59 protein-coding genes and 1 tRNA gene (1 of these 60 only partly in view) are annotated in these 55,548 nt (G+C 70.5%); 20 read left to right on the top strand and 40 right to left on the bottom strand.

What is annotated here, in order from left to right; all coding sequences use genetic code 11:
• A protein-coding gene (gene lhgO / locus FNH05_RS00295; RefSeq protein WP_425458404.1) for an L-2-hydroxyglutarate oxidase crosses the window boundary here: on the top strand, positions 1-249 show its final stretch. It extends 948 nt beyond the left edge of the window; 249 of the gene's 1,197 nt are visible here — the last part of the coding sequence; its start codon lies off the left edge, out of view; its stop codon occupies positions 247-249.
• 155 nt (positions 250-404) lie between these two features.
• Here lhgO and FNH05_RS00290 read toward each other — a convergent pair whose 3' ends face one another.
• The 3 genes from FNH05_RS00290 to FNH05_RS00280 all read right to left on the bottom strand — a co-directional run bounded on the left by FNH05_RS00290 (position 405) and on the right by FNH05_RS00280 (position 2,258).
• Complete coding sequence (locus FNH05_RS00290; RefSeq protein WP_222426462.1) at positions 405-614, bottom strand: hypothetical protein; 210 nt, start codon at positions 612-614, stop codon at positions 405-407.
• Positions 615-684: 70 nt separating this feature from the next.
• Positions 685-1,668: an aldo/keto reductase gene (locus FNH05_RS00285; RefSeq protein ID WP_246127363.1), complete on the bottom strand. Its 984-nt coding sequence runs from the start codon at positions 1,666-1,668 to the stop codon at positions 685-687.
• Positions 1,665-2,258: an NADPH-dependent FMN reductase gene (locus FNH05_RS00280; RefSeq protein ID WP_144584685.1), complete on the bottom strand. Its 594-nt coding sequence runs from the start codon at positions 2,256-2,258 to the stop codon at positions 1,665-1,667. The genes FNH05_RS00285 and FNH05_RS00280 overlap by 4 nt, the downstream gene beginning before the upstream one ends.
• Before the next feature lie 112 nt (positions 2,259-2,370).
• Between FNH05_RS00280 and FNH05_RS00275 the strand changes: the two genes are divergently transcribed.
• Entirely contained in the window at positions 2,371-3,204 is an 834-nt protein-coding gene (locus FNH05_RS00275; RefSeq protein WP_144584684.1) for a helix-turn-helix domain-containing protein, read from the top strand.
• A gap of 6 nt (positions 3,205-3,210) precedes the next feature.
• On the opposite strand, the gene FNH05_RS00270 is transcribed toward FNH05_RS00275, so the two are convergent.
• Positions 3,211-3,732: a DUF3558 family protein gene (locus FNH05_RS00270; RefSeq protein ID WP_144584683.1), complete on the bottom strand. Its 522-nt coding sequence runs from the start codon at positions 3,730-3,732 to the stop codon at positions 3,211-3,213.
• A 195-nt stretch (positions 3,733-3,927) separates the two neighbouring features.
• Between FNH05_RS00270 and serS the strand changes: the two genes are divergently transcribed.
• On the top strand, positions 3,928-5,223 hold the full coding sequence (serS, locus tag FNH05_RS00265) for a serine--tRNA ligase (protein ID WP_144584682.1): 1,296 nt from the start codon (positions 3,928-3,930) through the stop codon (positions 5,221-5,223).
• On the opposite strand, the gene FNH05_RS00260 is transcribed toward serS, so the two are convergent.
• From FNH05_RS00260 to FNH05_RS00245, 4 genes are all read right to left on the bottom strand, one after another.
• Complete coding sequence (locus FNH05_RS00260) at positions 5,210-6,118, bottom strand: haloalkane dehalogenase (protein ID WP_144584681.1); 909 nt, start codon at positions 6,116-6,118, stop codon at positions 5,210-5,212. The two genes, serS and FNH05_RS00260, sit on opposite strands and share 14 nt — an antisense overlap.
• A 10-nt stretch (positions 6,119-6,128) precedes the next feature.
• Entirely contained in the window at positions 6,129-6,581 is a 453-nt protein-coding gene (locus tag FNH05_RS00255) for a DUF350 domain-containing protein (protein ID WP_144584680.1), read from the bottom strand.
• Positions 6,582-6,620: 39 nt separating this feature from the next.
• Positions 6,621-7,787, bottom strand: coding sequence for a glutathionylspermidine synthase family protein (locus FNH05_RS00250; protein WP_144584679.1), 1,167 nt, complete (start codon positions 7,785-7,787; stop codon positions 6,621-6,623).
• A gap of 115 nt (positions 7,788-7,902) precedes the next feature.
• Complete coding sequence (locus tag FNH05_RS00245) at positions 7,903-8,490, bottom strand: hypothetical protein (RefSeq protein ID WP_144584678.1); 588 nt, start codon at positions 8,488-8,490, stop codon at positions 7,903-7,905.
• Positions 8,491-8,552: 62 nt separating this feature from the next.
• On the opposite strand from FNH05_RS00245, the gene FNH05_RS00240 reads away from it, so the two are divergent.
• The 3 genes from FNH05_RS00240 (at position 8,553) to FNH05_RS00230 (ending at position 10,403) form a co-directional block, all read left to right on the top strand.
• Positions 8,553-9,533: a septum formation family protein gene (locus FNH05_RS00240; RefSeq protein WP_246127356.1), complete on the top strand. Its 981-nt coding sequence runs from the start codon at positions 8,553-8,555 to the stop codon at positions 9,531-9,533.
• Between the two features lie 4 nt (positions 9,534-9,537).
• Positions 9,538-9,888: a metallopeptidase family protein gene (locus tag FNH05_RS00235; protein WP_144584677.1), complete on the top strand. Its 351-nt coding sequence runs from the start codon at positions 9,538-9,540 to the stop codon at positions 9,886-9,888.
• 89 nt (positions 9,889-9,977) lie between these two features.
• Positions 9,978-10,403: a hypothetical protein gene (locus FNH05_RS00230; protein WP_144584676.1), complete on the top strand. Its 426-nt coding sequence runs from the start codon at positions 9,978-9,980 to the stop codon at positions 10,401-10,403.
• Between the two features lie 24 nt (positions 10,404-10,427).
• Here FNH05_RS00230 and FNH05_RS00225 read toward each other — a convergent pair whose 3' ends face one another.
• The 3 genes from FNH05_RS00225 to pheA all read right to left on the bottom strand — a co-directional run bounded on the left by FNH05_RS00225 (position 10,428) and on the right by pheA (position 12,733).
• Positions 10,428-11,087 carry a DUF4232 domain-containing protein gene (locus FNH05_RS00225; protein WP_144584675.1) on the bottom strand — a complete coding sequence of 220 codons (660 nt, stop codon included), beginning with the start codon at positions 11,085-11,087 and terminating at the stop codon, positions 10,428-10,430.
• A 120-nt stretch (positions 11,088-11,207) separates the two neighbouring features.
• Positions 11,208-11,822 (bottom strand): histidine phosphatase family protein, encoded by a 615-nt coding sequence (locus tag FNH05_RS00220; protein WP_144584674.1) that lies wholly within the window; start codon positions 11,820-11,822, stop codon positions 11,208-11,210.
• The gene (gene pheA, locus FNH05_RS00215) at positions 11,819-12,733 is read right to left on the bottom strand and encodes a prephenate dehydratase (RefSeq protein WP_144584673.1); all 915 of its coding nucleotides are present in this window, start codon (positions 12,731-12,733) and stop codon (positions 11,819-11,821) included. The genes FNH05_RS00220 and pheA overlap by 4 nt, the downstream gene beginning before the upstream one ends.
• A gap of 96 nt (positions 12,734-12,829) precedes the next feature.
• On the opposite strand from pheA, the gene FNH05_RS00210 reads away from it, so the two are divergent.
• The 3 genes from FNH05_RS00210 (at position 12,830) to FNH05_RS37690 (ending at position 14,842) form a co-directional block, all read left to right on the top strand.
• Positions 12,830-13,444, top strand: coding sequence for a macro domain-containing protein (locus FNH05_RS00210; RefSeq protein WP_144584672.1), 615 nt, complete (start codon positions 12,830-12,832; stop codon positions 13,442-13,444).
• Between the two features lie 142 nt (positions 13,445-13,586).
• Positions 13,587-14,519 carry a type I pantothenate kinase gene (coaA, locus tag FNH05_RS00205; protein ID WP_144584671.1) on the top strand — a complete coding sequence of 311 codons (933 nt, stop codon included), beginning with the start codon at positions 13,587-13,589 and terminating at the stop codon, positions 14,517-14,519.
• Between the two features lie 176 nt (positions 14,520-14,695).
• A complete protein-coding gene (locus FNH05_RS37690) occupies positions 14,696-14,842 on the top strand; it encodes a hypothetical protein (protein WP_186382286.1) in 147 nt (48 codons plus the stop codon).
• 6 nt (positions 14,843-14,848) lie between these two features.
• On the opposite strand, the gene FNH05_RS00200 is transcribed toward FNH05_RS37690, so the two are convergent.
• The 3 genes from FNH05_RS00200 to FNH05_RS40140 are packed head-to-tail and all read right to left on the bottom strand — an operon-like array spanning position 14,849 to position 18,047.
• The gene (locus FNH05_RS00200; RefSeq protein ID WP_144584670.1) at positions 14,849-16,375 is read right to left on the bottom strand and encodes a hypothetical protein; all 1,527 of its coding nucleotides are present in this window, start codon (positions 16,373-16,375) and stop codon (positions 14,849-14,851) included.
• 43 nt (positions 16,376-16,418) lie between these two features.
• Positions 16,419-17,675, bottom strand: a complete 1,257-nt coding sequence (locus FNH05_RS00195; protein WP_342781511.1) for a hypothetical protein — start codon at positions 17,673-17,675, stop codon at positions 16,419-16,421.
• A 30-nt stretch (positions 17,676-17,705) separates the two neighbouring features.
• A complete protein-coding gene (locus FNH05_RS40140; protein WP_144584668.1) occupies positions 17,706-18,047 on the bottom strand; it encodes a DUF3024 domain-containing protein in 342 nt (113 codons plus the stop codon).
• A 92-nt stretch (positions 18,048-18,139) separates the two neighbouring features.
• Between FNH05_RS40140 and FNH05_RS00185 the strand changes: the two genes are divergently transcribed.
• Together FNH05_RS00185 and FNH05_RS00180 are read left to right on the top strand one after the other, a co-directional pair.
• On the top strand, positions 18,140-19,528 hold the full coding sequence (locus FNH05_RS00185) for a carboxylesterase/lipase family protein (RefSeq protein WP_144584667.1): 1,389 nt from the start codon (positions 18,140-18,142) through the stop codon (positions 19,526-19,528).
• 9 nt (positions 19,529-19,537) lie between these two features.
• A complete protein-coding gene (locus FNH05_RS00180; protein ID WP_144584666.1) occupies positions 19,538-20,167 on the top strand; it encodes a response regulator in 630 nt (209 codons plus the stop codon).
• Between the two features lie 3 nt (positions 20,168-20,170).
• Here FNH05_RS00180 and FNH05_RS00175 read toward each other — a convergent pair whose 3' ends face one another.
• On the bottom strand, positions 20,171-21,235 hold the full coding sequence (locus tag FNH05_RS00175) for an FUSC family protein (RefSeq protein ID WP_144584665.1): 1,065 nt from the start codon (positions 21,233-21,235) through the stop codon (positions 20,171-20,173).
• A 43-nt stretch (positions 21,236-21,278) separates the two neighbouring features.
• On the opposite strand from FNH05_RS00175, the gene FNH05_RS00170 reads away from it, so the two are divergent.
• Positions 21,279-21,764 carry a MarR family winged helix-turn-helix transcriptional regulator gene (locus tag FNH05_RS00170; protein ID WP_246127352.1) on the top strand — a complete coding sequence of 162 codons (486 nt, stop codon included), beginning with the start codon at positions 21,279-21,281 and terminating at the stop codon, positions 21,762-21,764.
• A gap of 66 nt (positions 21,765-21,830) precedes the next feature.
• On the opposite strand, the gene FNH05_RS00165 is transcribed toward FNH05_RS00170, so the two are convergent.
• From FNH05_RS00165 to FNH05_RS00145, 5 genes are all read right to left on the bottom strand, one after another.
• Complete coding sequence (locus tag FNH05_RS00165) at positions 21,831-21,998, bottom strand: Imm1 family immunity protein (protein ID WP_144584664.1); 168 nt, start codon at positions 21,996-21,998, stop codon at positions 21,831-21,833.
• Entirely contained in the window at positions 21,995-23,140 is a 1,146-nt protein-coding gene (locus tag FNH05_RS00160; protein WP_144584663.1) for a GAF domain-containing sensor histidine kinase, read from the bottom strand. Before FNH05_RS00160 ends, FNH05_RS00165 begins: the two co-directional genes overlap by 4 nt.
• An 8-nt stretch (positions 23,141-23,148) precedes the next feature.
• On the bottom strand, positions 23,149-26,418 hold the full coding sequence (gene cydD / locus FNH05_RS00155) for a thiol reductant ABC exporter subunit CydD (RefSeq protein ID WP_144584662.1): 3,270 nt from the start codon (positions 26,416-26,418) through the stop codon (positions 23,149-23,151).
• Positions 26,415-27,422, bottom strand: coding sequence for a cytochrome d ubiquinol oxidase subunit II (gene cydB, locus FNH05_RS00150; protein WP_144584661.1), 1,008 nt, complete (start codon positions 27,420-27,422; stop codon positions 26,415-26,417). Before cydB ends, cydD begins: the two co-directional genes overlap by 4 nt.
• Positions 27,423-27,498: 76 nt before the next feature.
• Entirely contained in the window at positions 27,499-28,992 is a 1,494-nt protein-coding gene (locus FNH05_RS00145; RefSeq protein WP_144584660.1) for a cytochrome ubiquinol oxidase subunit I, read from the bottom strand.
• Between the two features lie 146 nt (positions 28,993-29,138).
• On the opposite strand from FNH05_RS00145, the gene FNH05_RS00140 reads away from it, so the two are divergent.
• The 3 genes from FNH05_RS00140 to FNH05_RS00130 all read left to right on the top strand — a co-directional run bounded on the left by FNH05_RS00140 (position 29,139) and on the right by FNH05_RS00130 (position 31,362).
• Complete coding sequence (locus FNH05_RS00140; protein WP_144584659.1) at positions 29,139-30,005, top strand: NmrA/HSCARG family protein; 867 nt, start codon at positions 29,139-29,141, stop codon at positions 30,003-30,005.
• A 134-nt stretch (positions 30,006-30,139) separates the two neighbouring features.
• Entirely contained in the window at positions 30,140-30,748 is a 609-nt protein-coding gene (locus tag FNH05_RS00135; protein ID WP_246127350.1) for a TMEM165/GDT1 family protein, read from the top strand.
• A gap of 77 nt (positions 30,749-30,825) precedes the next feature.
• Positions 30,826-31,362: a TetR/AcrR family transcriptional regulator gene (locus FNH05_RS00130; protein WP_144584658.1), complete on the top strand. Its 537-nt coding sequence runs from the start codon at positions 30,826-30,828 to the stop codon at positions 31,360-31,362.
• A 33-nt stretch (positions 31,363-31,395) separates the two neighbouring features.
• Here the strand turns inward: FNH05_RS00130 and FNH05_RS00125 are convergent, their stop codons facing one another.
• Complete coding sequence (locus tag FNH05_RS00125; RefSeq protein WP_144584657.1) at positions 31,396-32,025, bottom strand: IclR family transcriptional regulator; 630 nt, start codon at positions 32,023-32,025, stop codon at positions 31,396-31,398.
• Positions 32,022-32,876: a hypothetical protein gene (locus FNH05_RS00120; protein WP_281287584.1), complete on the bottom strand. Its 855-nt coding sequence runs from the start codon at positions 32,874-32,876 to the stop codon at positions 32,022-32,024. The genes FNH05_RS00125 and FNH05_RS00120 overlap by 4 nt, the downstream gene beginning before the upstream one ends.
• A gap of 187 nt (positions 32,877-33,063) precedes the next feature.
• On the opposite strand from FNH05_RS00120, the gene FNH05_RS00115 reads away from it, so the two are divergent.
• Positions 33,064-33,816, top strand: a complete 753-nt coding sequence (locus FNH05_RS00115) for a DUF2470 domain-containing protein (protein WP_144584656.1) — start codon at positions 33,064-33,066, stop codon at positions 33,814-33,816.
• Positions 33,817-33,819: 3 nt separating this feature from the next.
• On the opposite strand, the gene FNH05_RS00110 is transcribed toward FNH05_RS00115, so the two are convergent.
• On the bottom strand, positions 33,820-34,281 hold the full coding sequence (locus FNH05_RS00110; RefSeq protein WP_144584655.1) for a PPOX class F420-dependent oxidoreductase: 462 nt from the start codon (positions 34,279-34,281) through the stop codon (positions 33,820-33,822).
• Between the two features lie 24 nt (positions 34,282-34,305).
• On the opposite strand from FNH05_RS00110, the gene FNH05_RS00105 reads away from it, so the two are divergent.
• Positions 34,306-35,112: a CPBP family intramembrane glutamic endopeptidase gene (locus FNH05_RS00105; protein WP_186382285.1), complete on the top strand. Its 807-nt coding sequence runs from the start codon at positions 34,306-34,308 to the stop codon at positions 35,110-35,112.
• A 27-nt stretch (positions 35,113-35,139) separates the two neighbouring features.
• Positions 35,140-36,333, top strand: a complete 1,194-nt coding sequence (locus FNH05_RS00100; RefSeq protein WP_186382288.1) for an arginine deiminase — start codon at positions 35,140-35,142, stop codon at positions 36,331-36,333.
• A gap of 100 nt (positions 36,334-36,433) precedes the next feature.
• Here FNH05_RS00100 and FNH05_RS00095 read toward each other — a convergent pair whose 3' ends face one another.
• From FNH05_RS00095 to FNH05_RS00080, 4 genes are all read right to left on the bottom strand, one after another.
• Entirely contained in the window at positions 36,434-37,267 is an 834-nt protein-coding gene (locus FNH05_RS00095; protein ID WP_144584653.1) for a hypothetical protein, read from the bottom strand.
• On the bottom strand, positions 37,264-37,758 hold the full coding sequence (locus tag FNH05_RS00090) for a SigE family RNA polymerase sigma factor (protein WP_144584652.1): 495 nt from the start codon (positions 37,756-37,758) through the stop codon (positions 37,264-37,266). Before FNH05_RS00090 ends, FNH05_RS00095 begins: the two co-directional genes overlap by 4 nt.
• Before the next feature lie 186 nt (positions 37,759-37,944).
• Positions 37,945-38,286 (bottom strand): DUF952 domain-containing protein, encoded by a 342-nt coding sequence (locus FNH05_RS00085; protein ID WP_144584651.1) that lies wholly within the window; start codon positions 38,284-38,286, stop codon positions 37,945-37,947.
• Positions 38,283-39,146, bottom strand: coding sequence for a DUF5926 family protein (locus FNH05_RS00080; RefSeq protein WP_144584650.1), 864 nt, complete (start codon positions 39,144-39,146; stop codon positions 38,283-38,285). The genes FNH05_RS00085 and FNH05_RS00080 overlap by 4 nt, the downstream gene beginning before the upstream one ends.
• A gap of 107 nt (positions 39,147-39,253) precedes the next feature.
• On the opposite strand from FNH05_RS00080, the gene FNH05_RS00075 reads away from it, so the two are divergent.
• Positions 39,254-40,420 (top strand): cytochrome P450, encoded by a 1,167-nt coding sequence (locus FNH05_RS00075; protein ID WP_144584649.1) that lies wholly within the window; start codon positions 39,254-39,256, stop codon positions 40,418-40,420.
• Here FNH05_RS00075 and FNH05_RS00070 read toward each other — a convergent pair.
• The 12 genes from FNH05_RS00070 to FNH05_RS00015 all read right to left on the bottom strand — a co-directional run bounded on the left by FNH05_RS00070 (position 40,412) and on the right by FNH05_RS00015 (position 52,692).
• Positions 40,412-41,326, bottom strand: coding sequence for a DUF4328 domain-containing protein (locus FNH05_RS00070; RefSeq protein WP_246127347.1), 915 nt, complete (start codon positions 41,324-41,326; stop codon positions 40,412-40,414). The two genes, FNH05_RS00075 and FNH05_RS00070, sit on opposite strands and share 9 nt — an antisense overlap.
• Before the next feature lie 196 nt (positions 41,327-41,522).
• Positions 41,523-41,870, bottom strand: a complete 348-nt coding sequence (locus tag FNH05_RS00065) for a rhodanese-like domain-containing protein (RefSeq protein ID WP_144584648.1) — start codon at positions 41,868-41,870, stop codon at positions 41,523-41,525.
• Positions 41,871-41,967: 97 nt separating this feature from the next.
• Positions 41,968-43,578: a solute symporter family protein gene (locus tag FNH05_RS00060; RefSeq protein ID WP_144584647.1), complete on the bottom strand. Its 1,611-nt coding sequence runs from the start codon at positions 43,576-43,578 to the stop codon at positions 41,968-41,970.
• Complete coding sequence (locus FNH05_RS00055; RefSeq protein ID WP_144584646.1) at positions 43,575-43,934, bottom strand: DUF485 domain-containing protein; 360 nt, start codon at positions 43,932-43,934, stop codon at positions 43,575-43,577. Before FNH05_RS00055 ends, FNH05_RS00060 begins: the two co-directional genes overlap by 4 nt.
• Positions 43,935-44,141: 207 nt before the next feature.
• Entirely contained in the window at positions 44,142-45,926 is a 1,785-nt protein-coding gene (locus FNH05_RS00050; protein WP_144584645.1) for a sodium/solute symporter, read from the bottom strand.
• Between the two features lie 43 nt (positions 45,927-45,969).
• On the bottom strand, positions 45,970-46,515 hold the full coding sequence (locus tag FNH05_RS00045) for a DUF485 domain-containing protein (RefSeq protein WP_144584644.1): 546 nt from the start codon (positions 46,513-46,515) through the stop codon (positions 45,970-45,972).
• Complete coding sequence (locus FNH05_RS00040; protein ID WP_144584643.1) at positions 46,512-47,336, bottom strand: LytR/AlgR family response regulator transcription factor; 825 nt, start codon at positions 47,334-47,336, stop codon at positions 46,512-46,514. The genes FNH05_RS00045 and FNH05_RS00040 overlap by 4 nt, the downstream gene beginning before the upstream one ends.
• Positions 47,337-47,420: 84 nt before the next feature.
• The gene (locus FNH05_RS00035; RefSeq protein ID WP_144584642.1) at positions 47,421-48,272 is read right to left on the bottom strand and encodes a S49 family peptidase; all 852 of its coding nucleotides are present in this window, start codon (positions 48,270-48,272) and stop codon (positions 47,421-47,423) included.
• A gap of 10 nt (positions 48,273-48,282) precedes the next feature.
• A complete protein-coding gene (locus tag FNH05_RS00030; protein ID WP_144584641.1) occupies positions 48,283-49,557 on the bottom strand; it encodes a sensor histidine kinase in 1,275 nt (424 codons plus the stop codon).
• A 195-nt stretch (positions 49,558-49,752) separates the two neighbouring features.
• Positions 49,753-50,607 (bottom strand): Fpg/Nei family DNA glycosylase, encoded by an 855-nt coding sequence (locus FNH05_RS00025; protein ID WP_144584640.1) that lies wholly within the window; start codon positions 50,605-50,607, stop codon positions 49,753-49,755.
• 3 nt (positions 50,608-50,610) lie between these two features.
• Positions 50,611-51,051 carry a DUF983 domain-containing protein gene (locus FNH05_RS00020; protein ID WP_144584639.1) on the bottom strand — a complete coding sequence of 147 codons (441 nt, stop codon included), beginning with the start codon at positions 51,049-51,051 and terminating at the stop codon, positions 50,611-50,613.
• A gap of 138 nt (positions 51,052-51,189) precedes the next feature.
• A complete protein-coding gene (locus FNH05_RS00015; RefSeq protein WP_144584638.1) occupies positions 51,190-52,692 on the bottom strand; it encodes a sigma-70 family RNA polymerase sigma factor in 1,503 nt (500 codons plus the stop codon).
• A gap of 193 nt (positions 52,693-52,885) precedes the next feature.
• Here FNH05_RS00015 and FNH05_RS00010 point away from each other — a divergent pair.
• A tRNA-Gly gene (locus FNH05_RS00010) sits at positions 52,886-52,958 on the top strand.
• 63 nt (positions 52,959-53,021) lie between these two features.
• Here the strand turns inward: FNH05_RS00010 and FNH05_RS00005 are convergent.
• Entirely contained in the window at positions 53,022-55,358 is a 2,337-nt protein-coding gene (locus tag FNH05_RS00005) for an oxidoreductase (RefSeq protein WP_246127345.1), read from the bottom strand.
• Positions 55,359-55,548: the final 190 nt, after the last annotated feature.

Genomic DNA, 55,548 nt, shown 5'->3' with positions numbered 1-55,548 from the left:
CTGTCGCGGCGCCGGTTCGCGGCGAGCCTCGCCCGGCTCGTCCCCGCCATCGGGCCCGACGACATCGTGCGCCACGGCTCGGGCGTGCGGGCCCAGGCGCTGCTGCCCGACGGCTCGCTGGTCGACGACTTCCTCATCGAAACCGCGCCGCACCAGGTCCACGTGCTCAACGCGCCCTCCCCGGCCGCGACGAGCGCACTGGAGATCGCCAAGGTCGTCGCGGACCGGATCCCGGCCCGGGTCGACTAGGCTGTGTTTCCCGTTTCCCGAGCGGCGGAGCATGCGGGGTTCGGCGGCCGACCGCAGCGCGTCACGCCAGGACTCGGGATCCGGGCCGAAGAACCGGGCGTCGATGTCGCGGGCGGCCGCGGTGGCGAGGCGGCCCAGGTCGCGGCCCTCGGGGGTCAACGACAGCCGGAACGCGCGGGCGTCGGCCTCATCCGGCACGCGGACCAGCAGACCCCGTTCCACCAACACGCGCACCACTCCCGTCCCCCGGGCAACGGCTCGAACTCGGTGGCGCCGCTGAGCTTCCCACCGGGCAGGGCGCACTCGCCGGCCCAGCGCCGCAACTCGACGACGTCGGTGATCGTCCAGTCGGTTGCCACGTCCACGACCACGGACCGAACGGCCGTGATGTCGCCTTGGATGACGGCTTCCTCGGTCTTGGTCCGAACCAGCCTCTCAGAACCCGGTCGGCTCACGGGGGGTGTACGCACGCTCCAGCTCGTCGATCTCGTCGTCGTCGAGTTCGACGGCCAGTGCGGCCACGGCGTCGTCCAGGTGAGCGGGCTTCGTCGCCCCGATGACGGGCGCGGCGACGGCGGGATTGCCGAGTACCCAGGCGAGCGCGACGCGGGCCATGGGGATGCCACGGCGGGCCGCGATCCGCTGCACGGTATCGACGATCGGGCGATCGACGTCGCCGAAGGACCGCTGTCCCACGGGATCGCTCGCCGAGCGGCTGGTGACCTGACCGTAGGGCCGGGCCAGCCGTCCCTTGGCGAGCGGGCACCACGGCAGGCTGGCTACTCCCTGGTCGGCGAGCAGGGGGAACATCTCCCGCTCATCCTCGCGCTGCACGAGGCTGTACTGGTTCTGCATCGACACGAACCGCGTGTGGCCGTTCAGCGTGGCGGTGTACTGCATCTTGGCGAACTGCCACGCCCACATCGACGAGGCGCCGAGATGGCGGACCTTCCCGGCCACCACCACCTCATGGAGGGCTTCCATCGTTTCCTCGACCGGGGTTTTCGGATCGAACCGGTGGATCTGGTAGAGGTCGATGTAGTCCGTGCCGAGTCGCGTGAGCGAGCCGTCGACCTGATCGAGGATCGCCTTGCGCGACAGCCCGGAACCCCCGGGCCCGTCGTGCATCGGGAGTCCCACCTTGGTGGCGATGACGAGGTCCTCCCGCCGCGAGTACTTCCTGACGGCACGACCGACGATTTCCTCCGAGGTGCCGCCGCCGTAGACGTTCGCGGTGTCCCACAGGGTGATGCCCGACTCGACGGCTCTCCGGAAGATCGGAGCCGCGGCCTCCTCGTCCAGGGCCCACGGGTTGACCCCGAGCGACGGATCGGCGAACCCCATGCAGCCCAGCGCCACCCGGCTGACCATCAGCTCGGTGTTCCCGAGCGGAACGTAGTCCATCGTCTCCGTCCTCATGCGGGGTAGGGAGCGGCCTCGCGCGCCGAGCGGAGCGCGCCCGCCCACCAGCCCAACTGGTCGAGCAGGGTCTTGGCGTATCCGGGGGCGCCGGGATCGAGCGGGCGGCCGTCCTCCCACGCGGTGAAGTAGTTCGGGAAGGCCAGACCGTCGCGGATGGTCACCGCGTGCAACTCCGTCAGCACGTTTTCCAGGTGCAGCACCGCGTGTCGGCCGCCCGCCGCGCCCCCGTAGCTGACGAAGGCGACGGGCTTGGCCGTCCACTGGGTGAAATGCCAGTCGATGGCGGCCTTCAGGGACGCGGGATAGCTGTGGTTGTACTCCGGGGTGACCACGATGAACGCGTCGGCCTCCTCCAGCGCCGACGTCAGTGCCGCCATCCCGGCCGGCCGGGGGTAGCTGTCGCCGGCGTACTTCGGTGACGCCGCGGGCAGCGCCAGCGGGATGTCGATGTCGGCGAGATCGATGACGTCCACGTCGAAACCACCGTGCTCGCGGGCCTGCTCGGCGACCCAGGAACCCACGACCGGACCGAACCGTCCTTCCCGGACGCTTCCCACGATGATCAACAGCTTGTGCGTGTCTTCCATGTCCACCACGATCGGCGGCGACCGCGGCCGCAACCAGACCGTGCGCAGGCTGGCCCTCGCAGGGCCACGCTGAGCACTCCGCGACCGGCGGGAACTGTCTTATGCTCGCCGTATGGGGACGCCGTTGGGGGACTTCCTCCGGACCAAGCGCGACAGCATCCAGCCGGAATCGCTGGGACTGCCGGAACGCGGCCGCCGCCGGTCACCGGGGCTGCGCCGCGTGGACCTGGCTTCGCGGGCGGGCATCAGCGTCGAATACCTGACCCGCATCGAGCAGGGCCGCGACCGCAATCCTTCGGTGGCGGTGCTGCACGCACTCGCCGACGCGCTCAGCCTCGACCCGGTGGAGCGCAACCACCTGCGCTACCTCGCGAAGATCACCGGCGGTGAGTGTTCCGCGCACGCCCGGCCCGCACCGCCGCTCCGGCAGGTGCGGCCGTCCGTCCTCCGGACGCTCCGCCTCCTCGAACCGGGCATCGCCGTGGTGACGAACCGGCTGGGCGACGTCCTCGCCCGCACCAGCGGCTTCGAGCTGGTGACCGGCGGGACCGGACTGCTCGACGCCGAAAACCCGAACCTCACCCGCTACGTCTTCACCGACCCCCGCGCCCGGACGTTCTTCGCCGACTGGGACGAGGTCGCGGACGAGCAGGCCTTCGACCTGTGGCTCGGACCATCCGTCGAGAACTCCGAGTGGTTCACCGCCGAACTCGCCCCCGTCGCTGGCCCCGACTTCACCCGCCGCCTGAGCCGCCACGTGGTTCCACAGCGGGGAGTTCTCCGGCTCAACCACCCGGCGGGGCACGAACTCCACCTGCTCCGCGAGACGCTCGAACTCTCCGCGGACGCCCAGCAACTGGTCGTCTTCCTCCCCGCGGACGACCGGACGGAACACGCCATCGACGAACTCCGCCGCCCCCACGCCCGGCTCCGGTCCATCTCGTGACGGACCCTAGCGGGCGAGGTGCCCGGCCACGATCGGCGCGATCTTGCGGACCACGTCGCAGGCCTTCGCCGGGTCTGCGTAGTTCTGCCCGGACAGGGCCAGGAAGGACTTCGACGACAGGGTGACGGCCAAGTCGCACTCGACGTCCCCGAGCGGGCCCCGGTAGTGGTCCCAGGTGATCCCGCCGAACTGCTCGTGCCCGTCGGGCCGACTCGGGTAGTAGTCGCCGACCGGCAGGTCGGTGCTGTAGAAGACGGTGATCTCGTCGTCCGTCGAGCCGTCCGGCTTGCCGGAGTGCCAGACGCAGCCCGGCGGCACCCTGCTCTCCGGACGGCCCGGCTTCGGCTCGCCGGGCGCGCTCAGCCCGGCGGCGGCGGCCTCGTCGTTCGTGATCACCGAACACGGGTCGGTCGAGGCGGCAGGCACCTTGGTGACCCGGCCGGTCTGCGGGTGCGGGGTTCCCGGCACCGCGGTGGTACAGGCGGTGGCCAGCAGCAGGCTTCCCGCCACGGCGATCCGTCCTCGCACGGCGCTCCCGGATTCCTCGACAAGATTCCCCGAACCGATGTTCCGCGGCTCGAACCTAGCGTGTCCGCGAACGGGGACGGGCCGAAACGGTGACGCGGGTTCGCACGAAAGTGGTCACCCCCGGGTGCTGCGGAAACGGGCTGGTCGCGGTGGATACGCTGGAGGTGACCAATCCGGCTCGTACCTGGAGTACCGATGCACGACGCCCGCCTGCTGCTCGATCCCGGGACGGACGCGGCCGCCAAGCTGCGCCGTCGCGGGTATGTGCTCGACACCGACCGCCTCGGCAAGCTGGTGAGCAGGCGATCCGAGGTCATCAGCGAGGGCGACCAGGCGCGGGCCCAGTCCAAGAAGGCCGCCGCCGACGTGCAGGCCGCGGCGCGGCGTGGCGAGGACATCGCCGAGTTGCGCGAGCAGGCCCGCCAGCTCAAGGTGCGCATCGGCGAACTCGAGGACGAACACCGCCGGATCGAGGCCGAGCTGACGGAGTTCCTGCTCGCCGTTCCGAACCTCCCGCTGGACGAGCTGCCCGACGGCGCCACCGAGGAGTTCGCCGAGCAGATCCGCGCCTGGGGCACGCCGCCCGAGTTCGACTTCACCCCGCTCGACCACGTGGATCTCGGCGAGCGGTCCGGCATTCTCGACCTCAACCGCGCCACGAAGCTCTCGGGCCCGCGCTTCGCGGTGTTCAAGGGCGCGGGCGCGCGACTGGAGCGGGCGCTGGCCGCCTTCTTCCTCGACATCCACACCCGCGAGCACGGCTACACCGAGTTCTCGCTGCCCGCGCTCGTCACCCGGCAGACCATGACCGGCACCGGCCAGCTGCCGAAGTTCGAGGAGGACCTGTTCCGCACCGGCGTGGCCGACCGGGAGCTCTTCCTCATCCCGACCGCCGAGGTGCCGCTGGTCAACCTGCACGCGGACGAGATCCTTCCGCTGGAAGAGCTGCCGTTGCGCTACACCGCGCACACCCCGTGCTTCCGCTCGGAAGCCGGCTCCTACGGCCGGGACACCCGCGGCCTGATCCGCCAGCACGAGTTCTCGAAGGTCGAACTGGTGCAGCTGGTGGCCGCCGAGAAGTCCCGCGAGGCGCTGGAAGAGATCCTGAGCCACGCGGAGGCGCCACTGCGGCGGCTCGGCCTCGCCTACCGGGTGATCAAGCTGCCCGCCGGGGACATCGGGTTCTCCGCGCAGATCACCTACGACATCGAGGTCTGGATCCCGAGCCAGCAGACCTACCGCGAGATCTCCAGCGCCTCGGACACCGGCACCTTCCAGACGCGGCGCGCAAACATCCGCGGCAAGGGCAAGGACGGCAAGCGGGGGGCGGTGGCCGCGCTGAACGCCTCGGGCCTGCCGATCGGCCGCACGCTGGTCGCGCTCGTCGAGCAGAACCAGCGCGCGGACGGGTCCATCGGCGTCCCGGAGGCCCTGGTGCCCTACACCGGGTTCACCGAGATCAAGCCGGACGGCAGCGTCACCCTCGCCTGACGAACCGGGCGACGATCTCGCCGAGCCGTTCGCCGGCGTCTTCCTGCAGGAAGTGGCCGGCGTCCGGCACCGTCGGATGGTCGAGACCCGCGGCGCCCCTGACGGCGCGCCGCAGGACCGGGGCCATCGGCGAGGTGATCGGATCGCCGTCGGAGAAGGCGCACAGCAGCGGTATGTCCATAGTGGACAGTGTGGTCCAGGCGCGCCGGTTGGCCTCGGACGCCGGATCGTCCGGCCTCGTCGGCACCAGGCCGGGCATCGCCCGGGGGCCCGCCTTGTAGAGCTCGTTGGGAAAGGGCGCGTCGTAGGCGGCGCGCACCTCGTCGGGCAGCCGGGTACGGCAACCGGACTGGACGAACCGGCCGATGTCGAGCACCGGCGCCTTCGCCACCGCGTTCCGGAACGCCCACCATGCCTCGGGCATGTCCTGGTCGCCGGTGGGCAGTCCGGTGTTCGCGGCGACCACACCGGCGAACCGGCCGGGATGCTCGGCCACCAGACGCAGTCCGATCAGCCCGCCCCAGTCCTGGCCGACCAGGGTGACCTCGCGAAGATCGAGCGCGTCGAAGGCCAGCGCCCGCATCCACTCCACGTGCCGGGCGTAGGTGTGCGCGGCGGCCTCGACGGGCTTGTCCGAGCGGCCGAACCCGACCAGGTCCGGCGCGATCGCCCGCAGCCCCGCGTCGGCGAGCACCGGCACCACCTTGCGGTACAGGAACGACCAGCTCGGCTCGCCGTGCAGGAGCAGCACGACCGGCCCGTCCGCGGGCCCCGCCTCGACGTAGCCGATCCGGATGATGCCTTCTCTGGGGTCGTCGATGTCGGCGTAGAGCGCCGGGAAGTCGAAGTCGGGCAGGTCCGCGAACCGGTCTTCCGGTGTCCTCAGCAGCCGCACACAGCTCAGCCTAGGAGATGGCGACGGCCACGACGAGCCCCAGAGCGAGATGTGCCGCCGCGACCACGAAGCTGGCGGGGGCCAGCTTTTCGTGCTCGATCGCCGAACGCATGTCGATCCGGGTGGCCCATTCGAGCAGGCGGACCGCGAACACCTGCACCACGATCCCGAGCAGGCCGTACACCAGCGAGGTGATCAGGCCCTCGGTGAGATCGCTGGCCGAGTTGAAGATGGCCACCACGATGATGAACGCCATCGACAGGATGCCCGAGGCGGTCACGATGACGGCGTTGGGCAGCCCCTGGCGCACCAGCGCGGACAGTTTGCCCGGCGTGGTGAAGTCGATCGCGTAGAAGCCGACCAGCATCAGCAACAGCCCGACGACGCCGTACAGCAGGATCGCGCCGATCCCCCTGACGAGGTCGGGCCCGAAGTTGTCAGCCAGCGCGAGGGTGGTGGTCACGTGATCTCCCGGTCGATTCGGTGTGTTTCGGGGTGTTTATCACGATTCCGGGATGCGGTGGGGCACGAAGGCCGCCCCGTCGTCGGTGATCAGCCCCGAGGTCTCGCGAATCCCGAGGCCCGCCGCGCTGTCGCCCACGATCCACGCACCCAGCGCCGGCCGGAAGCCGTCGAACTCCGGGAGCGGGTCGAAGGCCTGGTAGACGTATCCCTCGGCCCCGTAGACGCCGGGGGTTTCGGTCTCGTACCCGGGCGCCACGATCTGCACGTTCGCGCCTTCCCGGCCGAGCTTCGGTTTGCGCACGTACTCGGTGAGCAGGCCGGGGTCATCCGTGAAGGCGGGCAACAGGTTCGGGTGGCCCGGGTAGTTCTCCCACAGGATCGCCAGCAGGGTCTTGTTGGACAGCAACATCTTCCACAGCGGTTCGATCCACAGCGTGCGCGGCAGCGTCTCCACCGCGTGCCTGCCGAACTCCTCGTCGACCACCCACTCCCACGGGTACAGCTTGACCACGGTGTTCATCGGCGCCTCGGCCAAATCGACGAACCGCTTCAGCACCGGATCCCAGCCGATCTCCTCGATGGCGAGGCCGATCGTGTCCAGGCCCGCCTCGGCCGCGGTCTCCTGCAGGTAGGAGATGGTGATGTGGTCCTCGCCGGTCGGGTCGGCGGTGGACCAGGTGCAGTACAACTCGCCGGACGGGAGCAGGCCGCGGATTTCCTGCCAGCGTTCGACCAGTTTCTCGTGTATCGAGTTCCACTGGTCGTCGTCCGGGAACACCTCGGTCTTCCAGTGCCACTGCAGCACCGAGGCTTCGAGCAGCGAGGTCGGGGTGTCCGCGTTGTACTCGAGCAGCTTCGCCGGGCCCCTGCCGTCGTAGCGCAGATCGAAGCGCCCGTAGAGGTGCGGGTCGCGGCGCTTCCAGGACTCCGCGATGTGCGGCCACACCCATTCCGGGATGCCGAACTCGGCGTAGCGCTCGGTCAGGATCACGTTGTCCACCGCTTCGAGGCACATCGAATGCAGCAGTTCGACGTCCGCCTCGAGGGAGAGCACCTCGTCCATCTCCAGGACGTAGTGCACCGACTCGTCCCAGTAGGGCCGCACCTTCCCGTCGCCGTAGCGCGCGGGGCTACCGAAGACCAGGCCCTGTTCCTCGACGATGCGCTGCCAGTCCCCGCGCGGGGCGCTCGTTCCTCTGCGCACTGCTTTTCCACCCTTGTTCGACGCGACTCATACCGGAAAAACCGCCCGGCGCCGGACGAGCCGTGCCGTGAGGGGAGTCCTGCACGGCAACGCGAAGACCCGCACCGCCAGGCGGTTACGAACCGCTGCTGCTCTTACCGCTGATGCCGAAACCGCCGCGCTGCACGGTCTTGCCGGAAGTGGTCTTGACCGTGGTGTGGCCCGAAGGCTTGGTGTAGCTGCCGCCGACCACGGTCGAGCCGATCCGGCCCGAGCCGCCGTAGTTGTAGCGGTACTGACCGTAGGCGTTGCCGCCCAGCGGCAGAATCCAGAAACCGGTCCCGGCGTTGTAATGGCCCCCGTGACTGGTCAGGTAGGTCTCGTCGCAGTTGTCGTCCGGGACGACGACGCCGTTGGCGTCGGTACAGACGGCGGTGGTCTCGTTCGGCACGCCCACCAGGTACCAGGCGGCGACCATACCGACCAGGCCGACCGTGACGCCGCTGCCGATCAGCACCTTGCGCCTGCCTGCCGCCTTGCGCTCGGCTTCCGCCTGCGCCGCCTCGCGCTCTTCCTCTTCCGCGATGGCCTTCTGCCGGGCGCGCTGCTCGGCGAGCGTCGGCTCGCGCGGCTTCGTCGACTCGGGGTCCTGGAACCGCATCGAGCCCCGCGCTGCGTGGTCCGCCGGTGGTTGTTGCCCCTCCGGCGCGGTGTCTTCGGTCATCGAACACAGACTAGCCACCCGAGGGATGTCTTTGGGTCTCGACGCGGGCATTATTGAGCGCGATGCTCAAAGACGGCTTGGCAAGTAACACGCTGCGTACCCGGCTGGTGATGGTCGGTGGCTTCTTCGGGGCGATACTGGCCCTGTCGCTGAGCGTCGCCTTCTCCTCGGGCAGCGGCATCACCGGCGGCGGCAAGGTTGAGGAGTCGCCGGAGGCGAAGGCCTCGTTCCATTCCGCGGCGGGCAACTGCCTCACCTGGAAGCAGCCCGACGCGTCGGACATCCACCTCGTTCCCTGTGCGCAGGAGCATCTGTACGAGGTGACGGGTGTGGTGAACATCGCCGACAAGTACCCGGCGGGAGCACCGGCGCCGACCGTGGACCAGTGGCGCGAAATCGCGCTGAACAAGTGCACCGACGGCACCGAAGGCTATCTGCACGAAAAACTCGACCCCTACGGCAGGTTCACCGTCAGCGCGCTGCGGCCGGGCAACGACGAGTGGGCCGCGGGCGACCGGGACATGCGGTGCGTGCTCCAGTGGGCGGCACCCGGCGGCGCACTGCAGCCGATCACCGGTCCGGTGGCGGGCCAGTCGCAGGCCGCGGTGTGGGAGCCCGGCACCTGCCTCGCGCTCGCGGGCAAGACCGTCGGCAACCCGATCGCCTGCACGCAGCCCCACGCCTACGAAATCGTCGGCAAGCTCGACCTGAAAACGCGCTTCACCAGCGGCTATCCGGCGCAGAAGGACCAGAAGACCTGGCTGGACACCGAGTGCAACAACGTCGTGCAGCGCTACGCCGGCGGGGTCGATCTCACCGCACAGCAGCTCACGCTGACCTGGGACCTGCGGGAACAGGAGAGCTGGGACGCCGGATCGACCCTGGTCAACTGCAAGGTCGGGGCGAAGCTGCCGGACAACAGCGGCCTGGCCCCGATCACCGGCAGCATCCGGCAGGCCGCGCAGGACGCGCCGCAGGACCCGAACCAGCAGGGCGGGCAACCGGGACAGACCCGGCAGTCCGGTTCGGGCGGCGGTAACTGACGCCATGCCCGTGGAGATGTCGCGGGCCCGCTTCGAAGAGCTGGTTTCCGAAGCCCTCGATGCCGTCCCGCCGGAATTCGCGCGGGCGATGGACAACGTGGTGGTCCTCGTCGAAGAGGAGAACGACGAGAACCCCGGCATCCTCGGTCTGTACCACGGTGTCGCGCTGACCCAGCGGACCTCCGACTACGGCGGGGTGCTTCCGGACCGGATCTCCCTCTACCGCCGCCCGATCCTCCGCCTGTGCGAAACCGAGGAGCAGGTGGCCGAGGAGGTGCTGATCACGGTCGTCCACGAGATAGCGCACCATTTCGGCATCGACGACGAGCGCCTGCACGACCTGGGCTGGGGCTAGGCAGGCGCGGACTCCTCCATTACGGACACCGGAGATAACGGGACGGACGCGATGCTGGCCGTGCGGCGGTCCAAGTGCTGGAATGCGCTATGCGGACCGACCACGACGAAGTGGAGCCGAAGGAGCTGGCCGTGTCACGCCGCCCGCTCGTGCTGGCGGGGGCCACCGGATTCGTCATCGGCATCGCCGTCGTGGGCCTGCTCTGGCGGGTCTCCGGCAGCGGGGACGGCGCGATCGAGGACGCCAGGGCGGCCTGCGGGGCGCTGACCAGGGCAGGCCCCCTGCCCGACGGCTACGCCAACGGCACCGGACAGTCCGCGGTCGACCCCGGCACCGTCCGCCATGTCGTCGCGGCCCGGGAACTCTCCGCGGCGGCGGCCGCGGAGAGCCCGGTCTACGAGTCGTTGGCGGACCACCTGGACGGCGTGAGCCGGATGGTGATCAGTCTGAACTTCGGGGACCCGTCGGGCCGTTTCCATCTGAAGGCCGCACGGGACCTCTGCGACCACCTCTGAACCGACGGGGCTCGAAAGCGTTTTCTACTGCGGGCCGGTGCCCTTCTCGATGGTCTTCACGGTGAGCTGGTTGCCGGGGATGCCCGGGTTCGCGCAGGCGGTGGAGGGCAGGTCGAGGAACATCGACTGGGTCTCCTGCGGCGGGTAGACGCGCAGGCCGCGCGCCTGCTCGGGCCGGCAGGTGGCGGCGTCGTAGTTCTGCACGTTGACGAGACCGACGTCGGCGAAGGCGGACTCGCCCTTGTTCAGCGTGACGGCCGCCCCCTTGGCACCGTTACGTGAGGCGGGCGCGCCGATCTGGTGCCCGTCGTCACCGCCCACATAGGACACCCCGGGGAAGCCCTGTAGCACGCACTGGTGGTCACCGGTGTTGGTGAAGATCAGCGGACGGTAGACCGTTCCGGCGGCCCCGTCCCCGCGCCCTAGTGACAACTTCAGATCACTGGACTTGCACAGGTTGTTCCCGATGTTCTGCCCGGACACCGCGCCGCTCGAGGCCGGTCCGGTCGCATCCGGCTCCTGGCTCGGGGCCGAGCCGCCCGGGACCGTCGCCGTGACCGTCTGGGTCTGGGTCTGTGGCTGGGGCTGCGCACTGTTCGTGCCGTTGCCGCAGCCGGTCACGACCACGGCCAGGGCGGCCGCGGTCGCCACCAAACCGATCTGGGGGATCCTCACTCGCACCATCTTTCGCCTCCCTGGATGAGCACTACCCGGAGGACGTCCGGTCCACACGCGGGTTGCCTTGGCTTGCGGAAGTTACTCACCAAGAGTGGGCACTCACGGTAAAACCGCAACGACACCGGTTCACATCGGGATGCCCACCCAGCTGAGACAACGCCAGCCGCCGGGCGACGACTCCAGTTCCACGATCCCGGTGTTGGGAATCAACCCCTGGTCGGCCAGTTCGGGGCGGACGTTGCCACTCAGCCATTCGGCGGACAGGCGGATGGCACCGCCGTGGCTCACCAGTGCGATGGCCCCCTCCGGCGCCGACGGCTCGTGCTTGGCCCGGAGCTCGGCGACCGCAGTGGTGAACCGCGCGTGCACCTCGTGGCCGCTCTCCCCGCCCGGCATGGAGACCCCGAGGTCGCCCCTGGTCCAGGGGTGCACGGTGGCCGCATAGGCGCGCAGCGCCTCCGGATCCCCTCTGCCTTCCAGGTCGCCGACGCTGACCTCGTGGACGCCTTCGACCAGTTGCACGTCCATCGCCAGCGTGGCCGCGAGCGGCGCCGCGGTCTGCTGCGCCCGGAGGGCGTACGACGCGTACACGGCGACGATCGGCTCGGCGGCCAGCTTCTCCGCAAGCGATTGCGCCTGCTGATGCCCCAGTTCGGTGAGGGGCGGGCCGGGCAGTGCGGTGTCGAGGATCTTGCGGACGTTCGCCGTGCTCTGCGCGTGCCGGATCAGGTACAGCTTCACGCGAGATCTCCGTTCCGGACCGCCTCGACCCACGCGGCGGCGTCGACGAAGTCCTCGTTGGCCGCCGAGGGGGCGACGGTGGCCCGGACCCCGTCGGCCCGGGGGTGGGAACCGAGGAAGCGCACCTCATGGCAGCGGCGGCGGAGCGCGGCCAGCGCGTCGCCGATCCGGGGTTCCGCGATGTGTCCCTCGAAGTCGAAGAAGAACCGGTACTCGCCGAAGTTCCCCCGTGCGGGGCGGGCGTCGAGGCGGGTCAGGTTGATCCCCCGGCCGGCGAGTTCGGCGAGCAGTTCCGCGAGCGCACCGGTGCGGTTGGCCGCCGCGGCCACCACCGAGGTGCGGTCGGCGCCGGTGGGTTCGGGCAGGGGCAGCCCCGGCCTGCGCAGCAGCAGGAACCGCGTCCGGGCGTCGTCCACGTCGTTCACCCCCGTGGCCAGTACCTCCAGGGGGTAGTGCTGCACCGCGACCGGGGCGGTGACGGCGGCGTCGAGCTCTCCGGCCTGGACGGACACCGCGGCGGCGGCGGTGGAAGAGGAGGCGAGGGTGCGGGCACCGGGCAGATTGACCTCGATCCACTGCCGCACCTGAGCCAGCGCGTGCGGATGGCTGCCCACGGTCTCGATCCTGGTGGTGCCGGGCCGCACGAGCACGGAAAAGTGCACCGGGAGCAGCGACTCGGCCACCGCGATGAGCGGCTCCTGTTCGGCGAGACCGTCCAGGGTCGCCGGGACCGGGCCCTCGACCGAGTTCTCCACCGGCACGCACGCGCTGTCGGCCTCGCCGCGGCGAACCGCCGCGAGCGCGAGCCGGATGGTCTCGACCGGGAACAGTTCGTCACCGGGACCGGCGAGGGCGCGCGCGGCCTGTTCGGTGAAGGTCCCCTCGGGTCCGAAATATGCGATCCTTGCCACCTCGACAGGTTACGCACCCGGTCGGCGCCGATCCGCCGGAGGCGCTGCGCCACATCACGGTTACGCCCGATCGATTTTTTTGGCATGGTGTACCCCGTGACCGCCGAATCCGGCCTGCACGCCACCCGCGAGGGAATCGAGGATCTGGTCTCACCCCCCACTCCTTCCCTGGTGTTGTGCGCCCTCGACGAACACCTCGGCCGCGCCTGGCAGACGGTGGCGGACACCGTCCGTGGCGACGTTCGCGCGTACCGGGGCTCGGTGCTCGACGTGGCCGCCGACGCGGTCGTGAGCCCCGGCAACGCCTACGGCTGGTTGCGAGGCGGTGTGGACGCGCTCTACGCGCGCGCCTTCCCCGATGCCGAACAGCACGTGCGCAGCGCCGTTCTCGCCTATCACGGCGGCGAACTGCCGATCGGGGAGGCCGTGGTCGTGCCGACCGGGGAACCGGTCCCGGCCTGGCTGATCAGCGCGCCGATCCGGCGGGAGCCCGGCGAGGTGCTGCCCGAGGACACGGTGCACCCCTATCTCGCCGCGCGCGCGGTGTTCCTCACCTGGCGCGACGGCCGGTTCGAGCACGGCGTGGAAATCCGTCGCGCGGTGCGCACGATCGCCATGCCGGGGCTCGGCACCGGTGTCGGCGGCGTCACTCCCCAGACCTGCGCCCGACAGGTCGCCGCGGCCTGGACCGAGGTGTTCGGAGCCCGCTGACCTGCGTGCCTCCGCTTCCGCACCCACGACGTGGCGGCGGGGTGTAGTAAGTCACAGAGCGTTTCCCGCTCGTAAGACCTACCGTAAGAACAGCGTTACGCAGACATCGGCGCCGGCCCAGCGACGGGCAAGGAGTGTGGGAATGGCACGGGTTCTCCAGGTCAGCCCCTACGTCGAGCTACACCGGGAACAGTGGCGGGAACTGCGCCGCAGCACCCCCCTTCCGCTCACCGCCGAAGAACTGCTGCGGCTGCGGGGTCTGGGTGAACAGGTCGACCTCACCGAGGTGGCCGAGGTCTACCTGCCGTTGTCCCGGCTGATCAACCTTCAGGTGGCGGCCCGGCAGCGGCTCTACGAGGCGACCACGACGTTCCTCGGCGAGGACACCCGCGGCACCAAGGTGCCGTTCATCATCGGCATTGCCGGCAGCGTCGCGGTCGGGAAGTCGACCACCGCCCGCCTGCTGCGGACGCTGCTCGCCCGCTGGCCCGACCACCCGCGCGTGGATCTGGTGACCACGGACGGATTCCTGTACCCGGCCGCCGAACTGAGGCGCCGCGGCATCATGCACCGCAAGGGTTTCCCGGAAAGCTACGACCGGCGGGCGCTGCTGCGTTTCGTGACGGAGGTCAAGTCCGGAGCCGAAGAGGCCAGGGCGCCGGTGTACTCGCACCTCGCCTACGACATCGTGCCCGGCGAGGAACTCCTCGTCCGCCGTCCGGACATCCTGATCATCGAGGGCCTCAACGTGCTGCAGCCGGGGCCGAGGCTGACCGTGGCGGACCTGTTCGACTTCTCGATCTACGTGGACGCACACAACGACGACATCGAGCGCTGGTACGTCGAACGGTTCCTCGAACTCCGCAAGACCGCGTTCTCCGACCCCGCCTCGCACTTCCACCACTTCGCCGGCCTGCCCGACGACGAAGCACGCGCCGAGGCGACCCATCTGTGGCGCACGATCAACGAACCGAACCTGATCGAGAACATCCGGCCGACGCGCCCGCGAGCCACCCTCGTGCTGCGCAAGGACGCCGATCACTCCATCAACCGCGTCCGCTTGCGGAAGCTGTAGAGCCTGGTTCGAACAGGCCCTGGGTTGTGTTTGACTTCAATACAGGCCCTGCCAAGATCAGCCGTTCGGCCGATCCGGATCGGCGGCCACCAACCGGTTGGCCGATACCGTGATCCACCCGCGAACCGCACCCTGGTCAGTAGGAAATACACCCTGACCAGGGAGGAGCAACACCGATGATCACGATCATCCTCACGTGGATCGGGGCGCTGCTGGGTATCGCGGTGCTGCTGGCCATGGCGGTCGGTGCGTTCGCACTGGACTTCAACGACGTGCTGGCGAGCCGGCGCCAGAAGGCGCCGGAAGGCACCGCCGGCCCGTAGGGCGGCTCAGCCAAGCTCGTCGAGGGCCTGGCAGTACTCGTCGATGTCGAACTCCAGTTCGTCGTCCTCGCCGGGCGCGAGGCGTTCTTCGAGTACCTTCGCCAGTTCCTCGATCACCTGGTCGCGATCGAGTCCCTTGTCCCGCAACCGCCGCGCGGCCCGCCACACCTCGACGGGCTCCCCGTCCCACAGTTGGTCCACGAGCGTGGAGTAGGCGGCGAGCCGGAGGAAACCGTCCTCGTCGAGGTCGTCCTCGGCCAGCGAGTCCTGGAATTCGGGGTGTTCGGCGAGGGCGAGCAGGCGCCGCTGCTCGGGGTCGGAGGGGTCGAGTTCGACCTCTTCGCCGCCGAGTTCGGCGACCACTTCGGGAACCGCGAACCGCCGCCGCTCGAGCAGTTCGGCCACGCTCTGCTCGTCGAGGTCCTCGAGGCCGTCCAGATAGGCGTCCATTGTGGACTCGCCCTCCAGGTCCCGCTCGTAGAGCCGGTCGTCCACCGCCTCCAGCAGGGACTCGGTCGCCTCTTCGGACAGGCCGTCGCGGTTCGCGCCCCAGCGGGCCCAGGCCGCCAGCACCTCGGGCAGGACCTCGTCCTGCTCCTCGGTCAGCGCCACGTCGCCGTCGTCGACGTAGTCCACAAAGGACGCCAGCTTGTCCGGGCCGACCCGCAGCGGCCGCCGCGGATCGTGCTCGGCGCCGAACTCGATCAGGCGCAGCACGCACACGCGGGCGGCCTCGGTGTCCGCGACGTCCGTGGTCGAGCGGAAGAACTCGTCGATGATCTCGGCCTGGTCCTCGGTGGAAAGCACCCGCGGCGGATCGACCGGCTCGGGCTCCGGCAGCACCCGGAGCCGGGCCTGCGCCAGCGCGCGGAAGCGCACGTAGTCGTCGGTGATCTCGGGCTCGTCCTGCAGCTCGGTGCCCACGAAGGCGTCGGCGAGCAGCTGATGGGCCCGGCCGGGGCTGATCCGCTCGCAGGTGATCAGGCCCCCGCTCTCCGCGGCCTGGGTCCGCATCTCGGCCACGACCTCGTGCGGCGCCTCGACGATGACGGCCTCGTCGGCCCAGCCGCCGTGGATCGCGTAGCCGATCGAGACGAGCAGCCCGTGCGCACCCTCACCCTCGCCGAACACGCACAGCACGGAACTCGCGTCGCCGTAGACGTCGGCGGTGCGCCAGCAGTCGCCCACGGTCACCTGGTTGAGCCGCCCGGCCCAGGCGGGTTCGTCCCGCCCCAGCTTCTCGAGGGCGAGCCCGGCCGCCGCCCGCTGCTCCTCGGTGCCCGCCAGGCTGCGCAGCACGGCCAGCGGCGCGACCAGGCGCCCCGGCTCGGGGGCCGCCGCCGCGAAGTCGATCAGTTCGGCGGCGAGGTCGTCCCCGGCCTCCCACCATTCGCCGAGGATCTCGGAGGCGAGCAGCTCGACCTGCAGGGGCTCGGAGTCGGGGCCCAGCTCGTCGAACTCGCGCAGGACCTCTTCGAGGAGTCCCCGCACGTTCTCGGTCTCGGCGGACTCCTGCGACGGCAGCTCGGTCATGGGCACATCGTCGCACCGGGAGGACTCGGGGGTGCGGCCGGGATCACGATCGGGTCCCGGGCAGGGCGATCCGGGCGCGGCGGATCTCGTCGAGCAGCCTGACCTTGCGTTTGTGGGCGGCGACGAGCTCGGCCAGGTACTCGGCGAACTCCCCTGGCGTACCCGCCTTCCGGTGCAGGGTGCGCACCCTCCGCAACATCCGGGCCGCCTGCTCGTACTGGCCCGCCCCCTTCTGCTCGATCAGCGAGTCGATGTGGGTCCGGTAGACGGCGATCGCGTCGGCCGGATGCTCCGCCTCGCGGCGTCCGGCCAGTTCGAGCCGCACCGCCGGGGAGCACTCGTAGCGCTGGGCGGCCTCCCACGCCTCGTCCGGCCGCTCGTCCGCGAGCAGGGCGCGGACCAGCTCGTCGGCGGCCGCGACGTCCTCGGGGGCGCGCCGTGCGAGCAGGGCGATGGGGGATTCCGGTTCCGGCTCGGCGCTCACCCGGGCGGGTGCCTCCGGCCGGGTCTTCGCGGGCGCCGGGACCGGCCGGGAGTCCCCGTTGAGCGCCCGGGCGGCGTAGGCCACGGCCTCGGTGGTCCGCCCCGCGGCCCGGAGCACCCGCACGATCTTGAGGTTCACCTCCTGCCGCGGCAGGCGCCGGGACAGGATCTCCAGCAGCGCGTCCACGTCGCCGGAGATCTCGGCGAGCTGCTCGGCGAGGCGTTCGGCGGTTCGCCGCCTGGCCTCGTCCGGTCCGGCCTCCGCGAGTACCTCGTCCACAGTGGACTTGATCTTCCCGAGCCCGTCCTCGCCGAGTGCGGAGGCGAACTCCGCGAGGTCGGTTTCGGGCCTGCCGGGGCCGTCGAACTCCCTGTCGATGATCCACTGCGCGAGCTCCTCCGGCCGGGGCGGATGTGCCGCGCAGGCCCGCGCGTAGAGACGCACCGCCCGCCGCAGCTCCGCGCCCACGGGCCCGGAAGGGTTCTCGCGCCTTCGCGCCGCGCCGGTGATCCGATCCACCGCGCGACGGGCGAGCGGGGCCAGATCGGCGCGCGTCCCGGAATCGAGCAGGCGCTGCAGGGTGTCCAGCACCGCGCCGATCTTGGCCGCCTCGTCGAAACCCTCCTGCGAGGCTCCGGCGCGGGCCGTCGCGGGCCCGTCCAGCAGGTCCCGCACCTCGGCCAGCTCGCCGCCGGGCTCCCCGGCGCGGCGCAGCAGCCGCTCACGCAGTTCGGGATCGCGCTCCGCCTGCTCGGTCAGCAGCTCGGCGAGCGTTTTCACGTCGAGCGAGCGAAGGTAGGCGCGAAGATCCGTCACCCCGCATATCTTGTCGTACCGCCGTTCGGCCTAGAAGAAGTAGCCGCCGTACTCGCCGTTCTCGATCTGACCGAGCAGCGGCACGGGCGAGGTTTCCGGCTCACCGACGGGATACCGGCGCCAGTGCCCCAGCTCGCGAGACCAGTAGTACAGCGTCCAGAGCCCGTCCGTGCCGTACCGCAACTGCGCGAAGGCGCGCTCGGCGCCACCGAACGGACCGCTGCCCTCGGCGTCCGCGCGCTTCTCCACCAGCGTCACCATTCGCCCGCGCCAACGGGACATAACCCGCGTTTCGCCACGTTTCACCACTGGCGCCTGCCGTTCACACCAACGATCGATCTGCCGTTGCTGGAGTTCCGGGATCGCGGACATACCCTCAGTGATACCGCATCCCGATCACGACCCGCGGATGGAGTAAAGCCGCCCCCTTCCCCCAGAACGTGATTCTGGTATTTCATGAGCGCGTGGATCCGATCGTGAAGACCACGCGGGGCGCCGTGCGTGGCATTCCGGGCACCGGTTGCGTCGCGTTCAAGGGCATTCCCTACGCCGCCCCGCTCGACGGCCTCCGCCGGTTCCAGGCGCCGGTGGACGCCCCGTCGTGGGACGGCACGCGGGACGGGAGCCGGTTCAGCGCGGACCCGCCCCAGGGCACCTTCCTCCCCGGACTGCCCTCGGCCTGGCAGCCCACCCAGTCCACCGACTGCCTGAGCGTCAACGTCTGGACCCCGGATCCGGGCGCCCGCGGCCTGCCGGTGATGGTCTGGCTCTACGGCGGCGCCTTCCTGATCGGCACCAGCCGTCAGCCCGACTACGACGGCGCCACCCTCGCCGCGGGCGGTGTGGTCGTGGTGACGGTGAACTACCGCGTCGGTTTCGAGGGCTTCGGCTGGCTGCCCGGCGTTCCGCAGAACCGCGGCTTCCTCGACCAGTTGGCCGCGCTGCGCTGGGTGCAGGACAACATCGCCCGGTTCGGTGGCGACCCGGACAACGTCACGCTGTTCGGCGAGTCGGCGGGAGCCACCGCGGTCGCCGTCCTCACCGCGGCAGGCGCCGCGCGCGGCCTGTTCCACCGCGCCATCGGCCAGAGCATCGCCAACGGCTGTCTGCGGGAAACGCGCGCGAGGAGGACCACCGAACGCATCGCCGCCGCGCTGGGCGTGCCCGCGACGGAGGTGACCGCGGAGGCGTTCGCCCGGATCCCGGCCGAAGACATCCACCGCGTGCAGAGCGTTCCGGGCGAGATCACCCCGTACGGTCCGGTGATCGACGGGGACCTGATCGTCGACCACCCGTGGCTCGGACTGCGCCCCGAAGTGGACCTGATCGCCGGGTACAACCGCGACGAGTACCGCCTGTTCGTCCTGAACGAGCCCTCGTCGGTCCAGGATCCGGCCGCGAGCGCCGAAGCCTTCGGGGTGTCGCTGGAGGACTACCGGGCCGCCTACCCCGCGATGTCCGACCAGGAACTGCACGTCCTCATCCGCTCCGACGCGATCTTCCGCATCCCCGCCATCCGGTGCGCCGAAAACCACCCCGGCCGCAGCTACAGCTACGAACTCACCTGGGCCGGGCCCCTTCTCGGCGCGTGCCACGGGCTCGACGTCCCGCTCACCTTCGGTTCCTTCTCCGGTCCGCTCGGCACCATGCTGCTGGGCAACCCGGTGCCGCCCGAGGCCGAGATGCTGAGCGCCCAGATCCGCAAGGCATGGCTGTCGTTCGCCGCCACCGGCGACCCGGGCTGGCCGGAATACGAACCGGGGACGGCGCTGACCCGGATCTGGGACGTGCCGGTTTCGGTCGTTTCCGACCCGGAAGCCACGTCACGCCGGATCTGGGCGCGAAGCACGTAACCTCGAGGTATGGCGATCGAGGTGCTGCTGGTCGACGACCACGAAGTGGTCCGGCGCGGGCTGAGGGAACTGCTCGGCGACGAACCGGACATCGAGGTCGTCGCCGAAGCGGGCAGCGCCGATGAGGCATTGGCCGTGGCGATGCACGTCGAACCGGACGTGGCGGTGGTGGACGTGCGGCTCGGCAACGGCGAAGACGGCGTGACGCTGTGCCGGGAGCTGAGGTCCAAGCCCAACCCGCCGTACTGCCTCGTGCTCACCGCCTTCGACGACGAGGAGGCGATGGTCGGCGCGATCATGGCCGGGGCCTCGGGCTACCTGCTCAAGCAGGTGCGCGGGCAGGACGTGGTCAACGCGGTGCGCGAGGTCGCGGCGGGCCGGTCGCTGCTCGACCCGGTGAGCACGGCTCGCGTGCTGGACAAGCTTCGCCACCCGTACGAGGACGAGCTGTCGCGGCTGACCGAGCGGGAACGCAGCGTGCTCGAACTGATCGGCGAAGGCCTGTCCAACCGGGAAATCGCCGAACGTCTCTTCCTCGCCGAGAAGACGGTGAAGAACTACGTCACCTCGGTGCTGGCGAAGCTGGGCATGCAGCGCCGGACGCAGGCCGTGGCCTGGGTCGCGCGCCACGGCAAGTAAGCCTCACGCCGCGGCGGTGTGGTACCCGCGGCCGGGCCGGACCAGGGCCGCGACGAGCCCGATCACCGCGCCCAGCGCGGTGTCGAGCACCCGGTCGGATGCGGTGCCGAACGCACTCCCCTGGGCGAGCAGGGAACCGAGCAGCAGGGTCAACGGGGTGACGAACAGCATCGCCAGCGCGTAGTTGCGGATGACGGTCAGTTCCGCGCCCAGCAGCGCGATCACGACACACGCCAGTTTGACCGGCAGCGGAAGGGCGGCCGCGAGCAGGAGTGCCGCGATCACCGCGCCGGCGAGCGTGCCGAGCACGCGCTGGACGGTGCGGTGCACCGTATGCCGCAGGTGGGTGGACTGGAGCACCGCCGCGGCGGCGATCATCGTCCAGTACGGGTGGCCGAGGTGAAGGAGCTGGGCCGCCAGCCCGGCCGCGAACACCCCGAGGCCGACCTTCGCCGCCCGTCCGAACTCGTGGGACGAGCGTCGCAGCGCTGCCCGCACCCCCGCCCGCCACGCGGTCGGTTTCTGGTGTCCCGACCGGGAGAACAACCAGCCGGCCAGGCCCGTCGCCCAGGCGACGGCGGCCCCGAGCGCCGCGACGCCGGTCTGCGCCGCGACCCCCGTCCAGGTGCCGGGGAGTACGGACATCGTCGCCACGGCGAACACGAACATCAGCCCGCCGGGCGGCCCGGCGTCCACCGCGTCGGTGAGCAGTTTCGCCACGGCGGCAACCAGCGCGACCAGGATCACCACGGGCAGCGGCCCCCACCGCGCCGCACCCGCCGCCGACCCGAGCGCGACGCAGAGCGTGAGCCCGGCGCCGATCCAGGCGAGCAGCCGGGCGCGGATCGCGTGGGGTTCGAAACGGGCGTGCACCGCGGTCATCCCGCCGAAGGCGGCGGCGGGCGCCCACTCGGCATGCCCGGCTAGTACCACCACGGCCAGGACTATGTTCGCCCCCACCATGGCACGGAGGGCGGTCGGCGCGGCGGGAACGGCGAGTGGTCGCAGCCGCCACCACCCGGCAGGGGTGAGCGCGTCGCCGAGGCGGTGCCGATGCCAAAAGTTCACGAGTAAAATACTATCGAAACTTACGTCGCGAAGGAGCGAACCGGTGAGCGATCTCATCGACCGGGCCCGGGGCCAGTGGCGAGAGGTGCGGCCCGAACTGGACACCTCGGGGATGGCGGTGATCGGCCGGGTGCTGCGGCTGGCGTCACTGATCCGGCGCGGAACCGACGACCTGCTGGCCGGGCACGAACTCACCCGCGGTGAATTCGACGTGCTGTGCGCGCTCCGCCGCAACGGCGTGCTCAACCCGGGGCAGATCAGCCGGGAAATGCTCTCCTCGGGAGCCGCGATCACGAAACGGCTGGACCGGCTCGCACGACTCGGCCTGATCTCCCGCGCGGCGAGCGAGCGGGACCGGCGCGTGGTCCAGGTCCGCCTCACCCCCGAGGCGGAAACCCTCATCGACGACCTGCTGCCCCGGCAACTGGAAACCGAGCGCGCCGCACTCGAAGACCTCTCGGAAACCGAGCGCGAGGAACTGTCCATCCTGCTCGGGAAGGTCCTCCACACCGTGGAGGGCATGGGCTGAGCGCGCCTTCCGAAGCTTCCACCCAGCTATGAGGACAGCGGGACGGCTCACCCGATGACCATTCGCCTAATACTCCGAATCGTCACCTTGCTGCCATACGACGCTGAGCGACCGTTTGCCGGTATCCAAGAACTCGACCAGTGCTTTCGAGATCGTCTCGCTCGAGACCTCGCAGTCGGGCGGGAACTCGTCGGTTTCGTAGGGCCGCCATGGACTCGCGGGGCGAAGAGTCACTTCTCCGGGTGGAGCGGCAGGTCGAACGCGACCAGGGTGCCCAGGCTGGGCGAGGAGTTGAGGTGGAAGTGGCCCTCGGCGCTCTTCGCCCGTTCGGCGAGGTGCCGCAGGCCGCGGGTTTCCACCCCCTGCGGCACTCCGGCCCCGTTGTCGCGCACCCGCAGCCGGACTTCCTTCGCATCGCGGTGCAGGGTGACCCTGGTCTCGCTGGCCCCGGAATGACGGACCACATTGGACAATGCCTCCCGCAGGGCGGCGCGGATGTGGTCGGCCCGCTCCGCCGGGATGTCGCTGAAATCGCCGGAAAGTTCGAGTGTCGGCGGGTAGCCGAGCAGTTCCTCCGCGATCCGCACCTCGTCCCGTGCGGACTGCGCGAGGTCGGTGGCGGGCTTCGCCTCGGGCTCGGGAGCCGGGTTGCGCAGGCTGCGCACGGTGCCCCGGATCTCCTCGATCGTCTGGTCGAGCTGGTCGATCGCCTCGCCGAGGCGGGAGGCGTCGGCCCCGGCGAAACGCTTGCGCATCCGTCGCCGCACGCGGTCCAGTTGCATTCCGGCGGCGTACAGCCGCTGCACGATCACGTCGTGCAGTTCGCGGGCGATCCGCTCCCGCTCCTCGTACAGGGTGACGCGGTGGCGGGCGTTGGCCCCTTCGGCCAGCGCGAGCACCACCCCCACCTGCGCGGCGAAGGCGGTCAGCACCTCGACCGTGGCCTGCGAGAACCCTTCGGCACCCCGGCGCCGGTAGACCGCCAGCGCGCCCAGTACCCGGCCGCCGGTGCCGAACGGCGCGGCCGCGAACGGGCCGTATTCCCGCAGCTCTTCCGGTAGGTACGGGGCGGTGCGGGGATCGGTGGTGACGTCGTCGGTCGCCACCGTCTCGCCCCCGCGAGCGACCTGACCGGCGGCCGACTCGGCGGACAGCGCCACTCCGCGCAGCTTGTCGGTGGCCGAGCCGTAGGCCGCCTCCACCGACAGGGTTCCGTCGTCGGACCGCACCATGACCAGGCCGAGGTCGGCCTTCGCGAGTTCGGCGGCCTTGCGCACCACCGAGGCGAGCACCGCGTCCGGCTCGTCACCGGACAGCGCGGCGGTGGTGATTTCGGTGGCCGCGGACAGCGCGTGCGCGGCAAGCATGGGTTCCATGAGCGCTATCAAGAGTAGACGTCCTCCCGCGCCACGACCCGGCTGCCGACCCGCCCGTCACACACCTCGAGCACGAGATCGGCGTCGGCCGCCTCCTCGGGGTGATGCGTGACGTGGACGACGGTGTGCCCGGCCAGTGCCGTCCGCAGGTTGTCCAGTACCTGGCGGGCGGTGTCCTGGTCGAGATGGGCGGTCGGCTCGTCGAGCAGCACCACCGGGGCACCGGGTGCCCCGATCAGGGCGCGGGCCAGCGCGAGCCGCTGCGCCTGACCGCCGGAGAGCCCGCTGCCCGCGCTGCCCAGGACCGTGTCGAGGCCGAGTTCGGGCAGGCAGGCCAGGCGCAGGGCCTCGGCCAGCCGGTCTTCACCCGCCTTCGGGTCGGCCAGGCGGAGGTTTTCCGCGACCGTGGTCGACACCAGTTGCGGGTCCTGCGGGGCCCACGCGACCGCCCGCGGGATTCGTGCGATCCCCCGCGCGGGTTCCAGGAAACCCAGCAGCGCGGCCAGCAGGGTGGACTTCCCGGCACCCGACGGCCCGACCACCGCGACCCGCGTGCCCGCCGGGATCTTCAGGTCCACCCCGCGCAGCACCGGTTCGTGCCCTGGCCAGGCGAGATCCACCCCGGCGAGTTCGATGTCGCCGTCCGTGTCTTCTCCGGCGGTCAACGGCGTCCCGGCCGCCTCGGAGGCCTCCAGCCGCGCGTGCGCCTGGTGCAGCGTGTCCCAGTGCTGTGCCACGGGCGGCAGCAGCGACAGCACCTCGGCCAACGCGAGCGGAACGAGCGCGAGCACGGGGACCACGGTCGGGTCGAGCTCGCCACGGGCCGCCGCCGGAATGGCCAGCCAGGTGCTCGCCACCGCCGCCACCCCGGTGACCAGCGCGATCACCGCGTCGGCGGCACCAGCGCCGAGGGCCTGCCGCCGCGCCTGCGTGACCAGCTCCGCGTCCGCGGCGGCCAGCGCCGCGCGGCGCGGCCGGTAGGCGTCGAAGGCGAGCAGTTCCGCCGCGCCTTCGAACAACTCCAGCACCTTGGCACCGACCGTGCGGCGGCCCGCCGCCAGCGCCGAGGTCGAGCGGCGCCCGAGGTGCAGCGCCAGCAGCGGGGCCACGATCGCGCCGGTCAGCACGGCCACGCCGAGGGCGAGACCGGCCGCGGGCAGCAGCACCGCCTGCACGGCGACCGCGCAGGCCAGCACGGTTCCGGCGATCAACGGCGGGGTGAGGACCCGGGGCAGCAGGTCGCGCACGGTGTCCACGTCGGCCACCAGCCGTTGCTGGCTTTCACCGTGGCGAAGGGCGTGGGCGGGCCCCTGGCGCACCAGCGCACCCCACAGTTTCACCCGCAGCTTCCCGGCGATGCGGAACGCCGCGTCGTGCGTGACCAGCCGTTCCGCGTAGCGCAGTCCGGCCCGGCCGAGGCCGAAGGTGCGTACCCCGACGATCGCGACGCTCAGCGTCAGGATCGGCGGCTGCTGCGAAGCCTTCGCGATCAGCCAGCCGGAGGTTGCGGTCAGCGCCAGCCCGGCGACCAGCGCGAGCGCACCCAGCGCGGCGCCGGTGAAGAACCGCTTCTCCAGGACCCGGCCGAGGGCCCGGGCCGCGCCCCTGCGCTTGGTCACCTCCTGGGCGGCGGGAACGGGCACGGAGCTCAGCGGCGGCACGGTGGTGGCCTGCCGGTCGTGGGCCGCGATCACCACGGCGGCGCCGTCGCGGCGCGCCCGGTCCACGGCGGACAGCACGAGCGCCGCGTTCGCCGCGTCAAGGTGCGCGGTGGGTTCGTCGAGCAGGAGGAGCCAGGCCCCGGCCCGCAGCCGCGCCAGTGCACGGGCCACCGCGACCCGCTGCCGCTGGCCGAGGGAGAGCCGGTGGACCGGCTGATCGGCCAGCCCGGCGAGGTTCAGCTCGGCGAGCAGGCCGTCCAGGTCACCGGGGTTCGCCCCGGCGAGTTCGAGTTCCGCGCGGACGGTTCCGGCGGTGAATGCGGGAGACTGCGGCACCCAGGCGATCCGACGTCGAAAAAGCGACATGTCGATATCGACGAGGTCGGTGCCGTCGACGGTGATTTCACCGGAGGCGGGCCGGACGAAACCCAGCAGGGTCGCCAGGGTGGTGGACTTGCCCGCCCCGCTGGGCGAGTGCAGCCACACCAGCTCTCCGGGCCGGACGGTGAACGACTCGCCGTCCGGGGCGAACCCCCCGCGCCGCGCGACGCGCAACTCCCGCACGCGCACCTCGCCGCGTCCGGGCACCTTCGTGCCCTCGGGGGCGACCGGCTCGGCGAGGAGCTCGGCCACCCGGCGCACGGCCTCCACGCCGTCCTCGCTCGCGTGGAAGGCGGCGCCCACGGCGCGCAGCGGCTGGTAGCACTCGGGCGCCAGGATCAGCACGCCCAGCCCGATCGCCAGCGGCAGGTTCCCCGCCACCAGTCGGACGCCGATCACCACGGCGACCAGCGCCACGGACAGCGTCGCCGCCAGTTCGAGCACGAAGGCCGAGGAGAAGGCCACACGGAGGGTCTTCATGGTGGCCCGCCGGTGCCGGTCGGAGACCCGCCGGACCGTCTCCGCCTGCGCCTCCGCCCGGCGGAACGCGGCCAGCACCGGCAGCGCACGGACCAGTTCCAGCAGCTGACCGGAAAGCCGGTGCACGGCCTCGGTCGCGGCCGCGGACCGCTCCGCGGTGTAACGCCCGACGAGGATCGCGAACACCGGCAGCAGCGGCACGGTCAGCGCGATGATCACCGCCGAGGGCCAGTCGGCGAACAGCACCGCGGCGCCGGCGCCGAGCGGCACCACCGCCGCGGTCACCAGCGCCGGGAGGTATTCGGTGAAGTACGCGTCGAGCGCGTCGAGTCCCTTGGTGGTCAACGAGGTCAGCTCGGCGGGCCCGCGCCGTGCGATCCACTCCGGCCCCAGCCGCATCGCGTGCTCGACGGCCTTCGCCCGCAGCTCCTCCTTCGCCCCGGCCGCGGCACGGGCGCTGACCACGCGCAGGCCCCAGGCGAGCAGCGCCCGCGCGAGCACCACGCCGAGCAGGACGCCCACCGAGACCACCGGCACGGCCTTACCGGCGACGACCGCCGCGCAGACCGAGGCCAGCAGGAACGCCTGCGCCACCAGGGCGACGGCGTTGCCGAGCGAGAGGAGACCGGCCAGGGCAAGCGCCCGGCGCGCCGCCCTGGACAGGTGCGGCAGCGCGCCGAGCGGTCCCTTCCCCGGACGCACCGTGTCCACTGCGGACAACTGAGCGGGAAGGATGGAGCGGCCGGGGAAGCTCATGGCGTGTGCACCGGCGGGATCTGCCGCGCGCTGATCCGCTTGCGGAACACCCAGTAGGTCCAGCCCTGGTACACCAGCACCGCCGGGGTGCCGAAGGCCGCGACCCAGGTCATCACCTTCAGCGTGTACGGGCTGGAAGCGGCCCCGCTGACGGTCAGCGAGTACGCCGGGTCCAAAGTAGACGGAAGGACGTCCGGGTACAGCGCCCCGAACATCGTGATCACGGTGCCCGCCAGCGCCACGCCGAGCGCGACGAAGGCGGCGCCGTCGCGGTCGAGGACCAGCATGCGCCAGGCCAGCAGCCCGGCCACCCCGGCGATCGCCAGCGGCACCAGCGTCCACCACTCGCCCTGCCGCAGCTGCACGAGCAGGAGCAGGCCCACGATCGGCACCAGCGCCACCGGGGCGAACCGGGCGGCGAACAGCCGGGCGCGTTCCCGGATGTCGCCTGCCGTCTTCAGCGCGACGAACGCCGCGCCGTGCAGCAGCGAGAAGGCCGCGACCGCGAGGGCACCGACCAGCGTCTCCCAGGAAACCGACACGAAGGCCGAACCGACCCGGTTGCCGTGCGCGTCCAGGGGCAGACCGAGCACCGAGGTGGTGAGCAGCAGGCCCACGCCCAGCGGCGCCACCCACGAAGCGATCATGATGACCAGGTCCCAGGTCCGGCGCCAGCGCGGCGAGTCCACCTTGCCCCGGTACTCGAAGGCCACCCCACGCCCGATCAACGCGAGCAGGACCAGCACCAGCGGCAGGTACATCCCCGAGAACAGAGAGGCGTACCAGCCGGGGAAGGCGGCGAACGTCGCGCCGCCCGCGACCAGCAGCCACACCTCGTTGCCGTCCCACACCGGACCGATCGTGTTGATCAGGACGCGCCGGTCGGTCTCGTTGCGGCCGAGGATCGGCAGCAACATGCCGACACCGAAGTCGAAGCCCTCGAGGAACAGGTAGCCCAGCCACAGGATGGCGATCAGGCAGAACCACAGGATTTCCAGGCTCATCGCTCGTCCTCGCGATCAGTTGTCCACCGGGTTGTCCACAACACCCGGAGTTGTCCACAGCTGCACATGTCGGTTCCTAGTAGGCGAAGGCGAGGGTCTCGCCCGAGTCGGTCTTGCCGGTCTTGTCCCCGTCCTGTGCGGGCGGGATGACGCCTTCGATCCCGCCGCGCACGTACTTGCGCATCAGGAAGACCTCGACCCCGGCGAGCACCGCGTAGATCAGGGTCAGCGCGATCAGCGAGGTCCACACCTCGCCGGTGGACAGGTTCGACACGGCCCTCGCGGTGAACATCCACACACCGTCCACTCCGGACGGATTCGGGGCCACCACGAAGGGCTGCCGCCCCATTTCGGTGAAGATCCAGCCCGTGCTGTTGCCGAGGAAGGGTGTGGCCACGGCGAGCAGCATCAGGCGCGGGAACCACTTCGTGTCGGGGATGCGGCCGCGACGGGTCACCCACAGCGCGAGCAGGCCCATCCCGGCCGAGATCGCCCCGAAACCGATCATCATCCGGAAGCCCCAGTAGGTGACCGGGAGGTTCGGGACGTAGTCGATGGGCTTGCCGGACAGCTCGCCCAGCGCGGGATCGACGGGGTAGTTCGTGCCGTACTTGGCCTGGTACTCGACCACCAGGTCCTGCACACCCTTGACCTCGGTCTTGAAGTCGTTGTGCGCGAGGAAGGAAAGCAGGGCCGGGACGCTGAAGGTCTTGACGTCCTCGCAGTTCTCCTTGCCCACGTCGCCGATGGCGATGATGGAGAAGCTGGCGGGCTTTTCGGTGTGGCAAAGCGCTTCGGCCGAGGCCATCTTCATGGGCTGCTGCTGGAACATCAGCTTGCCCTGCACGTCACCGGTGATGGCGAGCACGACGAAGGCGACCACACCGACCCAGCCGCCGAGGCGCAGCGAGGAGCGCCAGACGGCGCGATGCTCGTCGTCCTCCTTGCGCTTGCGCCACAGGTGCCAGGCCGCCATGCCGACCAGGAAGGCGGCGGCGACCGAGAACGCGCCCGCGAGGGTGTGCGGGATCGCGGCCAGCGCCGTGCTGTTGGTCAGCACCGCCCAGATCGACTTCATGGTCGGCTTGCCGTTGACGAGATCGACGCCGACCGGATGCTGCATCCAGGAGTTGGCGGCGAGGATGAAGTAGGCCGAAACCGCGGTGGCGAGCGAAAACGCCCAGGCACAGGCAAGGTGCACCTTCTTCGGCAGGCGGTCCCAGCCGAAGATCCACAGTCCGAGGAAGGTCGATTCGATGAAGAAGGCCACCAGGCCCTCCATCGCCAGCGGGGCGCCGAAGACGTCCCCGACGAATCGCGAATAGGCGTTCCAGGCCATGCCGAACTGGAACTCCTGGACGATTCCGGTCACCACTCCCATGGCGAAGTTGACCAGGAGCAGCTTGCCCCAGAACTTGGTCATCTTGTAGTACCGCTGGTCCCCGGTCCGGACCCAGGCGGTCTGCATTCCCGCGACGAGGACGGACAGGCCGATCGTCAACGGAACCATGAGGAAGTGGTAGACGGTCGTGATACCGAACTGCCACCGAGCCAACTCAAGCACGTCCACACGTTCATCCTGCTGGGGTGAGACGGTCGGCATCAGGTCCCGTGGTCCTGATCTTGCCGGGACCTAAGTCCCTGATCTTTGACAACCGGGGCGATCGTTCCGTATCCTTGAACCGGAACGATCGCCCCGATTAAAGGGAGTATCACGTGGACAGAACGGCCCTGGTCACCGGCGCCACCGGACAACAAGGCGGCGCGGTGGCCGCACGGCTTCTCGCCGACGGCTGGCGGGTGCGGACCCTCACCCGGGACCCCGCCTCCCCGAAGGCACGAGCACTGGCGGAGGCCGGCGCGGAGGTGGTCGCCGGAGACCTCGCGGATCCGGCGTCGGTCGAACGGCACATGCGCGGTGTGCACGGCGTCTTTGCCGTCCATCCCGGCCCCAAGACTCCGGACCAGGACGAGTTCCTGGCCGGAAAGAACGTCGCCGACGCGGCCCGGCGAGCAGAGGTCGAGCACCTGGTCTACAGCTCGGGCCTCGGCGCCGACATGCTCGCCGAAAAGGGCTTGCAGAAGGACAAGTGGGCGATCGAGCGCTACCTGCGCGAACTCGGCATCTCGGCCACCATCCTGCGCCCGGCCTCGTTCATGGAGAACTACTTCATGCCGATCTTCGGCCTGCGCGACGGCGCCCTCCGCACCGCGCTGAACCCCGGGACGCGCCAGCAGCTGATCGCGCTGGAGGACATCGCCGCCTTCACCGCGCTCGCATTGTCCCGTCCGGAGGACTACCGGGGGCAGACACTGGAACTGGCCGGAGACGGCCTGACCCCGGGCGAGATCGCGGCGGCCGTGAGCGCCGCGACCGGAATGGACGTCCCCTACGTCCACTTGTCGCTCGACGACCTCCGGAAGATCAACGAACGGTACGCCCGCGGCTACGAGCTGATGAACTCGATCAAGGAGCCGGTCGCCGACATCGAAGACCTGCGTCGCAGGCACCCCGGCCTGCTGACGTTTTCCGCCTGGCTGGAGCGAACCGGCGCGGCGAAGCTAAAGGAAATCCTCGCCTGACGAGGCGGCCGAAAGAATTGGTTTCGGTTCGCCGAAAACAGGTATAACACCGCGCCAAAACCGGCGATTCGTGATTCCGGCCCACTGGCATTTTCCGGCATTCCCCTTTATCGTTGCAGTGAAAGGGGGCGGAAATGGGGTTGTCCACCGCGCTGCTCACGCTGGCCAGTACGTTCCTGCTGGTCCTCGCGGTCGAGCTGCCGGACAAGACGCTGGTCGCCACGCTCGTGCTGACCACTCGGTTCCGTGCCTGGCCGGTCTTCGCCGGCGTGGCCGTCGCGTTCGCCGTGCAATCGGCGATCGCGGTCGCGTTCGGCCACGCCCTGACCTTCCTGCCGGACGCACTGGTGGCCACCGTGGTCGCCGCGCTATTCGGGCTCGGCGCCTTCCTGTTGCTGCGGGAGGGTTTTTCCGCGGACAGCGACGGCGAGGAAGACGCCGCCCGCTCCGGGCCCGGACCGGTGAGCTTCGCCCGCGCGGCGCTCACCTCGTTCGGCGTGCTGTTCGCCGCCGAATGGGGTGACGCCTCGCAACTGGCCACCGCCGCGCTCGCCGCGCGCTACGGCGCGCCGTTCACGGTCGGCCTCGGCGCCTTCCTCGCCCTGATCGCCGTCGCCGGGATCGCGGTGCTCCTCGGCCGGAAGGTCCGCAACCGCATCCACCCGAAGAAGCTGCAGCGCTTCGCCGGTTTCGTCTTCGCCGGGCTCACCGTGATAGCGACTTGGCAGGCCGTAACCGCCTAGAGCCTGTTCGGGAGTGGTTCGCGCGGCCGCGGGAAGTACTCATCCCGGCGGGTGATCATGATCTCTAGGATGGCACGATGGACGTTTCCCCCGACGCCTCAGCCAGAGCGGTCCGCCTCGCCGGCCGCCTGTTCCAGGAGCGCGGCTATGCGGCCGCCGGCCTCGCCGAACTCGTCGAGGAGGGAGGATTCCCCGGCAAGGAAGAACTCGCCGTCGAGGCGCTGACCACCGCGGGCGAGTACGTGGCCGAAGCGCTGCGCGAACTCGCCGTGCACGCCGAGACCCCGGCATACCTGGTGGAGAACTACATCGCCCTGCACGAGCAGATGCTCGCCGGCTCCGAGTACCGCCAGGGATGCCCCATCGCGACGGTGACGCTGGAAATGGCTTCGGAATCCGAGCCGATCCGGGCCGCCGCCGAAGGGGTGTTCGAACGGTGGACCCGGACCCTGGCCGAATACCTGGAAAAGCACGGTCGCGAGGCCGAGGAGGCCGCGCGACTGGCCGAACACATCGTCGTCACCGTGGAAGGCGCGCTGCTGCTGGCTCGCGCCCGGCAGTCGGCCGGGCCCCTGCAGAACGCCACCCGGACCCTCATCGCCCTCGTCAACTGACCCGACACGCCGTGAGGAAGGCCCTCACGGCGTTCACTTCAGTGCCCCGGTGAGCGCGATCGCCGCCGCCACCACCTGCGGACCGGTCACCTCCGCCCGCACCGGCCCCAGCGACAGCACGCCCACGCTCGCCTTCAGCGCCGGCACGCCCCGCACCGGTGCGGCGACCGAGACGACCCCTCGCGCCACGTCACCGGACGAAGTGACCCAGCCGCGGCCCTCCTGCTTCAGCGACAGCGCCTTGCCCACGGCTCCCGCCCCGATCGGCTGCCGGATGCCGACCCGGTAGGCCACGTGGACATCGGCCGAGGACGGTTCGACCACCACCACCGCCGCCACGTGGTCGCCCTCGGCGACGGACAGGTGGGCGGTGGCCTCCGCCTTCTCCGCCAGTGCCCGCAGCACCGGGCGCGCCGCCTCCCGCAGTTGCGGCAGCACCTGGCCCGCCAGCCGCAGCACCCCCACCGACAGCCGTACCTTGTTGCCGTCGCGCCGCACCAGTCCACGCGCCGACAACGGAACCAGCAGCCGGTACACCGCCGCGCGGCTCGCCCCGATGGTCGCGGCCAGCTCCGAAATGGTCGCGGCGTCGCCGCCCGCGTCCGCCACCGCCTGCAGCAGGGCCAGGCCGCGGTCCAGGGTCAGCGCGCCCTCGGCGGTCACAACAGGTCGAGGGCCTCGAGATCGGCGACGGGCTCGGCGAAGGTGGCCGAGGCGTACGAGGCGAACAGGGCACGCACCGCCTTCGCGGCCGGCTCGGACAGCCCGCGCGCCTCCTCGGCCAGCCCTTCACCGTCGGTGGAGGACAGCGCGTCACGCACGTCGCCGCCGGAGAGGCAGCGCCCGACGGCGACGAGCAGGTTGAGGAAACCGTGGTGCACGATGCCGGTGTCCGGCGCTTCGTGCCGTACCGCGCGGTGCAGGCTGTTCGTCGCCTTGAAGGAGGCGCCGGTGAACGAGCCGACCACGGACAGGAAGTCGGCCACCTCGTCCACGCTGGGGAAGTTCTCGCTGGACAGCCCGCCGCAGCGGATCTTGGGCCAGCTGCCGTGCTCGATCACCTTGCGCACGCCGTCGAGCCAGCCGACCCCGCGCCGCGGTTCGACCACCCTGATCACGTCCTCGGGCACGAACTCCGACACCCGCTCGAGCCACACCTCGTCCACATCGGAGGGTGCGGGCATCTCCACCATGCGCAGGGAGAGCAGTTCGCTGCGGGACTCCACGATCGAGATCGCCTTGGGTACCCCGCCGAGGCCGGTGTCGATGATGAGCGACAGCGGTAGCGGCTGCTTGGGCTTCACCTTGATGAGCTCGGTGATGAGCTCGGGCAGCCGGGACGCCTGGCAGAGGAAGACCCCCAGTAGTCCCGAGCGCTCACCGGCCCTCGTTTCGAAGTGCTCTCGCAGCGCTTCCGGCATGGTCGCGGTCCTCGGGGGGAACAGCGCCGAGTCGTCGACGAGCCGCGCGAACAGGGGAGGAATTCCACGGGGCCCCGGGGGCGTGAGTTCCACAGCGCTTGACACAAGGGACACGCTAGTAGCGTACGGCAGCCGGACAAACGGGTCCGCAGGGCGGACATCCCACGAGGAGACCGAACGACCCGAGGGCCGTGTCAAACCGGTCCGCGCGGACACGCCAGTGTGACTGCTTTCCCTTTTCGGGTCGGCAAGTTAGGCTTGCCTTAGTAGGAGGTGGTCCGTGTCCGCGACCTTCACCCGCCGTCCCCCCACGCCGAGCCCCGCCGCACGGGCCAGGACGATCGCCGCCCGGCACTACCCGGCCGTGGTGCTGCCGACCGGGCTGCCCGGCGAGCGGGTCCGGCCGGAACTGCACCACGTGCACGCGAACGGAAGCGTGAGCATCCTGCTCCCCGAGGACCACCCGCTCCCGTCCGGCGCGACCGTCGTCGAACTGACCGACCTCGCCCCGGTCGAACTCCGCGAGCCGGTGCGCGGACTGCTGTGGATCACCGGCTGGCTGGACCTCCTCGACGAAACCGAAGCCAGGGCGGAGGCACTGGTCATCGCCGAACAGCGGCCGGACCCCCGCCTGCTGGACCTCGGCCACGGGATGGCGATGCTGCGGCTCACCCCGGCCTCGCTCGTCCTGGCCGATGCCGAGGGAACCCACTCCCTGCTGCCCCAGGCGTTCAGCGCCGCCGAACCCGACCCGTTCCATCGCCAGGAGAGCGACTGGCTGCGCCATCTGGAACACCGGCACCCGGACGTGGTCGGGCAACTCGCCCGGCACCTCCCGGCAGAACTGCGCGGCGGCCTGATCCGGCCGCTCGGGCTGGACCAGTTCGGCCTGCGGCTGCGGGTCGAGACCGACTCGGGTGACCACGACGTGCGCCTCGCGTTCTCGCGACCGGTGTCCGACCCGCCTCAGCTCGCCGTGGAACTGCGGCGCCTGGTCGGCTGCCCGTTCCTCGCCGCCCAGCGCCAGGGGTAGCGGTCAGGCCACGCCCGGCGGGAAACCACCGGTGGCGATCGGGCCCCAGGATTCGATGGTCACCCGGATCAGGGACTTGCCCTGACGTCGCATCGCCGCGCGGTACTCGTCCCAGTCCGGGTGCTCGCCGGAGATGCACCGGTAGTACTCGACCAGCGGCTCCAGCGCCTCCGGCAGGTCGAGCACCTCGGCCCGGCCGTCGATCTGCACCCACGCGCCGTTCCATTCGTCGGACAGCACGCAGGCCGACACGCGCGGTTCGCGGCGGACGTTGGCCACCTTCGCCCGGCTCGGATACGTGGACACCACGAACCGGCCCTCGGGGTCGATCCCGGCGGTCACCGGGGACAGCTGCGGCCGCCCGTCGGCCCGGGTGGTCATCAGGATCGCGCGGTGCCGGGGACGCAGGAACTCCAGCAGTTCTTCACGCCCCACCCGGTCCGCGGTCGCTATTTTCGGTGCCATGAATCAAGAAGGTAGCGTGCGCGCGTGACCTCCGTTGCCCGTGACTGGCTGCGCCCCGACCGGCCGGGGACACCCGAGGCGATCGGTGACGAGTCCGAACGACGGCTGATCAAGATCGAGCTGCTGATCGTCTTCGGTATCACGCTGGGCATGTCCGGTGCCCGCAGCCTGCTCTCGCTGCTCGACTCGCTGCTCAAACCGGCTCCGTTGAACAAACAGCAGGTCGCGCTGAACGTGCCGAGGGCCGCGGCCGATCTGCTCGACCTGCTCGCGCAACTACTCGGCGCCCTGCAACTGGTGGGCTGGGGCGCACTCGGCGCATACCTGCTGGTCCGCGCCGGGATCCGGCTCCGCTCGGTGGGCCTGTCGTGGCGCGGGCGCGACGTGCTCGGCGGCGCCGGGCTGGCCGCGTTGATCGGCATCCCCGGTCTGGCGCTGTACTACACCGGCTGGAAGCTCGGCTTCAACCTCGCGGTCGTGCCCTCGACGCTGGGCGACACGTGGTGGCGGCCCATCGCGCTGACCTGTTCGGCCTTCGGCAACGCCTTCGCCGAGGAAATGCTCGTCATCGGCTACCTGCTGACCCGGCTGCGGCAGCTCGCGGTCCGCGAGAACCGCTCGCTGCTGGCGGCCGCCGTGCTCCGCGGGAGCTACCACCTCTACCAGGGCTTCGGCGGTTTCGTGGGGAATCTGGTGATGGGCCTGGTGTTCGGCCGGGTATGGCAGCGGACCAACCGGCTGTGGCCACTAGTCCTCGCGCACACCCTGCTCGACGTGGTGTCCTTCGTGGGCTATTCGTTGTTGAAGGGCCACCTGTCCTGGCTGCCGTAGGCTGCGGCCATGACCAGCCGACCGAGGGTGGACAGCGAAGTCGGACCACTGCGTACCGTGCTGCTCCACCGGCCGGGTGAAGAGCTCAAAAGGCTCACGCCCCGCAACAACGACCAACTACTGTTCGATTCGATTCCCTGGGTGGACCGGGCGCAGCAGGAGCACGACTCCTTCGCCGAGGTCCTGCGGAGCCGCGGCGTCGAAGTGCTGCTGCTGACCGAAGTGCTGACCACCGCGCTGGCGGATTCCCGGGCGCATGCCGCCGGAATCCGGGCGGCGGTGGACGGGCGGAGGCTGGGCGACAATCTCGCCGACTCGCTGAGCTCGCACCTTTCCGGGGTCGACGCGGCCACCCTCGCACACGTGCTGATCTCCGGGGTCACCTTCGAGGAACTGCCCGCCGCCGAAGGCGCCTCGCTGGTCCGGAAGATGCACCACCCGCACGACTTCGCGGTCGACCCGCTGCCGAACCTGCTGTTCACGCGCGACTCGTCGGTCTGGATCGGGGACCGGGTCGCCATCTCGTCGCTGGCGATGCCCGCCCGGCGCCGGGAAACGGCGCTGCTGGACCTCATCTACGCCTACCACCCCCGCTTCCGGCACGCGGCCCGGGCGTACGGCGCCCACTCGGCGCCCGTGGAGGGCGGCGACGTGATGCTGCTGGCGCCCGGAGTACTCGCGGTCGGCATCGGCGAGCGGACGAGCCCCGCCGGGGCGGAGTCGCTGGCGCGCTCGGTGTTCGCCGACCACCTCGTGCACACCGTGCTCGCGGTGCCCATCGCGCAGGCCCGCGCGACGATGCACCTGGACACCGTGTGCACCATGGTGGACCGCGACGCCTTCGTGATGTACCCGCTGGCCCGGGATTCGCTGGTGGCGTACACGCTGCGGCCCAGCCACGACGGCTCCCTGCGGGTCGACGGTCCCGAGCCCTTCCTGCAGGCGGCGGCCGAAGCGATGGGCGTCGAAAAGCTGCGGGTGATCGACACCGGCCTGGACCCGGTGACCGCCGAGCGGGAGCAGTGGGACGACGGGAACAACACCCTCGCGCTGGCGCCGGGTGTCGTGGTCGGCTACGAACGCAACGTGGAGACCAACGCCCGGCTCGAGGACGCCGGGATCGAGGTCCTGGCGATCGCGGGCTCCGAACTCGGCTCCGGCCGGGGCGGCCCGAGGTGCATGTCCTGCCCCGTCCTCCGCGATTCCCTGGAGAACCCGTAAGTCCCACGTCCGGCCTCAACGATTGCCGTGAGAGGTCCCTTCACAGTCGATACGACCGTGAGGGGACCTCTCACGGCAATCCGGCGGCCCCTCACGGCGCTCAACAGCCGGTTGAGGCCGCGAGCCGTAGCGCGGAGACCTGGTCGTGGTCGTCGATGGTGAACTGGTAGGTCGCGCCCCGGCCTGCGGGGGCGGCGAACCCGTCGGGGGTCCTGACCAGATCCGGATAGGCGGCGGCGAGTTGTTCCACCGTCGAGCCGACGTGCACCGACTCGGGCGTGCGGGCGCCGGTGGCGTCGAAGCCCACGATGCCCGTCTTCGGGGAGATGAGCACCGAGCCGACCGCGGCCGCACCCTCCCGCAGGGGGTAGCGGGTGCAGGCGGCGGACGGGGCGTCGGCGGCGGCGAGTTGTCCGGTGGCCTTCGCCTCGTCGAAGGACATGCCGAGCCGCAGCGCACCGTAGCCCTCCGGCCCGAGCACGGTGATCGCGCTCAGCGGCACCCCCGACATGCGGGGTGCCGTGGTGGCCGTGCCGGGCGGCGCGGAGGTGGCGGGCCGCGTCACGGGAGATGCGGGCGGGACCTGCTCGGGACCACCGGTGGTGTCCTCGTCCAGTGGACCGCGGGCGGGGGCGCCGATCGGGACCGGCGGTGGCGGATAGGTGTAGGCCGGTTCGCCCGCGCTCTGTTCCAGCGGGGGCGCGGCGACCTGCTGCTGCCCGCCGCCGCTTGGCGCCCCGAAATACAGCACCGCCCCGACCAGCAGGATGGCCGCGAGGACCCCGCTGGTCGCCGTCGTCAGCGCGCGGCGGCGCCGCACCCGGCGGGCGCCGGCGACCACGGCGGCCGCGGCGTTCCCGCGAGGGCGGAGGTCCAGCCGCTCGTCCGAGAACAGGCGGCGAAGCTCGCCTTCCAGGTCGTCCCCGTGGGTCACCGCACTTCCCTCCCTCCGGCGATCTTCATGCGCAACGACGTCATCGCCTTACTGGCCTGGCTCTTCACGGTCCCCGGGCTGATCCCGAGGCTCCGCGCGATCTCCGTTTCGGACAATCCTTCGTAGTAACGCAGCACGATGACGGCACGTTGCCTCGGCGGCAACTCGCGTAGTGCCTGCCACAGTGGTTCGTGTTCGAACGGATCGTCCGGGGTGACCACCGGCGGCTCCGGGACGTCGGCAACCAGGTTCTCCCGGCGGGTGCGGCGCCAGCGGCTGATGTGTGCGTTGGCCATCGACCGGCGGATGTAGGCGAGCGGATCCCCGGTCTTGCTCTGCACGTGGGTCCACCGGGCGCCGATCTTCTCCAGCACCGACTGGACGAGATCGGCCGCGTCGTGGGGATTGCCGGTGAGCGCGTGCCCGTACCGGAGCAGACCGGGAAGGCTCGCCTGCACGAACTCCTCGAAGTCCGCGAGCTCACCCTCCATCGGTGATCCCCTCCCCACCGGCCAACTCGCTATGGCCGGAACGGTCGAAGTCACCGTAACGTCTCCCGCCGCCTCACGTCTTTCCCCCACATCGCCAGTGCTGGGCATGCTTGTTGCGAAGCACGCGCACGGTCGGTGGAAGGTTGCCCCCGTGACCGGTCCGGGTTACACCCGTTCGGGTGGGCGTCAGCGGTGGGCGAGGGTGGCGGGCAGCCGGAAGGTGCCGTCCGGCCCAGGCGGGAAGGGATGCACGGCGATCACGGCTTCGGGCCGGATCGGCCCGTAGACGTGCGGGAACCAGATGCCCGCGGGATGCGGCGGGCTGCCCGGTTCCCAGCGCACCGGGACACCGAGACGGGCCGGGTCGATCTCCACCAGCACCAGGTCGGTGCGGCCGGTGAACAGGGCGTTCGCGGGCAGGTGCGCGGTACCCGGGTCCGAGCAGTGGATGAAGCCCTCGGCGTCGAGGGAGGGAGTGCGGTACTCGCCGCCGGTCCAGTCCCCGGCGGCGCAGATGTGGAGGATCACCGCAGGGTCAGCTGGCGCCCGATCAGACCGTCACGGGCGCGGCGTTCGCTCGCGTTCAGCGGCTCGCTCTCCAGCGACGCCAGCGCCTCTTCGAGACGTGCCCCGAGCTGCTTCGCCGGCTCGTCCCACTCGCGCGCGTGGGCCTCCGGGTCGAGGTCCCATACCGGAACGAGCAGTCCGTGCGCGCGGAACGAACCCGCGTACCGCGAGCCCTCCCCCAGGCCCAGTTCCCCGGCCGCGGACAGCCGCGCAAGCGCCTGCAACAGCTGGTTCTCCGGTTCGGGCCGCACCCAGCGCAGATGCGCCTTCTCCCCGGCGAGGACCCAGTAGGAACCGGTGCCGAGGCGCTCGGTCGGCATGATCGCCTCGTTGGCGCGTTCCAGCGAGAGCTTCACCTCGCCGCTCGGCTCGGTGTCCTCCGGCAGCCACCATTCGAAGTCCGAGTGCAACGTGACCTCGAGTTCGGCGTCCGCCACGAGCAGATCCTGCAGGCGCTCGCCCTCGGCGGCCGGGGAGGTCGTGTCGGGAACCGAAAGCACGTCACCCGGCTCGGCCGACAACGCCCAGCGGATCGAACGGCCGAGGTCGCGGCTGATGTCGGAGGACCTCGTCTGAACCTGCAGACCCACGAACACCTCACCGTCGCCGCGCACGAACGCGGCCGCGGCCATCGGCAGCACGGTGCCCAGGGTGATGGTCCGGTCGCCGGCGGCGGCCAGGGGCAGTTTCGCGGTCGCCGACGGGACGAACTCGCGCAGCGCGATCAGTTCCGTCTCGGCGGCGAGCCCTTCGAACGGCTGCGCGACGAACACCTCGCGCACCTTCGGCGCCTTGCTCTTCTTCCGCGCGGCCTTGCCCATGTCGGCTCCTCCTCCAGTGTTGCGCCCGGCTGGAGACGCTACCGAATACCCGTGACCGGGCCGGTTCGCCCCTACCGCCACCCCCCATCCGTTATTAGGATCATCCGATGTTTGATCCCGCGGATCCCGCCTTCCTGAGCAACCCGTATCCCGAGTACGCCCGACTGCGGGCCGAGGGAGAGGTCCACCAGCACGACGGCCTCGGTCTGAAGATCGCCGTCTCCCACGTGGCGGCGTCCGCGGTACTGCGGCACCGTGGACTCGGCCGGATCTGGGCCGATGCGCGGCCCGCCGAGCAGTTCGTCTCGTTCAACCTCCTGCACCGCAACTCCCTGCTGGAGAACGAGCCGCCCGCGCACACCCGGCTGCGGCGGTCGATCTCGTCCGCGTTCGGGCGCGGGCACGTCGAACGGCTCCGGCCCACCGTGGCCGCCTTGGCCGAACGCCTGGTGGAGGACCTCGCCGCCGGGATCGCCGCCGACGGCAGCGCCGACGTGCTCGAACACCTGGCGCAGCCGCTACCGGTCGCGGTGATCGCGGAACTGCTGGACATCCCCGAGCGGGAGCGGACGCTGCTGGTGCCGTGGTCGAACGCGATCGTCAAGATGTACGAGCCGAACCTGCCGGAGGAGGGGCGCCAGGCCGCCGAGAAGGCGGCCGGTGAGTTCGCCGACTACCTGCGCGAGGTTGTCGAGGCGCGGCGCGAAAAGCCCGGCGACGACCTGCTGAGCGACCTGGTGCGGGCGGACCTGACCGGCGACGAGGTCGTGGCGACCGGTGTCCTGCTGCTGATGGCCGGGCACGAGGCGACGGTGAACGTGATCGGCAACGGTGTCCGGGCCCTGCTGCGGCACCCGGACCAGTGGCGGCGGCTCGTGGACGACCCGTCGCTGACGGAATCGGCGGTGGAGGAGCTGATCCGGTTCGACGCGCCGCTGCAGCTGTTCGAACGCACCGCCACCGAGGACGTGGAGATCGCCGGGGTCCGCGTGGCGCGGGGAGAGAAGATCGCCGCCCTGCTCGGTGCCGCGGCCCACGACCCGGCCGTTTTCGACACGCCGGAGAACCTCGACCTCGGCCGCTCCCCCAACCCGCACATCGGCTTCGGCGCGGGAATCCACTACTGCGTCGGCGCCCCGCTGGCCCGCATCGAGATCGCCGCCGCGCTGCGCGCGCTGACCGGCCGTCTGCCGGGGCTGCGGCTCGCGGCCGAGCCGCAGCGGCGCCCCGAGTTCGTCATCCGGGGCCTGCGCACACTGCCCGTTTCAGCGTGAGGCGCCGGCCGGCCGGGCGGGACGCCCGGCCGGTGGCGGGGCACCCTCGACCGCGACCACCCGCCGCACCGACAACCGGTGCGGCGGGATCGGAGCCAGCAGGCCGGTCATCCGCGACACCACGAACGCGGTCACCCCGGCCAGCGCGGCGGCGGACAGGTCGCCCAGCCCGTTGAGGAAGACGGCGTCGGCCTGCGCCTGCAGACCGTCCCGAAACCGCCAGATCACCACCAGAACCAGGCACAGCTCGTTCAGCACCCAGGCCGCCCACCAGACCAGCACCGGCCGCGACGGCCGGGGCCGTTCGTCCGGCGCGCGGCGCAGCACCATGTGTTCCAGCTCGGCGAGGATCGCACCGGCCATCACCAGGTTCAGGCCCGGCACGAGGGCGCCGAGCAGCACCTCACGCGTCGAGCGGGGCTGTTCCTGCCCGGCCCCGTCGGCCGCGGCCTGCCGCGCGACCAGCAGCCACCACAGCGTGAAACCGATCGACATCGCGCCGAAGACGACCGCCAGCAGGGACGTGGCGATCACCAGCGCGTCGGAGGCACCCACGACCCCGCTGCCCAGCGCCGCGTCCCGGCTGATCACCAGCAGTGCGTACCGCCAGAACTCGCCCACCGCACCGGCCGCGGCCAATCCCACCAGGCACCACAGCATGGTCGCGGTGTAGCGCCCCAGCGTCCCGATCCGCTCGATGGGCGGCGGGTAGCCCGCGGGCAGCCCGGGCACCAGGGTCGGCTCGCGCCAGGTCAGGTTGGGGAAACCCCAGCGCGGCATCAGCGGGTACCTTGGCGGGCCGCTGTAGTGCCCGGCCTGCCGGACCCGGCGCGGCGGGATCGCCCCGGGCGGCGGTGACGCCATCCAGCGCACGCGGGGGCGGAAGTGGTACCGATCCGGTTGCATGTGGCCTACTTCGGTGTGCTTCGAAGCGGCGGAGCCGCTTGCAGTGGGCCATCAGCCCGCACCGCCGCGGGTTCTGAGGTGGTTCCTCGCGCGGACAGCTCCGACGTGGTGAATCGACATTCATGAGGAGGAGATCCCACAGCGAGGAACCACCTCGGGTTCCGCCACCCGCACCGCAACGCAAACCACTTCGACATCAAAGGACTTCCGGCGGCACCTCGCCGCGTTCGCCCACTACCGGGCGCCCCTCGGTGAGCCAGGACTTCATGCCACCGGCGACGTTGACCGCGTCCCAGCCGTTCGCCAGGAGCCAGGCGGTGGCGCGGGCGGAGCGCCCGCCGGTGCGGCAGACCACGTGGATCGGCCGGTCGTCGGGCAGTTTCGCGAGATCCTCGAGATGGGCGGGCAGCTCGCCGAGCGGGATGTGCACCGCCTCCGGCGCGTGGCCTGCGACCCACTCGTCGTGCTCGCGCACGTCGAGCAGCGTGAGGCCGCCGGTCGGCAGGTCGGCGACCGACACGGTGGGGATGTCCTCGGGAATCACGCCGCCATGGTCGCACGGCACACCGTTCCCTGCACGTAAGAAAAGCGAAGGCCACCGTCCCGCCGGGACGGTGGCCTTCGCCACGAACGGAGCTGCGTCAGTGGGCGCTCGCCTTTTCGGCGTGCGCACCGGTGAGGGCACGAACCTCCATCTCCGCGTACTTGTCCTCGTTGTGCTCCTTCGACAGCATCGTGCCGAGCCAGCCGAGGAAGAACGAAACCGGGATGGAGACCAGGCCCGGGTTCTCCAGCGGGAACCAGTGGAAGTCCACCCCCTTGATCATCGGCTTCGCCCCGCCCGAGACCGCGGGCGAGAAGACGATCAGCACGACCGTGACGATCAGGCCACCGTAGATGCTGAACAGCGCGCCCCGGGTGTTGAACCGCTTCCAGAACAGCGAGTACAGCAGGGTCGGCAGGTTCGCCGACGCGGCGACCGCGAAGGCCAGCGCCACCAGGAAGGCGACGTTCTGGTCCTTGGCGAGGATGCCGCCGACGATGGCCACCGCCCCGATCACCAGCGCGGTGATGCGGGCGACCCTGACCTCCGCGGAGCGGCTGTCCACCTTGCCCTTCTTGATCACGTTGGCGTACACGTCGTGCGCGAACGAGGCCGACGCCGTGATGGTGAGCCCGGCGACCACCGCCAGGATCGTCGCGAACGCGACGGCGGCGATGAAGCCGAGCAGCACCGGGCCGCCGAGGTGAAGCGCCAGCAGCGGGGCGGCCGCGTTCGAACTGCCGGGCGCCTTGCTGATCGCCGCCGGGCCGACCAGCGCCCCGGCGCCGTAGCCGAGCACCAGCGTGAACAGGTAGAACACGCCGATCAGCACGATCGCCCACACCACGGACTTACGGGCTTCTCGCGCGCTCGGCACCGTGTAGAAGCGCATCAGCACGTGCGGCAGGCCCGCGGTGCCGAGCACCAGCGCGATGCCCAGCGACAGGAAGTCCAGCTTGGTGGTGCCGTTTTTGCCGTACGCCTTGCCAGGGTCGAGCAGGGCGGCGCCGTTCTTGCCGCCGTTGTCCACCGCGTGCTGCATCAGGGAGGACAGGTTGAACCCGTACTTGCCGAGCACCCACAGGGTCATCGCGAGCGCGCCCGCGATCAGCAGGGCGGCCTTGATGATCTGCACCCAGGTGGTGCCCTTCATGCCGCCGATCAGCACGTAGAGGATCATCACCACGCCGACCGCCGCGATCACCGCGGCCTGCCCGCCACCACCCTGGATGCCGAGGAGCAGGTTGACCAGGCCACCGGCCCCGGCCATCTGCGCGAGCAGGTAGAAGAAGGACACGGCCAGCGTCGAGATGGCGGCCGCCGCGCGCACCGGGCGCTGCCGCATGCGGAACGCCAGCACGTCGCCCATGGTGAACTTGCCGGTGTTGCGAAGCAGTTCGGCGACCAGCAGGAGCGCGACCAGCCATGCCACCAGGAAGCCGATCGAGTAGAGGAAACCGTCGTAGCCGTTGACCGCGATGCTGCCCGCGATGCCCAGGAAGGACGCCGCGGACAGGTAGTCACCGGAGATGGCGATGCCGTTCTGCGGACCGGTGAACGCGCGGCCCGCGGCGTAGTAGTCGGATGCCGTCTTGGTGTTGCGGCTGGCCCGGAAAACGATCAGCAGCGTGATCGCCACGAAGATCGCGAAAATGGTGATGTTGAGCGCCGGGTTGCTGCCCTCGACGCCCGCGGCGAGGATCCTCACGCGGCCGCTCCCTCGTGCTGTCCCTCGATTTCCTCACGGATCTTGTCCGCGACCGGGTCCAGCTTCCGGTTCGCGTACCGCACGTACAACCCGGTGATGACGAACGTGGAGACGAACTGCAGCAGCCCGATGACGAGGCCGACGTTGATGTTGCCGACGAGCTTGGTGGACATGAAGCCGTGCGCGTAGTCGGCGAGCAGCACGTACAGCAGGTACCACGCGAGGAAGAGGACCGTCATCGGGAAGACGAAGGTCCGCAGCCGGTGGCGCAGTTGCGCGAATTCGGCGCTGTCCTGCACCGTCTTCCAGTCGGTACCCGGGGCCGCGCCTTCGACCCCCTGGTCGGTGGTGCTCACGGGAGAACCTCGCTGTCCATGGTCGATTACCTCTCCGTCGATGGCTGCGGTAGATCTTGCCCTTAACAAGCCTTTCTGTTGCTAGCCCATTCGAGTGAATGAGACTACTTTCCGTAGGCCCATTACGCCCACAATGTCCCGGTGCTCGATAACTCGAAGTAACGAATTCCCCAAAGACGACTACGAATGGTCAAAGGCGGGGAAGACCTACCGGCGATGCCGGCCCTTGCCCCCGCGCGCGCGGCCGTCCACCACGCCGAAGCGCGCCACCGCGCGCTCCCGCATCAACCCGAGCGGATCCGGCGCGTGCAGCCGCAGCATCACGCCGTTCACGTCGGCAGGCATGCCCGCCGGGGTCGCCAGGCTGACCAGAAAGGTGATCACGAACGCGAGCGGCACCGTCACCAGTGCCGGCTGTTCGAGCAGCCACGGGACCTCGCTGCCCGAGTAGCCGTCGACGGTGCGCCACACCAGCGCGGCCACCACCAGGCCGCCGCCGAAGAGCATCCCCGCCATCGCGCCCGGCCAGGTCAGCCGCCGCCACCAGATGCCGAGGAGCAGCGTCGGGGCGAAGGTCGACGCGGCGAGCGCGAACGCGATTCCCACCGACTGCGTCAGGTCCATCGGGCGCAGCACCACGGCCAGCACCGCGGGGATCAGCGCGACCAGCGAGATCGACCAGCGGTTCTCCCGCAGCCGCCCCTTGAACACGTCCGTCGACACGACACCGGCGACGCTGACCACCAGCCCCGACGCCGCGGACAGGAAGGCGGCGAAGGCACCCGCCATCAGCACCGCGGTCAGCACGTCGCCCGCGAGGCCGGGAAGGATCGCGTGCGGCAGGTGCAGCACGGCCGCGTCCGTCTGCCCGGTCACGAGCAGCTCCGGCACGTACAGGCGGGACATCGCCCCCAGCAGGGTGGGGAACAGGTAGAACACTCCGAGCAGCAACAACACGTGTACCGCGGTGCGCCGGGCGGCCTTGCCGTCGGGATTGGTGTAGAAGCGGACCAGCACGTGCGGCAGCCCCATCGTGCCCAGCGCGGTGGCGAGCAGCAGGGAATACGTTTTCAGCAGGTCCCCGGCCCCACCGGAAACGGGGGCCAGCCAGTCGTCTTCCGCCGCGACCGCATCGGACACCACCGGAACCGGGGTGCCCGCCGCGAATCGCAGCTGCGTTCCCCGCGCCACGTCCTCGGTGGCGCCCTTCGGCCACACCACGAGCGTCTCGGTGCCGGAACCCCGTCCCTTCACCCACACGGGAGTCACCGAACCGACCCGCAGCCGCACCTCGACGTCGATCCGCACCGTGGTGTCCGCGGTGAACACCGGCGAGGCCGGCTTGCCGAACTCCCCGGCGGGGCCCGTGCGGTGGTCCGCCACGAACACCGCGCACAGCACGAAGGCGGGCACGGCGATGGCGAACAGCTTCAGCCAGTACTGGAAGGCCTGCACCACCGTGATCGCGCGCATGCCGCCCGCCAGTACGTTGCCCGCGACCAGCACGGTCACCGCGATCGCCCCGACCCAGGCCGGGGTGCCGGGCAGCACCACGTTCAGCGCGAGCCCCGCCCCCTGCAACTGGGGAACCAGGTACAGCACACCGATGATCACCACGAACAACGTGGCGCAGCGGCGCAGGGCCAGCGAACCGAGGCGCGCTTCCAGGAAGTCCGGCAGCGTGTAGGCGCCGGAACGGCGCAGCGGCGCGGCCACGAACAGCATCAGCGCCAGATAACCGCCGGTGAAGCCGATCGGGTACCACAGGCCGTTCGCGCCCTCCTTGAGCACGACCCCCGCCACGCCGAGAAACGACGCGGCCGACAGGTACTCACCGGAGATCGCGGCAGCGTTGCGGCGCGAACGCACGGTGCGGCGCGCCACCAGGAAATCGTCGGTCGTGTTGGCAAACCGCGACGAACGATGACCCAGGTAGTAGGTCAGCGCGGCGACGACCAGGATGCCGGTCAGCGCCCACGGATTGCTTCGCACCCGGAGATTGTCGCAGGGCCGTAAAGCCCCCCACGGCGAGTCTTCAATTCTCGATCATGTCAACGAACTCGCGCTCGTGCCGCTCCGCGACGCGGTTGTACGAGAGGCCGGCCAGCAACAGCAGCGGGAACGGCAACACCGCCAGCAGCAGCCAGGCCAGCGGCAATCCGATCACTTCGGCACTGGCGAAGTCCGGCGACAGGTAGAAGGCGAGCGGCAGCCCGCCGAGCACCATCACCACGATCGCGGCGAGCGCCACCGCCGAGCGCAACTGGCGTCTGACCAGGTCCGTGATCAGGACGGTGCCCCAGCTGTTCTGCTCCTCCAGTTCCACCAGGGCGCGCAGCGTCGGCGTGGACTTCGAACGCGGGTCGGCGAGCACCACCCGCTGGCGCTTCGGGGGTTTCGACGGCGATTCCGGTGGCGCTTCCACGGGCTCCGCCGCGGGTGGTACGCGTTCGACCTTCGCCGGACCGGGCGCGGGCGGAACCCGCTCGATCTTCGCCGGCTCGTACGGGGCCTGCCCCGGAGCACGCGCGGGCTCGGGCCCGCGGATCCCGTCCGCGCTCCGGTACACGTCCTCGTTCATCGCCCGGTCAGCCGGTCCTTGAGTTCACGGGTGTGCCGCCGCGACACCGGGAGCAGCTTCTCCTCGTTGCCGATCACCACCTGGTAGCCGCCCTGGCCCATGCGCAGTTCGGTGATCAGGTGCAGCGCGACCAGGAACGACCGGTGGATACGCACGAAACCCGCCTTCTCCCAGCGCTCTTCCAGCTGGGTGAGCGGGATCCGGACGAGATGGCTGTTGCCGTCGCTGGTGAACAGCCGGGCGTAGTCGCCCTGCGCCTCCACCCACCGCACCGTCGAGCGCGGCACCAGCTTGGTGGTGCCCGCCAGCTCGACCGGGATCACCTCGTCGTCGTCGGCCTTGGCGGGGGCGGCCGCCCGCACGCCACCCGCCGACGGCGTCGAGCGCAGCTTCTCCAGCACGCGCTCGACCGCGCGGTCGAGCCGGTTCTGGTTGCACGGTTTGAGCAGGTAGTCGACCGCGCCCAGGTCGAAGGCGTTGACGGCCTCGTCCGCGTGGCCGGTGACGAACACCAGCACCGGACACGGGTTCAGCGCGGAGAACACCCGCGCCATCTCCATCCCCGACAGCCCGGGCATCTGCAGGTCGGCGAAGACCGCGTCGATGACCGGCAGCCCGCGCTCCTTGCGCTCCCGCAGTTCGGCGTCGTCGGAAGCGAGCAGGCGCAGCGCTTCGGACGCGTCGACCGCGGTGAAGACCCGGCCGATGTGGGGGTTGTTCTGCAGGCTCCCGGCCAGTAGGTCGAGCCCGTGCGGCTCGTCGTCCACGGCGAGGACGACGAGCCGGCGGTTGTCATTGTGCGCACTCACAGTGGTTCGCATCCTGCCCAGTGACTGCCGTGTTGTCCATACCGCTCCTGGGCGACCACTCTGCGCAACCCTCTGCTCCCTTCCGCGAACGGCGGGTCAGAGCCCGAAGCGTGCCCAGGCGGCCTTCTGCGAGACGGCGTCGATGAGCGCACTCGCCGCGGCGGGCGCGCCGATGCCCAGCCGGGCCAGCAGCGGCTTCTTCGGCTCGGCCACGGTGATCTCGGCCTCGGGGAAGCGCTCGGCGATCACCTCGCGGAGATTGCCGAGGCCGTCCACCAGGCCGAGTTCGAGTGCCTTGGCGCCCAGCCACACGTCGCCGGTGAACAGTTCCTCGGTGTCGGCCAGCCTGCCACCCCGCCGCTCCTTGACCCAGTCCACGAACAACTCGTGCAACTGGGTGTGCATCTTCTTGAGCCACTCGACGTCTTCGGGCTTCTCCGGGCTGAACGGGTCCAGCCGCGACTTGTTCTCGCCCGCGGTGTGCAGGCGCCGCTCGACGCCGAACCGTTCGAGCAGGCCGGTGAAGCCGAAACCCCCGCTGATCACCCCGATGGACCCGACCACCGAGGTCCGGTGGGCGTAGATCTCGTCGGCCGCGCACGCCAGCCAGTAACCCCCGGAGGCCGTCACGTCCTCGCAGAACGCGAGCACCGGGACACCCGGTTTCTTCGCGGCGAGCTGCCTGATCCGCTCGGCCACCAGGCCCGACTGGGTGGGCGCGCCGCCCGGCGAGTTGATCAGCAGGGCCACCGCCTTGAGCCGGTCATGGCCGAAGGCCCTGGTCAGCGCCGATTCGACGGAGGCGACGTTGATCGTGCCACGGGACAGCGGGGACGGGGTCGGCGTGATCACGCCGTGCAGTTTGACCACCGCCACGACGTCCTTGCGGTCGCCCCGGTCGCCGATACGGGGGAGTTTGCTGGTCAATCTGTCCGTCACGCTGGTCATGGCCGCCAGATTACGGACTGCGCCGCGCGTGTGCAGGTGAGGAATCCCTGACTTCCTGCGGTGGCACCGCGGCCGAGTAGTCCGGCAGTTCCGTGCGGACCCCGGGGGCGAATTTCGGCACCCGGAGGGTCACCTTCATCCCCGCGCCCGGAGCGGTCTCCACCATCAGTGCGTACTCGTCGCCGAAGAGCTGGCGCATGCGTGCGTTGATGTTCCCGAGGCCGACGTGCGCACCGGTGCGGTGGGAATTGCGGAGGTCGGCCAGCCGGGCCGGGTCCATCCCGATGCCGTCGTCCTCGACGCTGATCAGCGCCTCGGTGCCGTGGTCCTGCGCGGTCACGGTGACCATGCCGCCGCTCGGCTTGTTCGCCAGCCCGTGCTGGACGGCGTTCTCCACCAGCGGCTGGATGATCAGGAACGGCACCACGACCGACAGCACCTCGGGTGCGATCTTCAGCCGCACCTCCAGTCGTCCACCGAACCGGGCCCGTTCGATGGTCAGGTACTGGTCGATGTTGCGCAGTTCGTCGGCCAGCGAGGTGAACATGCCCGACGTGCGGAACGAGTAGCGGGTGAAGTCCGCGAACTCCTGGAGCAGATCGCGGGCCTCCTCCGGGTCGGTCCTGATCAGCGCGGAGATCGTGTTGAGCGCGTTGTAGATGAAATGCGGCGAAATCTGCGCGCGCAGGGCCTTGATCTCGGCCTGCTGCAGCTGCAGCTTCGACTCGTCGAGCCGGGCCAGCTCGAACTGGGTGCAGACGAACTGGGCCACCGCGCCCGCCATCTGGATCAGGCGCTTGCCGTGCGAGCGCCCGACCACGATGAGCACGGCCTCGATGTCGCCGTCGACGAGGAGCGGCACGATCACCGCGGTCTTCATCTTGCAGGTGCCGCGGTGGTCGCAGGGCAGGTCGTCGTGGGAGACCACCTCGCGGCGGTGCTTGCGGACGGCCAGGCTGATGGCCGCGGTGAGGTCCACGTAGTGGTCGTTGGCCTCACCGTCCCACGAGGCCAGCGCGCCATCGGGGTCGGTGATGCCCACGGCGACGCATTTGAGCAGTTCGAGCAGTTGCGAGGTGATGCGGTCGGCGGACTCCTGGTCGAATCCCTTGCGGAGGTCGGGGGTGGCCTTCGACATGTGGTAGACCGCTTCGAGCACCGCATCGTCGACGAAACTGCTCGGCTTGCGTGAGCGGGCCAGCACGACGATGAGCGCGATCAACAGCAGGCCCGCGACACTCCACGGAATGATCTGCGCGATCGGCAAGTCGGACACGGCGTCCATGCTCTGCGCTCGATCGGCCGGGTGCAAGGTTTCGAGCCCACTTTCTGTGTAGATATCGCCACCCTCCGACACGGAGAGCCCTGCCGAAAGCGAAGGGTTCGCCGCATTGTCATGGGTACTGTCGCAATTAGACTCTAAATGGGTGAAACCGAGCAAGAGTCGCCGTTACCGAATGCGGGCGGCGAGGACCCGGCACTACTTGAGCAGCCGGGACAGCCTGCGGTCGGCAAGCGGTTTCCCGCCGGTCTGGCAGGTCGGGCAGTACTGGAAGGCCTTGTCGGCGAAGGAGATCTCCCGCACCGTGTCCCCGCACACGGGACAGGGCAGGCCGGCGCGGCCGTGGACGCGCAGCCCCGAGCGTTTCTCGCCCTTCAGCCGGGCCGCGTCCTGCCCGACGGACCGTTCGACGGCACCGGTGAGCACCTCGCGGATCGCCGCGGCCAACCGGTCCAGCGCCTCGTCGGAGAGCCTGCCGGGCGTGGCGTACGGGGACAGCTTCGCGGTGTGCAGGATCTCGTCGGAATAGGCGTTGCCGATGCCGGCGATCAGGGACTGGTCGGTGAGGGCGGTCTTCAGCCGCTCGGTGCGGCCGGCGAGCAGTTCGCCGAGCCGCGTGCGGTCCAGTTCGAGCGCGTCGGGACCGAGCCGGGCGATGCCCGGCACCTCCCCCGGGTCGGCCACGATCCAGACCGCGAGGCCCTTCTTCGTGCCCGCCTCGGTGAGGTCGAACCCCACTTCGCCGGACAGGTGCACGCGCAGCGAGAGCGGCCCTCGCCCCGGCCTTGGCGGTTTGACCGGCAGGGAGTCGGACCAGCGCAACCAGCCCGCCCTGGCCAGGTGAACCACGAGGTGGAGACCGTCGCAGTCGAGGTCGAGGTGCTTGCCGTGGCGTCGGGCACCGGTGACCCGGCGGCCGTGCAGTTCCGTCCACTGTGGAGTCACCGTCTTGAGCACGCTCAGCGAGACCACGTCGATGCGCGTCACGGTTCGGCCCACCGCGTTCTCGCGGAGGTGGTGGGCCAGCGCCTCGACCTCGGGGAGTTCCGGCATGCGCTATTCCATCGGATGCAGCGGACCGTCGAAATCGGGCAGGGATTCGCGCTGGATCGTCTTGGCGACCTTGGCCAACTCGCCCCGCACCCGGAACATGCCGGACACGATACCCACCCAGCGCTCCGGCGGGTGTTCCCCGAGCACGTCGCCCTCGGTCTCCGCGACCACCGTCCACGGGCGGTTCAGGACCCAGCGCAGCGGGAAGAACAGGGCGATCAGCAGCAGGCCCCAGATCACCCAGGCCGGGACGACGACGCCCTCCGGCAGCCAGGCCACCAGGATGACCGCCAGCAGCACCGTGACCGACAACATCGCGATGCCCGGGGTGGGACTGCCCGCGACGTCGTGTTCGAAGTCCTCCACGGTGGCCGGACGCCGCCACTCCATCTGCGAGCGGACCACCCATTCCCGGCCGTCCTCGCCCCGCACCAGCCGGTTCATCGTTCGTAGCCTCCCGCGCACGCTCGGTCGTTCGTGAGCGTGGTCAACGGTAGCGCGACCGGGGCGGGCGGCGCGAGATCCAGATCGGGGACCGGCCACCCGAACGGGCTACTGCCGTCCCGGCTCCCGGTTCCGGCCCTACTTCCGGCCGTACTCCGGCCGGTCATGTCCGTCGTGCCGGTCGTGGTCGCGGCCGTGGTCCTGGGGCGGGCCGGACCACCAGTCCAGCGCGCCCTTGTCCGGTGTGTGGTTCCAGGCGTTGCCGTCCGGATCGGGCCCGAGGTCGTCACGCGGCCGGTCCGGCCTGCCGCTGGGCGGGGTCGGGCTCGGATCGCTCAGGGTGGTGGTGGGCTTCCCGCTCGACTTCGTCGGGGTGCCCGGTGTGCTCGTGTCGTCCCGCTGGCCGACGCTGGTCGTGGTGGTGGCCTGGGAAGACGCCGAACCCGAACTCGAGATGCCTGCCGTGGAGCTCGACACGGTCCGGCTGCCGGAGGAGCGGGAGGCGGCGGTGCCGGACTCGCTCCCCCGCGCGCTGCCCTGCCGGTTCTGCTGCTCGGCCCTGGTGCCCATCCGGCCGGGCAGGCGCAGCGTCGTCTGGTCGGACGCGACCGGCGACAGCGGCGGCAGGTCGGGCGGCGGAGACTGCGGAAGCGCGATCTGCAGTTCGATCCCACCCTGCGGCAGGTCCATCGCCTGGGTGTGGGAGCCGATCATGGCAGGCACGGCGATGCCGAAGGCACCGGCCGCGGCCGTCGACGCCACCGCGATCCCGATCTTGAGCTTCGACAGCAGGAGGCTCTTGAGCGTGGCCAGCGCCCCCGAAGACGACACGGTCGAAGCCGCGCCCGCCGCGGTGGCCACCGCGGGCACCAGCAGCGCCAGCACACCGGCGTGCGCCCGCAGCGAGGAGCAGACGTCCCGCAGTTCGGCGTGCATCGAGCGGCAGGAGGCGCAGCCCATCAGGTGGTTGCGGATCCGGCTCGCCTCGGAGCCGGTGACGCTGCCCGCGGTGTAGCCGCCGAGCTTCTCCACGACCCCGCGGCAGCCGACGTCGGAAGTGCGGTTCATCGCCAGATGCGCCTGCAGATACGCGGCCCGCAGCCCCTGCCGGGCGCGGCGGGCCAGCGCCGCGGTCGCGTTGGCGCTGAGACCGAAGTGGGGCGCGACCACGGCGGGCTGCTCGCCCTCGACCTCGGTCTGCCACAGCACGGAGCGCCAGCGCTCGGGCAGGCTGGTGAAGGCGGTCGCGATCAGGGTGTGTTCGGCGGTGCGCGCGTGCGCGTCCGTCCCCGCACCCACGCGGACCGTGAGCTCGTCGTCGGTCACCGGCACGTCGCGGCGCGCGCCGTGCCACTCCCACGAAACCCGCCTGGCGACGGTCAGCAGGTACGCGCGGACGTGGTCCTTGGGGCCCGCACCGCGGCGCAGGGCCTGCAGAACCCGGAAGAAGGTTTCGGCGGTGATGTCCTCCGCCTCGGAACTGTCGCTCGCTATCCCGCGGGCCAACCGGCGCACGGCGCCCGCGTGCAGCTCGAAAAGCTCACTGAACGCCTTGTCCTCCCCCGACCGCAAACGGCGCAGAAGGGCCTGCTCGTCAGCCGACACCGTCCGTTGCGCCGGCACCGTCGCTTCTTCCGTCATCCGGCCAGGCACCTCCTCCCCCGGGAGCGGGGACTAACCCGTTCGGTTGAATGGACACACCATACGGAGCGAAGCGTCGGCCGTCACCCCTTGTACTCCGTGAGTGACAGAGTTACCTCCGACCGGGTGGGTGCAAGGCGCCCGGATGGCAGGGTATAGAGTATGTGTCGTCGCACCGGCCAGGGCCGGGCGCGCGGACGTAGCGCAGCTGGTAGCGCATCACCTTGCCAAGGTGAGGGTCGCGGGTTCGAATCCCGTCGTCCGCTCCGGTGAAAACATCCCCCGCGTCCTCCCGCGGGGGATGTTTCGTTTTCGGACGTCTTCCGGGCTCAGCCGTCGCGGCGGATCATGCGGCCGGCACCGGCCGCGACGGTGGTGGCGAGAATCCAGCCCATCGCGACGAAACCGTCGCTGACCCACTTGTCCCAGCCGTGCATGTACCAGCGGCCCTTGTTGCCGAAGTCCACGATGGGGACCAGCAGGTCGGCCGTGTACCAGATGGGGTTCCACTCCATGCCGCTGTCCTGCGAGTTGACCACGCAGCGGGCCCCGATCTTCAGCAGGGCGTTCGCCCCCGTCTGCGTGTCCTCCAGGCAGGAGTCGTGGCCCAGCCAGAAGTACATGCTGCCCGCGACCAGCAGCCCGATCAGCCAGCCGAGCGCCCGCACCGGCCGGTAGCCGTAGCCGACCATCCAGCGCTGCAGCCGGCTCCACACCCGGATCCCCATCGCGCGGAACAGGCCATAGCCGGCGGCCAGTGCCTCGTAGCGGTACTGCTGCTTGCGGAACAGGACCGTGTCCGCGTGCTCCTCGTTGCCGCTGGTGCGCAGCATCGCCGCGAGCTGGTCGTACGGCCCCGGCCGGTACCCGGGCATCGCCTCGCGCAGCTGGCTGATCCGCTTGTCCACGGCACGGTCGTTCTCCAGGCCGATCGGGTGCCGCAGCGCGTCGTACCGGAAGCCCTCCAGGTCGATTCCGCGCTCGGTTTCCCAGAACGCGTCGTTGTCCTCCAGTGATCGGCAGTGCGCGTGCCGCAACAGGATGCGGCCCTGGGGTGGGACGCTCGGATTGAGCACGAGTTCGTCCGCTTCGAGGTCGCTGGCGTTGAGCGCGATGTCGTGTCCCGCCCCGGAGCCCAGCACCGCCCCGGACAGGTCGATGCGGCGTGCCGCGCTCGCCCCGTCCATGTTCACCCCGCCTTCGGCACGGAAACTCCGGTCGTTGGAGAAGGTGAGGCTGATGTTGCGGCCGGCCTTCACCGTCCGCAGATCGACCGAAAAGCTCGTCTGCGGCCGCCTCATCGGCTGGACGACCTCGGTGCCGAACAACTCGACGCTGCCGCCCACGTCGGTGCCCTGCAACCGCAGCGTGCCCTCGATGCTGCAGTTGGTCAGGTGGAGGTTGCCCGCCACCTTCATGCGGCGGGCGGACAGCACGTCCCGTTCGGCGTGCTGCAGGTGTGCCCGGGCGGCGAGCAGGTTCCCGCCGATGCTCACGTCGGCCATCCGCACCTGCCCGGACGGCACCCGCAGCCCGGTGGCCTCGAAGTCCCCGCTGATCTCGCTGCCGTCGAGGTGCAGTGCGCGGTCGTAGTACGGCTCGATCGGGCCCCTCGGCACGGTGATGCGGGCGCGGGCCAGGCGCAGCGTGCCACCGATCCTGGCGTTGAGCATCCTGAGCGTGCCGACGGCGGCGAGCCCGTCGGACAACTCGACGTTGCCGTCCACCCGCAACCGGTCCGCGACGAGGGCGGGCCACGGATCGACGTACGGGTCACTGGATTCCCACGCGTTCACCGCGATCGGGCCGCGCTGCGGGCTGCGGAGGTCAGCGCCGCGGAAGACGATGTCCCCGTTCACCCTCGCACTGGGCAGGTGAAGCACTCCGCGCGCGTTGAACGGCTGACGCTTGCTGCCGAAATTGTCCACATCGCACAGCAGGCTGCCGCCCACGTACAAGCCGTTGCCGTCGAGCGCGAATCCCTTGGGGTTGCGCAGAACGGCGCCCGAGAGGTTGACGTTGCCGCCGGTCCACATGCCCGGAACGCGGACCTCGCCGTCGGCCCTGAGCCGGTAGGCCAGGAAGGCGCCGCTGATCTTCAACCGGTCGGCCTGGATAGCCCTGCCGTGCACCGAATCGATCACGGTCCTGGTGAGCACCACGGAACCCTCGATCACCGCGTCGGTCAGGTTCAGCGCCGCGTCGACAATACCCCGCTCGCGCGAATCCTCGCGCTGCACTGCGGTTTCCCCCTCGTTGGTACCCGGCATCGGCTGCACGACACTGCGGATCAACCGGACGTCATTGCGGCTGCGCAGGTTCCGCGCCCTGAGCCCCGGTAACCAGCACCGGCGGAACACCAGTCCCAGCAGTTTCGCCTCTCGCACGTCGGGGGGGAATTCGAAACGACAGTTCTCGAACCGGAACAGGAAGTCGAGGTCGGCACCGCGCAGATCGAGCTTTCCGGTGATATACGCGTTCTCGACGGGGACGATCGGGGCGTTCGTGCTCTGGCGGCGCCAGCGCCGTAGGCCGCCGGAACCGGGCTCCAGCAGCGGTCTGACCAGGTCCGCGGCGGGCAGGTGATAGCGGACGTCGGGGATTCCGGCGAATGGGTCGAGCGGGCCGAGCTCACGTTCGGCGGGTCCGGCCTGGCCGTTTGCCATCGCGCTTGTCCTCCTTGAATCCTCGCCGACTCCGATTTCACCGGCTACCGCCATTGTGGATCATCGCGCGGTGCATTGCGATCATCATCGCCTCACTCGGCACCGGTGGGACGGGTCGACCGGATGTGCCGTTCCGCTGAACGCGCGATTGCTCGCGGTTATCGTCGAAATATGGCGGCCCTCACCGAAC

This window comes from Amycolatopsis rhizosphaerae, assembly GCF_007713715.1.
Lineage (GTDB): Bacteria > Actinomycetota > Actinomycetes > Mycobacteriales > Pseudonocardiaceae > Amycolatopsis_E > Amycolatopsis_E rhizosphaerae.
This window is presented reverse-complemented; position numbering and strand designations above follow the sequence as displayed.

Coding starts and splice junctions, on each gene's coding strand:
- FNH05_RS00285 (WP_246127363.1), bottom strand. CDS start 1,668: ATGAGGACGGAGACGATGGACTACGTTCCGCTCGGGAACACCGAGCTG.
- FNH05_RS00280 (WP_144584685.1), bottom strand. CDS start 2,258: ATGGAAGACACGCACAAGCTGTTGATCATCGTGGGAAGCGTCCGGGAA.
- FNH05_RS00275 (WP_144584684.1), top strand. CDS start 2,371: ATGGGGACGCCGTTGGGGGACTTCCTCCGGACCAAGCGCGACAGCATC.
- serS (WP_144584682.1), top strand. CDS start 3,928: ATGCACGACGCCCGCCTGCTGCTCGATCCCGGGACGGACGCGGCCGCC.
- FNH05_RS00245 (WP_144584678.1), bottom strand. CDS start 8,490: ATGACCGAAGACACCGCGCCGGAGGGGCAACAACCACCGGCGGACCAC.
- FNH05_RS00240 (WP_246127356.1), top strand. CDS start 8,553: ATGCTCAAAGACGGCTTGGCAAGTAACACGCTGCGTACCCGGCTGGTG.
- FNH05_RS00235 (WP_144584677.1), top strand. CDS start 9,538: ATGCCCGTGGAGATGTCGCGGGCCCGCTTCGAAGAGCTGGTTTCCGAA.
- FNH05_RS00230 (WP_144584676.1), top strand. CDS start 9,978: ATGCGGACCGACCACGACGAAGTGGAGCCGAAGGAGCTGGCCGTGTCA.
- FNH05_RS00225 (WP_144584675.1), bottom strand. CDS start 11,087: ATGGTGCGAGTGAGGATCCCCCAGATCGGTTTGGTGGCGACCGCGGCC.
- coaA (WP_144584671.1), top strand. CDS start 13,587: ATGGCACGGGTTCTCCAGGTCAGCCCCTACGTCGAGCTACACCGGGAA.
- FNH05_RS37690 (WP_186382286.1), top strand. CDS start 14,696: ATGATCACGATCATCCTCACGTGGATCGGGGCGCTGCTGGGTATCGCG.
- FNH05_RS00200 (WP_144584670.1), bottom strand. CDS start 16,375: ATGACCGAGCTGCCGTCGCAGGAGTCCGCCGAGACCGAGAACGTGCGG.
- FNH05_RS40140 (WP_144584668.1), bottom strand. CDS start 18,047: ATGTCCGCGATCCCGGAACTCCAGCAACGGCAGATCGATCGTTGGTGT.
- FNH05_RS00180 (WP_144584666.1), top strand. CDS start 19,538: ATGGCGATCGAGGTGCTGCTGGTCGACGACCACGAAGTGGTCCGGCGC.
- FNH05_RS00160 (WP_144584663.1), bottom strand. CDS start 23,140: ATGGAACCCATGCTTGCCGCGCACGCGCTGTCCGCGGCCACCGAAATC.
- cydD (WP_144584662.1), bottom strand. CDS start 26,418: ATGAGCTTCCCCGGCCGCTCCATCCTTCCCGCTCAGTTGTCCGCAGTG.
- cydB (WP_144584661.1), bottom strand. CDS start 27,422: ATGAGCCTGGAAATCCTGTGGTTCTGCCTGATCGCCATCCTGTGGCTG.
- FNH05_RS00135 (WP_246127350.1), top strand. CDS start 30,140: ATGGGGTTGTCCACCGCGCTGCTCACGCTGGCCAGTACGTTCCTGCTG.
- FNH05_RS00130 (WP_144584658.1), top strand. CDS start 30,826: ATGGACGTTTCCCCCGACGCCTCAGCCAGAGCGGTCCGCCTCGCCGGC.
- FNH05_RS00110 (WP_144584655.1), bottom strand. CDS start 34,281: ATGGCACCGAAAATAGCGACCGCGGACCGGGTGGGGCGTGAAGAACTG.
- FNH05_RS00090 (WP_144584652.1), bottom strand. CDS start 37,758: ATGGAGGGTGAGCTCGCGGACTTCGAGGAGTTCGTGCAGGCGAGCCTT.
- FNH05_RS00080 (WP_144584650.1), bottom strand. CDS start 39,146: ATGGGCAAGGCCGCGCGGAAGAAGAGCAAGGCGCCGAAGGTGCGCGAG.
- FNH05_RS00075 (WP_144584649.1), top strand. CDS start 39,254: ATGTTTGATCCCGCGGATCCCGCCTTCCTGAGCAACCCGTATCCCGAG.
- FNH05_RS00070 (WP_246127347.1), bottom strand. CDS start 41,326: ATGCAACCGGATCGGTACCACTTCCGCCCCCGCGTGCGCTGGATGGCG.
- FNH05_RS00045 (WP_144584644.1), bottom strand. CDS start 46,515: ATGAACGAGGACGTGTACCGGAGCGCGGACGGGATCCGCGGGCCCGAG.
- FNH05_RS00040 (WP_144584643.1), bottom strand. CDS start 47,336: ATGCGAACCACTGTGAGTGCGCACAATGACAACCGCCGGCTCGTCGTC.
- FNH05_RS00035 (WP_144584642.1), bottom strand. CDS start 48,272: ATGACCAGCGTGACGGACAGATTGACCAGCAAACTCCCCCGTATCGGC.
- FNH05_RS00030 (WP_144584641.1), bottom strand. CDS start 49,557: ATGGACGCCGTGTCCGACTTGCCGATCGCGCAGATCATTCCGTGGAGT.
- FNH05_RS00025 (WP_144584640.1), bottom strand. CDS start 50,607: ATGCCGGAACTCCCCGAGGTCGAGGCGCTGGCCCACCACCTCCGCGAG.
- FNH05_RS00020 (WP_144584639.1), bottom strand. CDS start 51,051: ATGAACCGGCTGGTGCGGGGCGAGGACGGCCGGGAATGGGTGGTCCGC.
- FNH05_RS00015 (WP_144584638.1), bottom strand. CDS start 52,692: ATGACGGAAGAAGCGACGGTGCCGGCGCAACGGACGGTGTCGGCTGAC.
- FNH05_RS00005 (WP_246127345.1), bottom strand. CDS start 55,358: ATGGCAAACGGCCAGGCCGGACCCGCCGAACGTGAGCTCGGCCCGCTC.